Genomic DNA, 50,000 nt, shown 5'->3' with positions numbered 1-50,000 from the left:
AGTGTAAGAGTCTTGGAGGTAGAGCACTGATTGAACTAGGGGTCCTCATCGGATTACCGAATTCAGTCAAACTCCGAATGCCAATGACTTATCCTTAGGAGTCAGACTGCGAGTGATAAGTTCCGTAGTCAAGAGGGAAACAGCCCAGATTGCCAGCTAAGGTCCCAAAGTGTGTATTAAGTGGAAAAGGATGTGGAGTTGCTTAGACAACTAGGATGTTGGCTCAGAAGCAGCCACCATTTAAAGAGTGCGTAATAGCTCACTAGTCGAGTGACTCTGCGCCGAAAATGTACCGGGGCTAAATACACCACCGAAGCTGCGAATTGATACCAATGGTATCAGTGGTAGGGGAGCGTTCTAAGTGCAGTGAAGTCAGACCGGAAGGACTGGTGGAGCGCTTAGAAGTGAGAATGCCGGTATGAGTAGCGAAAGACGGGTGAGAATCCCGTCCACCGAATGCCTAAGGTTTCCTGAGGAAGGCTCGTCCGCTCAGGGTTAGTCAGGACCTAAGCCGAGGCCGACAGGCGTAGGCGATGGACAACAGGTTGATATTCCTGTACCACCTCTTTATCGTTTGAGCAATGGAGGGACGCAGAAGGATAGAAGAAGCGTGCGATTGGTTGTGCACGTCCAAGCAGTTAGGCTGATAAGTAGGCAAATCCGCTTATCGTGAAGGCTGAGCTGTGATGGGGAAGCTCCTTATGGAGCGAAGTCTTTGATTCCCCGCTGCCAAGAAAAGCTTCTAGCGAGATAAAAGGTGCCTGTACCGCAAACCGACACAGGTAGGCGAGGAGAGAATCCTAAGGTGTGCGAGAGAACTCTGGTTAAGGAACTCGGCAAAATGACCCCGTAACTTCGGAGAAGGGGTGCTTTCTTAACGGAAAGCCGCAGTGAATAGGCCCAAGCGACTGTTTAGCAAAAACACAGGTCTCTGCGAAGCCGTAAGGCGAAGTATAGGGGCTGACACCTGCCCGGTGCTGGAAGGTTAAGGAGAGGGGTTAGCGTAAGCGAAGCTCTGAACTGAAGCCCCAGTAAACGGCGGCCGTAACTATAACGGTCCTAAGGTAGCGAAATTCCTTGTCGGGTAAGTTCCGACCCGCACGAAAGGTGTAACGATTTGGGCACTGTCTCAACCAGAGACTCGGTGAAATTATAGTACCTGTGAAGATGCAGGTTACCCGCGACAGGACGGAAAGACCCCGTGGAGCTTTACTGTAGCCTGATATTGAATTTTGGTACAGTTTGTACAGGATAGGCGGGAGCCATTGAAACCGGAGCGCTAGCTTCGGTGGAGGCGCTGGTGGGATACCGCCCTGACTGTATTGAAATTCTAACCTACGGGTCTTATCGACCCGGGAGACAGTGTCAGGTGGGCAGTTTGACTGGGGCGGTCGCCTCCTAAAGTGTAACGGAGGCGCCCAAAGGTTCCCTCAGAATGGTTGGAAATCATTCGTAGAGTGCAAAGGCATAAGGGAGCTTGACTGCGAGACCTACAAGTCGAGCAGGGACGAAAGTCGGGCTTAGTCGATCCGGTGGTTCCGCATGGAAGGGCCATCGCTCAACGGATAAAAGCTACCCCGGGGATAACAGGCTTATCTCCCCCAAGAGTCCACATCGACGGGGAGGTTTGGCACCTCGATGTCGGCTCATCGCATCCTGGGGCTGTAGTCGGTCCCAAGGGTTGGGCTGTTCGCCCATTAAAGCGGTACGCGAGCTGGGTTCAGAACGTCGTGAGACAGTTCGGTCCCTATCCGTCGTGGGCGCAGGAAATTTGAGAGGAGCTGTCCTTAGTACGAGAGGACCGGGATGGACGCACCGCTGGTGTACCAGTTGTTCTGCCAAGGGCATAGCTGGGTAGCTATGTGCGGAAGGGATAAGTGCTGAAAGCATCTAAGCATGAAGCCCCCCTCAAGATGAGATTTCCCATAGCGTAAGCTAGTAAGATCCCTGAAAGATGATCAGGTTGATAGGTTCGAGGTGGAAGCATGGTGACATGTGGAGCTGACGAATACTAATAGATCGAGGACTTAACCATATAATATGAAGCAAACGTTATCTAGTTTTGAAGGAATATACCTTCATAGTTTGGTGATGATGGCAGAGAGGTCACACCCGTTCCCATACCGAACACGGAAGTTAAGCTCTCTAGCGCCGATGGTAGTTGGGACCTTGTCCCTGTGAGAGTAGGACGTCGCCAAGCAAGATAAAAACACAAGTCTTTTGACTTGTGTTTTTTTGTTTTTAAACAGTACACGAAAGAAGTAAAGGGAATACATAAGTAATACAAACACGTTGCCCAAGAATAAATCATATTATATAAGAAATTGATGTATATTTTCCGGAAATTTGTTAAGGAATAGAGGTATATAATATGTTTACTTAAAAAGGGAGGAAAGATTATGAAATTACCAAGTGAAATTTGCATCGTTTGTGAGACAAAAAGAGGAGAAGGAATATATGTATATAATAATTTAATCTGTTACGAGTGCGAAAGAAATCTGGTGAATACTGAGACAAATGATCCGAAGTATATACATTATTTAACACAACTGCGAAAATTAGAAGTATCATATTTTTAAATAGGCATTATGCCTATTATTTTTTTTGCCCTAATATCTGTATAATAGATACAGAATGAATAATAAGGAAGAGATGTATATGAATCAAAATCGTATGCCTTTATATGAGGCGTTAATGGAATTTAAAGAAAGGCGACTACTATCTTTTCATGTTCCGGGTCATAAGAATGGTTTGAACTTCCCTCAGAAAGCTTCAGGGGGGTTTAAGGATATATTATCGATTGATGTAACAGAGTTAACAGGATTAGATGATTTACATAGTCCATTTGAATGTATAGATGAAGCACAGCAATTATTAGCTGAAGTATATGGCGTGCACAAAAGTTATTTTTTAATTAATGGTTCAACAGTTGGAAATTTAGCAATGATTTTGTCTTGCTGCGGCGAACATGATATTGTCCTCGTACAAAGAAATTGTCATAAATCAATCATTAATGGTTTGAAATTAGCAGGGGCGAATCCGGTCTTTTTAAACCCATGGATTGATGAAGTACATAACGTACCAGTAGGTGTTCATGATGACATTATTAAGGAGGCAATTACAAAGTATCCAAATGCAAAAGCACTTATTTTAACACATCCTAATTACTATGGTATGGGAATTGATTTAGAGGCAAGTATCGCTTACGCACATGCACATAAAATTCCCGTTCTAGTAGATGAAGCCCATGGGGCACATTTTTGTATAGGGGACCCCTTCCCGAAGTCAGCATTAGTTTATGGTGCGGATATTGTGGTTCATTCCGCACATAAAACATTACCTGCGATGACAATGGGATCTTATTTACATATAAATAGCCGTTTGGTGAGCGAAGAAAAAGTTTCCTCCTATTTAAGTATGCTACAATCTAGTAGCCCATCGTATCCAATTATGGCTTCTCTTGATATAGCACGTTTTGCAATAGCAGTTATAAAGGAAGAGGGTCATGATGAAATTGTTGAGTTTTTACGCCGATTTAAAGAAGGATTGCGATCTATCCCACAAATAGCCATCTTGCAATATCCATCGCAAGATGAATTAAAGGTTACGGTGCAAACTCGCTGTCAGTTATCGGGGTATGAATTACAGTCTGTATTTGAAAAGGTCGGTATATATACGGAAATGGCAGATCCATATAACGTCCTATTTATATTACCGTTACAAGTAAATGAGGGGTATATGAAAGCTATAGAGATAATTCGAGTAGCTTTGCAGCAATATAAGGTAAAAGACAAGACAGCATCAATTCGTTATACTTATAAAGGGGAAATTTCCCCTTTACCGTATACGTATAAACAATTAGAGGGATACGAAACGAAGTTAGTATCTCTAGAAGAAGCCGTTGGTATGATAGCGGCAGAAATGGTGATTCCGTATCCACCTGGAATTCCATTGATCATGTATGGAGAGAGAATTACTCAAGAACATACAAAGCAAATTGCTCATTTAGAGAAAACAGGGGCTCGTTTTCAAGGTAGTACGAAATATATGAACGTGTATGATATAGAAAGTAGGTTTTAGGATGAAGGGATTATTTGTAACAATTGAAGGGCCAGAAGGTTCGGGTAAAACAACATTAATTAAAAGTTTATTACCATATTTTGAGCAAAAGGCACAAAAGGTAATGGCGACCAGGGAACCGGGTGGTATTGCAATTTCTGAAGATATTAGAACAATTTTACATAAACAAGAGTATACGATGATGGAGGCACGTACAGAGGCGCTCTTATATGCTGCTGCACGTAGACAACATTTAGTGGAAAAAGTTATGCCGGCACTTGAGGAAAACTATCTTGTACTATGTGATCGTTTTATAGATAGCTCTTTAGCGTATCAAGGGTATGCAAGAGGCCTAGGTATGGATAAAGTATTTGAAATTAATCGTTTCGCAACGGAAGATTGTATGCCTAGTTTAACAATCTATTTAGATATTGAGCCAGAGGTAGGTTTAGCACGAATTGAAAAAGATGCAGGACGTGAAGTAAATCGACTAGATATGGAAGATATCTCTTTCCATAAACGTGTGCGTGAAGGGTATTTACAAGTTGTAGAGCGTTTTTCTAATCGCATTGTATTAGTAAATGCTGATCAACCAATGAAAAAACTTATAGAAGAAGTTGTTCAGATTATAGAAGATAAATTGTTATAATAGAAGGAAAGAATGAAATAAGTGAGGTATGCAGTATGATAAATACGTGGGAGCAGCTTTCTGCTATACAGCCCATCGGTGTCAAAATGTTGATGAATAGCATTGCAAAAGAGCGTATATCCCACGCTTACTTGTTAGAGGGAGGGAAAGGGACTGGGAAGTTCGCCACAGCAATTCAAATGGCAAAAAGCTTCCTCTGTTCACAAAGAAATGGTGTAGAGCCTTGTCATGTATGTAGGAATTGTCGCCGAATTGATTCAGGTAACTACCCAAACTTACATATTGTAAAACCAGATGGATTATCTATTAAAAAACAGCAAATTCACGATTTACAAGAAGAGTTTTCAAAAACAGGATTAGAAGCAAATAAAAAAGTATATATTATTGAGCATGCAGATCGTATGACAGCAAATGCAGCGAATACGCTTTTAAAGTTTTTAGAAGAACCAAGTAGTGATACAACAGCTATTTTACTTACTGAACAAAGTCATCAGATTTTAAATACAATTTTATCTCGTTGTCAAGTTGTTACGTTTAGACCGTTGCCTACAAAATCTTTAATTAAGAGATTAGAGGAAGAAGGTATTACAGTTTCTTTATCTACACTTGCTGCGCAGCTTACAAACAGTTTTGAAGAAGCTTTATTAATGTGTAATGATGAATGGTTTGCACAAGCGAGAGCTTTAGTGATAAAATTATGTGAAGCGCTCGAAAAAGATAAGGCCTCTATTTTTTTTGTACAAGAAAAATGGGGGAAGCACTTTGGAGAGAAAGAACAATTACAGCAAGGCTTAGATATGTTACTCCTTATTTATAAGGATTTATTATATGTTCAACTTGGAGAAGAAGATCGTCTTGTTTTTCATGAGCAGAAAGAGATGTTTGAATCCTTTTCTTATGCTCAGAAGCGCATTGTATCAGCTCTCTTTAATATATTAGAGGCAAAAAATAGAATCAACGCTAATGTAAATGCGCAGCTTGTGTTCGAACAGTTAGTGTTGCGGTTGCAGGAGGGATGACCGTTTTGTATGATGTAGTAGGTGTTCGCTTTAAGAAGGCCGGAAAAGTATATTACTTTGATCCAAATCAGTTCGATATCTCAGAAAATGAGTTTGTAATTGTAGAAACGGTAAGAGGTATTGAATACGGAAAAGTAGTTATTACCAAAAAGCAAGTTGATGAAAACGACGTTGTATTACCGCTTAAAAAAGTTATTCGTATTGCAAATGAAAATGATCGTACCATTGTTGAAGAGAATAGGCATGCTGCGAAAGAAGCATATCAAGTTTGTCAACAAAAGGTAGGAGAACATAATCTTGATATGAAGCTTGTAGATGTAGAGTATACGTTCGATCGTAATAAGATTATTTTCTACTTTACTGCGGATGGTCGGATTGATTTTCGCGAACTAGTGAAAGACTTAGCGGCAATTTTTAGGACAAGAATTGAGCTGAGACAGATCGGCGTTCGTGACGAAGCAAAAATGCTTGGTGGTATTGGCCCATGTGGTCGTATGCTTTGTTGTTCTACTTTTTTAGGAGATTTTGAACCTGTATCCATTAAAATGGCAAAGGATCAAAATTTATCATTAAATCCTGCAAAAATCTCTGGTTTATGTGGTCGCTTAATGTGTTGCTTAAAATATGAGAATGATGAATATGAGGCAGCAAAGGAACAACTTCCTGATTTAGATCAACGTATACAAACACCGCAAGGTACTGGCCGTGTTATCGGATTAAATATTTTAGAAAGATTAATTCAAGTGGAACTAGTAGACAAGGAACGGATAGTAGAATATACGTTAGATGAATTAATGAATAAAGGGGTCGTTTCGAGTCAAACCACAGATTAATGAGGTGGGTGCTTGTGGAGAAAAAGGATATTTTTGCATCGGTTTCTAGTATGGAAGAGCAAATTGGACATTTATACAAACAGTTGGGAGAATTAAAACAACATCTTGCAGAATTATTGGAAGAAAACCAACATATAAAAATGGAAAATGAAAATTTGCGACATCGTTTTGAAGAAGTGCAGAACAAGGAAAAACAGAAAACTCAAAAACGCAAAGAAATGAAGGCGAAGACAGATATTGGTGAAGGCTACGATAACCTAGCGAGACTATATCAAGAAGGTTTTCATATTTGTAATCTACATTATGGAAGTGTACGTAAAGAGGGAGATTGTTTATTCTGTCTGTCATTTTTAAATAAAAAGTGAGATTACCTTTCCAATATAATTGGAAAGGTAATTTTTTATACATGAGGGTAGAATGAAATTTATTTTTACATTGATAGAGGATGAAATAGGGTAGGTTAAGTGTAAGAAAGGGAGCAATATATGAATTTATATGAAGATGAGCGTTTAGATTACTTATTAGCGCAAGATATGAAGATTGTACAAAGTCCATCAGTATTTAATTTTTCTTTGGATGCTGTTTTACTTGCAGATTTTACTTGGGTGCCAATTCAAAAAGGGAATTTACTTGATTTGTGTACAGGTAACGCAGTTATCCCTCTTTTATTAAGTACAAGGACAAAAGGGCAAATTACAGGTGTAGAAATCCAAGAGCGCTTATATGATATGGGAATAAGAAGCGTTCAATACAATAATTTAGAAGAAAGAATTCATTTAATCCATGGAGATTTGAAAGATATGCCGGAGAAACTTGGACGTCATCAATATGATGTTGTAACATGTAATCCTCCCTATTTTCAAACACCACAAACTTCTGAGAAGAATATCAATGAACATTTAGCGATAGCTCGTCATGAAATTATGTGCACATTAGAGGATGTTGTATATGCAAGTAGCCAGTTAGTGAAACAGGGTGGGAAAGTAGCATTTGTACATCGTCCAGGTCGTTTACTCGACATCGTCACATTAATGCGTAAATACAAAATCGAACCGAAACGTGTGCGATTTGTTTATCCTAAGGCTGGTAAAGAAGCGAATACATTGTTAATTGAAGGAATTAAGGATGGGAATGCAGATTTAAAAATCTTACCACCTCTTTTTGTATATGAAGAAAACAACGAATATACAAAGGAGCTTCGTTCAATTTTATATGGAGAAGAATAAGCATTGTTTTTATGTGGTGGAGTGTTCTGATGGAAGTTATTATGCTGGATATACAAATCATATAGAAAAACGGATTCAGACCCATAATAGTGGAAAAGGTGCTAGATATACCCGCGCTAGGCTTCCAGTTGGTTTAAAATATGTAGAGGATCATGAGGATAAACGAACGGCTATGCAAGCTGAATATCACTTTAAACAGTTAACGAGGAAACAAAAAGAAGAATATATGCAAAAAGGAGAACGCTATGTGGCAGCAAAAAAGCTTTCAGCAAAATGAAAAGGGAGTTTTATATTTAGTACCGACCCCAATCGGAAATTTAGAGGATATGACATTTCGTGCAATCCGAATTTTAAAAGAGGCAGACATTATTGCTGCGGAAGATACAAGGCAAACGAAGAAACTTTGTAATTACTTTGAAATTGAAACACCAGTTATGAGTTATCATGAGCATAATAAAGGAGTAAGTGGACGGAAAATTTTAGATAAGTTAGAAGAAGGTAAGACTGTAGCCATTGTGAGCGATGCTGGTATGCCATGTATTTCAGATCCTGGTTATGATATCGTTGTAGAGGCTGTAGCAGAACAATATCATGTTATTCCGCTTCCTGGGGCAAATGCGGCTCTTACAGCATTAATTGCATCAGGACTTGAGACAAAACATTTTTATTTCTATGGTTTCCTGCAAAGAAATAAAAAGGGACGTAAGCTTGAATTAGAAAAACTACGCTATATTCCAACTACAATGATGTTTTACGAGGCACCGCATCGTTTAGATGACACTTTAATCTCTATGCAAGAAGTATTAGGAAATAGGGAAATCGTATTATGTCGTGAGCTAACGAAAAAATTTGAAGAGTTTATTCGTGGAACAATTGAAGAAGCGATTGAGTGGACGAAGCAAAATGAAGTTCGTGGTGAGTTTTGTATTTTAGTAGCAGGTTCAACAGAAGAACCTACTCAAGAAGAACAATGGTGGGAAGCTATTTCAGTATATAATCATATTGAACATTATATAAATGAAAAAGGTATGAATTCAAAAGAAGCGATTAAAACAGTCGCTAAAGACCGAGATTTGTCGAAACGTGATGTATATCAAATCTATCATGTTGATAAAAAATAAGCTTCTCATAATTGAGAAGCTTATTTTGCTGTTTCGATATAATCTTGAAGTTCGTTTAAGACCTGTTCAGCGCCTTCTTTACTTAAGATAATTTTACCTTCAGCTAAAGATAGGTTACCATCAGATACTTCACCAGTTACTTGACAAGTCATGTTTGGTTTATATTTCTTTAAGATGATTTTTTCTTCATCCACGTAGATTTCAAGAGCATCCTTTTCTGCAATACCTAAAGTACGGCGTAATTCGATTGGAATTACTACACGACCTAATTCATCAACTTTACGAACGATACCAGTAGATTTCATAATTCTTTTCCTCCTAAATAAATAGTTTATAAGTTTCGAGTCTATTTTTTTGATTCGTCATTTTTCGACAAAATACCCTATGGACATATGATACCAATCATTTACATTTCCGTCAATTCTTAAATTCTATATTTTTAAAAAAGATTTATAGATTTTTATACTTCTTATATATAATAGAATGTGAGTCATTTCTATAATTGTTCCGTATTATTTTTTTACAATATTTATACTTTTCGGAAAAATATTGTATATTTTTTTTGAATATGAGTAATAGATGATAAAGATATCGAGCATTAACTCGTTTTTATATGTGAGTTTTTGATATACTGTTTATAAATACATATGAGGTTATTCGGGAGGTCCAAAACGATGAAAGAGGAAAATAAGTCCTTTTATATTACTACCCCAATTTATTATCCAAGTGGAAAGTTACACATTGGACATGCTTATACGACAGTAGCAGGAGATGCGATGGCACGATATAAGCGTATGCAAGGATACAATGTTCATTATTTAACAGGAACTGATGAGCATGGACAGAAGATCCAAAAGAAAGCAGAAGAACTAAATGTTACACCACAAGCATATGTGGATAACATTGTATCAGGGATTAAAGAACTTTGGGAGAAGATGGATATCTCTTATGATGATTTTATTCGTACAACTGAAGATCGTCATAAAGATGTTGTTGAGAAAATCTTCAAGCAGCTAGTAGATCAAGGTGATATTTATCTTGATGAATATGAAGGTTGGTATTCTGTACAAGATGAAACATTCTATACAGCGCATCAATTAGTAGATCCAATTATGGAAGGTGACAAAGTAGTTGGTGGGAAAAGCCCAGATAGTGGTCACGCTGTAGAACTTGTTCGCGAAGAATCGTATTTCTTTAGAATGGGTAAATATGTAGACCGACTATTAAAGTTCTATGAAGATAACCCTCATTTCATTCAGCCGGAGTCCCGTAAAAATGAAATGATTAATAACTTCATTAAACCAGGATTAGAAGATTTAGCTGTTTCTCGTACTTCATTTGACTGGGGAGTTCGTGTTCCAGGTAACCCAAAACACGTTATTTACGTATGGGTAGATGCGTTGTCTAATTACATTACTGCATTAGGATATGGAACAGAAAATGAAGAGAAGTATAAAAAATTCTGGCCAGCAGATGTCCATTTAGTTGGGAAAGAAATCGTTCGTTTCCATACAATTTATTGGCCAATTATTTTAATGGCTTTAGATTTACCACTTCCGAAGAAAGTCTTTGCTCATGGCTGGATTTTAATGAAAGATGGAAAAATGAGTAAGTCAAAAGGAAACGTAGTAGATCCAGTTACACTAATTGATCGTTACGGATTAGATGCATTGCGTTACTACTTACTTCGCGAAGTTCCATTTGGATCTGATGGAGTATTCACACCAGAAGGATTTGTTGAACGAATCAACTTTGATTTAGCGAATGATTTAGGGAACTTATTAAATCGTACAGTAGCTATGATTGATAAATACTTTAATGGGGAAATCCCTGCATTTAAAGCAAATGTAACTGAGTTCGATGAAACGCTAGTGACATTTGCTAAAGATACATTGAAAAAAGTAGAAGAGGCAATGGAGAATATGGAGTTCTCTGTAGCGTTAAGTTCCATTTGGCAATTAGTTAGCCGTACGAACAAATATATTGATGAAACGCAGCCATGGGTATTAGCGAAGGATGAGAATGATTGTGAAAAACTTGCGTCTGTAATGGCCCACTTAGCTGAGGTACTTCGTCAAACAGGTATTATGCTTATGCCATTCCTAACAGTAGCACCAAGTAAGATGTTTGCTCAACTTGGGCTTACTGAAGAGACGCATAAATCTTGGGAAAGCCTATCTACAATTGGATGTATTCCAGCTGGAACAAAAGTAGAAAAAGGAAACCCTATTTTCCCTCGTTTGGAAATGGAAGTAGAAGTGGGGTATATTAAAGAACAAATGCAAGGTTCTGCTCCTAAAGTAGAAGAGAAAAAAGCAGAAGAACCAAAGGCAGAAGAAATTACAATTGATGATTTCTTTAAAGTAGAATTACGAGTAGCTGAAGTAATATCTGCTGAACCTGTGAAAAAAGCAGATAAGTTGTTAAAAATTCAGCTTGATTTAGGTACAGAGAAGCGCCAAGTGGTTTCTGGGATTGCTAAATTCTATTCCCCAGAAGAACTAAAAGGTAAAAAGGTTATTTGTGTAACGAATTTAAAACCTGTAAAATTACGTGGTGAATTATCACAAGGTATGATTTTAGCAGGTGAAGAGAATGGCGTATTGTCATTAGCATCAATTGACCAAAATTTACCAAACGGTACAAAAATCAAGTAATTGAGACAAGAAAAGGGATGTTTCACGTGTAACATTGGTGAAGCGTCTTTTTTCTTTTTACATTCCCTTTTTTGCATTAAAATTGTAGTATTGTTATCGTTAAGTTAGAAAGAGCGTAGTTTTCTATGAGAGAATTGATTTCAATATAAAAGGAGTTATTTATTATGTTGTTTGATACACATTCACATTTAAATGCAGAGCAATTTGAAGAAGATTTACAAGAAGTTATCGCGAGGATGAAAGAAGCGGGAGTTACCTATACAGTTGTTGTTGGATTTGATGAAGTAACGATAAAGAAAGCAATTGAATTAGCAGAGGCTTATGATTTTATTTACGCTGCAGTTGGATGGCATCCCGTTGATGCAATCGATATGAATGAAGAACATTTAGCTTGGTTAGAAGAATTAGCTGCTCACCCTAAAGTAGTTGCCATTGGAGAAATGGGATTAGATTATCACTGGGATAAGTCTCCAAAAGAAATACAGAAGGAAGTATTCCGTAAACAAATTGCATTAGCAAAAAAGGTAAAATTACCGATTATTATACATAACCGCGATGCAACTCAAGATATTGTTGATATCCTAGAGGAAGAGAATGCAGCTGAAGTAGGAGGCATTATGCATTGCTTTAGCGGTAGTGTAGAAGTAGCGCAGCGATGTGTCGATATGAACTTTTTAATTTCATTAGGTGGGCCAGTAACATTTAAAAATGCCAAGAAACCGAAAGAAGTTGCTATGGAGATTCCGTTAGAAAAATTATTGATAGAGACAGATTGTCCATATTTAACACCACATCCATTTCGAGGGAAACGAAATGAACCGAGTTATGTAAAACTGGTAGCAGAAGAAATTGCGAATTTAAAAGGAATTTCTTATGAGGAAGTAGCACAAATAACAACAAAGAATGCCAAAGCCTTATTTGGTGTTGAATAAAAAAGAATGGGGAGTCCCATTCTTTTTTTGTTTTTTGAGAAGAGAGATAATAGAAATGATAAGAACCCACTATTTACTCATAACATAAGTGTAGAAATATTGCGGATAAATTAAGATGGAGATAGAAGTGTTACAATAAGGGGAGTGAACAAAGATTTTTCGCTTCTACTTTTTAAAATGTAAGATTGGGAAAATAATAATGGAAAAGTCGTCATTTTTTTGTTTTACTAAGTAGAGATGAAACGAGTGTGGAGGCAAGCATGAAAATTAAAGAGATTATCGTTGTAGAAGGTAAAGATGATACAGTTGCGATTAAACGTGCTGTTGATGGAGATACAATCGAAACGAACGGTTCAGCAATCGGTGATCATGTTATTGAGCGAGTGAAATTAGCGCAGCAAAAACGAGGCGTTATTATTTTCACAGATCCGGATTATCCTGGAGAGCGTATTCGAAAGATTATTTCTGACAAGGTTCCTGGATGTAAGCATGCTTTTTTACCGAAGGAAGAAGCACTTGCGAAAAGGAAGAAAGGCGTTGGAATCGAACATGCTTCTAATGAGTCGATTCGCCGTGCTTTAGAGAATATACATGAAGAAATGGAAGCTTACACAAGTGAAATTAGTTGGAGTGACCTAGTCGATGCGGGCTTAGTGGGCGGAGAAATGGCAAAGAGTCGCAGAGAAAGAGTGGGTAAGCTATTAAAGATTGGTTATACAAATGCAAAACAGTTACATAAACGTTTACAAATGTTTCAAGTTTCAAAGGAATCATTTGCAGAAGCTTATAAGCAAGTAATACAGGAGGAAAAAAAATGAAGGATATCGCAACACCAAATCGTACGAAAGACATTGTTGAAAAGTATGGATTTTCATTCAAAAAAAGTTTAGGACAAAATTTTTTAATTGATACAAATGTATTAAATCGTATCGTTGATCACGCAGAAATCGGTTCAGAAAGTGGCGCAATTGAAATTGGACCAGGTATCGGTGCGTTAACAGAGCAATTGGCGAAGCGTGCTAAAAAAGTAGTGGCTTTTGAAATTGATCAGAGATTATTACCAATTTTAGACGAGACGTTAGCTCCATATAGCAACGTTACAGTTATAAATAAAGATGTACTAAAAGCAGATGTACATGAAGTGTTTAGTGAGCAATTTGAAGAAGGGCAAGATGTAATGGTAGTAGCTAACTTACCATACTATATTACAACGCCAATCTTATTTAAATTGCTTGAAGAAAAATTACCGGTTCGTGGATTTGTTGTTATGATGCAAAAAGAAGTTGGGGATCGTTTAGCTGCTAAACCAGGAACGAAAGAGTATGGTTCTTTATCAATTGCCATTCAGTATTATACAGAGGTAGAAACAGTTATGACTGTACCGCGTACAGTGTTTGTGCCACAACCAAATGTTGATTCTGCGATTATCCGTCTTCTAAAGCGTCCTAAACCAGTTGTAGAAGTGAAAGATGAAAATTTCTTCTTTGAAGTAGTACGAGCAAGTTTCGCACAGCGTCGTAAAACTTTAATGAATAACTTATCAAATAATTTAAATGGTTTCCCGAAAGATAAAGAGCTGTTGGATCGAATTTTAACAGAGGTAGGAATTGATCCGAAGCGAAGAGGCGAAACGCTATCTATCGAAGAGTTTGCAACATTAAGTAATGCATTAATTCTTCATAAATTGTCATAAGAATATGAAAGGGACAGTTCAACTTGAGCTGTCCCTTTTGTCACCTTTCCTTTCCTAAATTCATACTTTAAAAACAGGTAAGATGGCCTAACGAGTTTGGAGGTAGGAGAATGGCTTTACATGTTGGAGAATTAGTTGAACGATATTCTCATAATAGGGATATTCTTTTTCGTATTATAGAAATAAAAGGCGATATGGCAATATTATTTGGAGAGGAAATTAGACTTGTGGCGGATGCACCACTTGCAGATTTAGTTAGTATAGACCAACGAGAGCATAAAAATAGAGTGAAGCGTGAAAAAGAAACGATGGAGCGTACTTACCGGTTGTTTCAGCAAGATCACGTGTTGATGAAACAAAGACATGAACATAATTCAACTGGTGGATATACAAGTGAAGTGAATTATTTTCAAATGCCAGGGCGTGTACTGCATATAGATGGAGATCCTTTATATTTGCGCAAGTGCCTAGATTTATATAATAAAATAGGCGTTCCTGTTCAAGGTATTCATTGTAAGGAAACGGAGATGCATGAAAAGGTAGTAGACTTAATAGATCATTTTCGCCCAGATATTTTAGTTATTACAGGACATGATGCATATACAAAGTCAAAAGGAGTTATGGGAGATTTAGCAGCATATAGACATTCTAAACATTTTGTACAGGCTGTTCGAGAAGTGCGAAAAAAGTATCCATCATTAGATCAACTCGTTATTTTTGCTGGGGCTTGTCAATCACACTTTGAGGCGTTGATTCGAGCAGGTGCTAATTTTGCTAGTTCACCGTCTAGAATTAATATTCATGCTCTAGATCCTGTATATGTAGTTGGCAAAATTAGTTTCACTTCATTTATGGAAAGAGTAAATGTATGGGACGTTGTGCGTAATACAATTACTGGCGAAAAGGGACTAGGCGGAATTGAAACAAGAGGGATTTTACGAACAGGATTGCCCTTTCAACATTATGACGAATGAGCAAGGTACATACGTATCTTGCTTTTTTATGTGGAAATGATTTAAATGAGTCTGGATAAAAAGCGGCAAGAACGTGCAGACTATACAATGATACTTTTAGAATATAGTATTTCTTCTATCTATTTGAACGCATGATGCTTTTATAATGATATTGTCTGTGAATTGCGGTTAATAATTGGGATAGATATATCGTGTTTTAAGTGTTCAATCTAAATTACAGCGAGGTGTAGCAAAGTATATGTCAAAACGTTTAGATGAAATTAAAAGCGAATTAGATCACCATCTTGGACAGCGACTTATGTTAAAGGCAAATAGTGGGAGAAGAAAAACTGTGGAGCAATCAGGTGTACTTGCAGAAACGTATCGTTCTGTGTTTGTTGTCCAGTTAGATCAGCAAGAAGATGCATTGCAACGTGTATCTTATAGTTATGCAGATGTTTTAACAGAGACAGTAGAGCTAACATTTTACGATGAATCTCAAAATGAAGTATTTTATAATTAATGCATTTTTCGTTACATATATTCCCATAAATGAAAAGCTATATTATTTTGCATACTAATTATACCGTAGCAAAATAAGGAGGGACTCTGCATTGAGTAGACGAAGAGGAGTCATGTCAAATCAATTTAAAGAAGAGCTTGCAAAAGAGCTTGGCTTTTATGATGTTGTTCAGAAAGAAGGATGGGGCGGAATTCGTGCGAAAGATGCTGGTAATATGGTGAAACGTGCTATAGAAATTGCAGAACAGCAATTAATGAAACAAAACCAGTAGTTGTAAGATACTTTCTATGCTGCGGTAGCCGAGGAGAGATTCCTCGGCTTTTTGCACGTTAAAAGGTGCCATCATTTGACATAAGTAGTTTCATTCTGAATGCTTTTCGTTATAATTAGGGAAGTGTCATCGTCTTACTATAAATTTATGGTAAAATAAACGATAAAAGATTGAGTACATAGAGTGGGTGAATAGATTGAAGCTACTAGTGAAAGCACCAGCAAAGATTAATCTGTCGTTAGATGTACTGGGAAAAAGACAAGATGGATATCATGAAGTGAAAATGATTATGACAACAATCGACTTAGCAGATCGTTTAGAGCTAATGGAATTAGCAGAAGACCGTATTGAAATTTTGTCCCATAATCGGTATGTCCCAGACGACCAACGCAACTTAGCTTATCAAGCAGCGAAATTATTAAAAGAGAAGTTCAATGTGAAAAAAGGTGTATCTATTACTATTGAAAAAACGATTCCAGTAGCAGCTGGATTAGCAGGTGGAAGTAGTGATGCAGCAGCGACATTACGTGGCCTTAATAAGTTATGGGATTTAGGGCTTACAATTAAGGAATTAGCAGAGCTTGGCGCAGAAATTGGATCAGATGTATCGTTCTGTGTATACGGCGGAACTGCAATTGCCACTGGAAGAGGAGAAAAAATTGAACATATAAAGACTCCACCTTCTTGTTGGGTTATTTTAGCAAAGCCCCACATTGGTGTATCTACTGCTGATGTGTATGGGAATTTAAGATTAAATCGTGTTACACATCCAAATGTAGATAAAATGGTTGAAGTCATTAATGACGGGGACTATAAAGGAATTTGTGATACTGTTGGTAACATTTTAGAAGATGTGACGTTTGTGATGCATCCTGAGGTTGCACGTATTAAGGCGCAGATGAAACGATTCGGTGCGGATGCCGTATTAATGAGTGGAAGTGGCCCAACTGTATTTGGTCTTGTACACCATGATTCGCGAATGCATCGTATATATAACGGTTTAAAAGGATTTTGCGAACAAGTATATGCAGTTCGTTTATTAGGAGAGCGAGAAACGCTTGAATAAAGACGTATAATACGTTATGATTTGTTTAGAATATTCGTGATTTGAGGTGAGAGTGTGAAAATTAGACGAAGTACAAGATTGGTCGATCTGACTTATTACTTGCTACAAAACCCTCGTCAGCTAGTTTCCCTCACTTTTTTTGCTGAAAGGTATCAATCGGCTAAATCTTCCATTAGTGAAGATTTAGTTATTATTAAGCAAACGTTTGAACAACAAGGGGTCGGCACATTGCAAACGGTACCAGGAGCAGCAGGAGGAGTGAAATATATTCCCTATATAAGTGAAGAAGAGGCAAATCTGATTATTAACGAGCTTTGTAGTTTATTTGAAAACCCAGATCGTATTTTGCCTGGCGGTTACTTATATATGACGGATCTTTTAAGTAATCCTCGCCAAATTAATGGCGCAGGTCGTTTGTTTGCTTCTGTTTTTGCTAGGCAACCAATTGATGCAGTTATGACGGTAGCGACAAAAGGAATTCCGCTTGCTTATGCAGTAGCGAACTACTTAGATGTACCGGTAGTAATTGCGAGAAAAGATAATAAGGTAACAGAAGGACCCACTGTTAGTATTAACTATGTATCAGGTTCCTCTAAGCGAATCCAAACGATGACTTTAGCAAAGCGTAGCCTTCCAGAAGGATCCAATGTTTTAATTATTGATGACTTTATGAAAGCTGGCGGAACCATTCAAGGCATGATGAGCATGCTAGAAGAGTTTAAAGCTAATGTTGTTGGAATTGGCGTATTAGTAGAGTCTACGGATATTGAAGAAAGACTTATTAATAACTTTGTATCATTAATTCGTCTGTCAGAAGTTGATGTGAAAGAAAAAGCGATTCAAGTGGAAAAGGGAAATTATTCACTTGCACCATTTGATAAAGGGCTTGTAGAGGCTGAGTAAAAAGGTAAAGCAGATAGCTTTACCTTTTTTTATTCCTATTTATAAATTACAAAATAGATGGACAAACTGCCCTTGGTACACTATTTTTAAAGAGTAAAAATAAATAATAAAAGGGTGAAAAGTATGAAAGTTGTTCAAACAAGCAAAGCACCACAGGCAATCGGACCATATTCACAAGGGATTATTGTAAATAATATGTTCTATAGTTCAGGACAAATTCCGTTAACGGCAAGTGGAGAACTTGTAACAGGAGATGTAACAGTACAAACAGAGCAAGTATTTGAAAATTTACAAGCGGTATTAGCAGAAGCAGGTGCTTCATTTGATACAGTGGTAAAAACAACAGTATTCTTAAAGGATATGGATGATTTTAATGCTGTTAATGAAGTATACGGTTCTTATTTCTCTACTCATAAACCAGCGCGTTCTTGTGTACAAGTAGCAAAATTACCGAAAGATGTTTCTGTTGAAATCGAAGTAATTGCCCTAGTTAAGTAACTCTTTGTAAGCGATAACCTCTACTAATCCTTATATTCAACTAACTTAAAAATTTTTATCTTAAAAATTTTTAAAAAATTAAAGGGAAAATAGAAATTTTGTGGAATTTATACAAATATATCGCTTATTTAGAAAAGGGTGGTGAACACAAGATGGAAGTGACTGACGTAAGATTACGCCGCGTAAACACAGAAGGCCGCATGAGAGCAATTGCCTCTATTACTCTAGACCATGAATTTGTTGTTCATGATATTCGTGTAATTGATGGTAATAATGGATTATTTGTAGCAATGCCAAGTAAACGTACTCCAGATGGAGAATTCCGTGACATTGCACATCCAATTAATTCTAATACACGCTCTAAAATTCAAGATGCGGTTTTAACAGAGTATCATCGTTTAGGCGAGTTAGAAGAGGTTGAGTTTGAAGAAGCAGGCGCTTCGTAAAATTCGAATGAAAAGGGCTTTTGAAAGAAAGCCTTATAATTTTGTAACAAACTCCTGTAAGCATTTACAGGAGTTTGTTTTTTTTTTGAATAATACACGTTTCTAATTATAAAAATTCATATTTTGAAAAAATAAAGATGAAAAACTTCTAATTTTTTCAAAATCATTTAAAATAGTATAGCTTATTCCTTAAAAAAGATACTAAAGAGTAAAACATCTTATAAGAATTATGGTAAAATTTAATAGTTATAATGTGTTTCTTGAAATATATGATGATTTAGGATAATATCGTTAATGGATAAATAGGTTGCGATGGAGGGTCTATATGTCAAACAGATTTGCAGTGATTCTAGCTGCAGGTAAAGGCACACGTATGAAGTCGAAGCTATACAAAGTGCTGCATCCTGTATGTGGAAAACCAATGGTACAACATGTAGTCAATGAAGTATCCCAATTAGGATTGCAGAAACTTGTAACAGTCGTTGGACATGGTGCTGAAAAGGTACAAGAACAGCTAGGAAACGTAAGTGAGTTTGCATTACAAGCAGAACAACTTGGTACAGCGCATGCTGTCGATCAAGCTGCAAGTGTACTTGCAAATGAAGAAGGAACAACTTTAGTTATTTGTGGTGATACACCTCTAATAACTGCTGAAACGATGGAAGCATTGCTTCAGCAACACGAAGAAGCGGGAGCAATGGCGACGGTACTAACAGCGTACATAGAAGAGCCTGCTGGATATGGCCGTATCGTTCGTAATGAGAATGGTCATGTTGAAAAGATTGTTGAGCATAAGGATGCAAATGAAAAAGAATTAGCTATTAAAGAAATCAATACAGGTACGTATTGTTTTGATAATAAAGCTTTATTTGCTTCACTTTCTAAAGTTTCAAATGATAATGTACAGGGCGAATATTACCTTCCGGACGTTATTGAAATTTTAAAAAATGAAGGTCATATTGTATCAGCTTATCAAACAGAGCACTTCGATGAAACGTTAGGTGTTAACGACAGAGTCGCTCTATCGCAAGCGGAAATTATTATGAAAAATCGTATCAACCGAAAGAACATGGTAAATGGTGTTACAATTATTGATCCAAGTAACACATACATTTCTGCGGATGCAATTATTGGTAGTGATACAGTTCTTCACCCAGGAACGGTTATTGAGGGGAACACTGTGATTGGTTCTGATTGTGAAATTGGACCGCATACAGTAATTCGCGATAGTGAAATTGGAGATCGTACGGTAATTCGTCAATCTACTGTACATGACAGCAAACTTGGTACAGAAGTATCGGTTGGTCCATTTGCACATATTCGCCCAGATTCAGTTATTGGAGATGAAGTGCGCGTTGGAAACTTCGTAGAAATCAAAAAAACTGTTTTTGGTAATAGAAGTAAAGCTTCACACTTAAGTTATATCGGGGATGCACAAGTTGGAGAAGACGTGAATCTTGGTTGTGGTTCAATTACGGTGAACTACGACGGCAAGAATAAATTTAAAACTGTAATTGGTAATGGGGTATTTATTGGATGTAATTCAAACCTTGTTGCTCCTGTAACAGTTGAAGATGGTGCTTATGTGGCAGCAGGCTCTACAATAACAGAGAATGTTCCATCAAAAGCATTATCAGTAGCACGTGCACGTCAAGTTAACAAAGAAGACTATGTTGATCAATTGCTGAATAAGAAAAAATCATAATGTGGAGGGTTAATCTAGATGTCGACTCAATATCTAAATTCTAATTTGAAAGTATTCTCTTTAAACTCTAATAAGGAACTTGCTGAGCAAATCGCAAAGCATATTGGAGTAGGACTAGGAAAATGTTCTGTTGATCGTTTTAGTGATGGAGAAGTTCAAATTAACATTGAAGAAAGTATCCGTGGTTGCGATGTATTCATTATTCAATCTACAAGCTTCCCAGTAAACGAACATATCATGGAATTACTTATTATGATTGATGCATTGAAACGTGCATCTGCAAAAACAATTAATATCGTTATTCCTTACTATGGTTATGCGCGTCAAGACCGTAAAGCGCGTTCTCGTGAACCAATTACATCGAAACTTGTAGCAAACTTGCTTGAAACAGCAGGTGCAACTCGTGTAATCACTCTAGATTTACATGCTCCACAAATTCAAGGATTCTTTGATATCCCGATCGACCACTTAATGGGTGTACCGATTCTTTCAGATTACTTTGAAGCAAAAGGCCTTAAAGATATCGTAATCGTATCTCCTGATCACGGTGGTGTAACGCGTGCTAGAAAAATGGCGGATCGCCTAAAAGCGCCAATCGCTATTATTGATAAGCGTCGTCCTCGTCCGAATGTATCAGAGGTAATGAACATTATCGGTAACATCGAAGGTAAAACAGCAATTTTAATTGATGACATCATTGATACAGCTGGTACAATTACATTAGCGGCAAACGCTCTTGTTGAGAACGGTGCTTCTGAAGTATATGCTTGCTGTACACACCCAGTATTATCTGGCCCAGCAATTGAGCGTATTCAAAATTCGAATATTAAAGAGTTAGTTGTAACGAACTCTATTGTATTACCAGAAGAGAAGAAAATTGACAAAGTACATGAACTTTCAGTTGCTCCATTAATCGGAGAAGCAATCATTCGTGTATACGAAGAAGAATCTGTAAGTGTATTATTCAATTAATTGGATAGAATGAGACGTAACCAAGCTTGGTTACGTCTTTTCGTATCGAAAAAAGAAAGTAGTGGTACAAGAATGAAATTAATAGTAGGACTTGGGAACCCAGGTAGAGAATATGAATTAACAAGGCATAATATTGGATTTATGGCGATCGATGAACTTGCAAAGCGTTGGAGTATTTCTTTGAATGAACAAAAGTTTAAAGGAGTATTTGGCGCAGGCTTTGTTAATGGGGAAAAAGTAATCTTACTAAAGCCACTTACATATATGAATTTATCTGGGGAAAGTATCCGTCCGCTCATGGATTATTATAAAATTGATGTTGAGGACTTCATTGTTATGTACGATGATTTAGATATTCCTGTAGGTAAGTTACGCCTTCGCATGAAAGGTAGTGCGGGTGGACATAATGGTGTGAAGTCAACAATTTCACATTTAGGAACACAAGAATTTCAACGTATCCGTATGGGAATCGATCGTCCGAAAAATGGGATGAAAGTAGTGGATTACGTATTAGGACGTTTTACATCTGAAGAAATATCTGGCGTTAGTCAATCCATTGAAAATGCAGCAGATGCATGTGAGGAATGGTTAAATAAACCTTTTCTCCAAATCATGAATACTTTTAATAGTTAAGCGCACAATCTGGAATATTTTATGTTGTTTTATCCCATACTAGTAGCAATTGGATATTTAGGAGGCTAGTATGGAAGGTTATTATTACTGTAGACATTGCGGAAGTAATGTGGGCTCCATTATCGCAGAAAAAGTACATAGCGACGTTTTGTTTCAACTAACAGAGCAAGAAGTAGTGGATATGATTCATTTTCATGAGAATGGAAATATATATATAAAAACGATTTGTGAATCGTGTCAAGAAACGCTCGCATCTTATCCTGAGTATTATGAATATGAAAAATTTCTGCAATAAAATGTTGTCGCTTTGGCATGTCCAAAGCATTTTTCTGTTTTCTTTTTCCAAAATATTTGCATAAAATATAGTAACTTGCTCTTTATGTTGAGAGGAGTTTTGAAAATGATAGGTTTATTAGAGCAATTTTATAAAAATGAAGAAATACAATCGGTTATTAATGGGCTAGAAGATGGGTTGAAAGAACAACTTGTATCGGGTATGGCAACGTCCTCTCGTTCATTATTAATCGCAGCTTTATATAAAAAAACAAAGCAATCACAACTTATTGTGACGCACAATTTATACCAAGCACAAAAAGTACATGAAGATTTAGTGGCGTTACTTGGTGAAAAGGATGTTTGGCTATATCCGGTAAATGAATTGATAGCATCGGAAGTTGGTGTTGCAAGTCCAGAATTGAAGGCGCAGCGTATTGAAGTGTTAAATCGCTTAGCTGCGGGAGAGAATGGGATTATTGTAGCGCCAGTTGCAGGGCTGCGTAGGTTTTTACCAATAAAAGAATTATGGAAGCAAAGGCAAATTGAAATCAATCTAGGGCAAGAGATTGATTTAGATGCGCTCTTGCATACCTTACATCATATTGGCTACGAGCGTAAGTCGATGGTAGAAGCTCCAGGAGAGTTTAGTTTGCGCGGGGGAATATTAGATATTTACCCATTAACTGAAGAATTACCATTTCGTATTGAATTCTTTGATACACAGGTTGATTCTATTCGATTATTTGATGTGGAAGAACAGCGCTCTCAAGATAAAAGGGAAAGTGTTCGGTTTGGTCCGGCAACAGAGTTTTTATTTTCACAGGAAGAATTGAAATCGGGAATTAAGCATCTTGAAGAAGGTTTGACTAAGACGATGCAAAAGCTTTCCGATGATAAATTAAAGACTGCTGTACTTGAGACGGTTAGTCATGAAATTGAAATGTTGAAAAACGGGCAAAGTATAGAACAAATGTTTAAATATTTATCTATTTTCTATAAAGAACCTGCTAGTCTGATAGATTATTTACCAGAAAACGGTGTTGTAATTTTAGATGAGATTTCCCGTATTCAAGAAACAGCATCACATCTTGAAACAGAAGAAGCGGAATGGTATATCTCACTTCTTGGCGAAGGAACAATTATTCAGGATTTATCTTTCTCCCACTCATTTGAGGAGTTTCTTCATAATAAAAAAAGAAGTTTTGTATATTTAACGTTATTCTTACGCCATATAGCACACACACATCCTCAAAACATTGTGAATGTGACGTGTAAAACGATGCAAGATTTCCACGGACAGATGCAGTTGTTAAAAACTGAAATTGATAGATGGAATGAAGGGCATTTTACGACCGTTGTGCTTGGAACAGATGATGAACGTGTAAAAAAACTACAACATATTTTAAGTGATTATGATATTGATGCAGACATTGTAGAGGCCACAGATGTCTTATTGCCTGGAAGGTTACAAATTGCTGTAGGTGATTTACATGCAGGCTTTGAAATGCCGATGCAAAAGTTTGTTGTCATTACTGAAAAAGAGCTTTTTCATAAGAAGGTTAAAAAATCACAACGTAAGCAAAAGTTATCTAACGCTGAACGTATTAAAAGTTATTCGGAATTAAAAGTTGGAGACCATGTAGTTCATGTAAATCATGGTATAGGTAAATTTTTAGGTATTGAGACATTAGAGATTAATGGTGTTCATAAAGATTATTTAAATATTAAATATCAAGGTAATGATAAGTTATACGTTCCAATTGAACAAATTGATCAAGTGCAAAAATACGTAGGGTCTGAAGGTAAGGATCCAAAAGTTTATAAATTAGGCGGAAATGATTGGAAGAAGGTCAAAACGAAAGTTGAAAAATCTGTACAAGACATTGCAGATGACCTAATTAAATTATATGCCGAGCGTGAAGCTTCGAAAGGTTATGCATATACACCAGATACGGCAGAACAACAGGAATTTGAATCTTCTTTCCCATATCAAGAGACAGAGGATCAATTACGTTCTATTGAAGAGATTAAGAAAGATATGGAACGCGGACGTCCGATGGATAGGCTTCTTTGTGGCGACGTAGGATATGGAAAGACTGAAGTAGCTATTCGTGCGGCATTTAAAGCAATTATGGATGAAAAACAAGTTGCGATTTTAGTACCGACAACAATCCTTGCACAACAACACTATGAAACAATTCGAGAGCGTTTTCAAGATTACCCGATTAATATAGGGTTACTAAGTAGATTCCGCACACGAAAACAACAAAATGAAACGATTAAAGGTTTAAAAGATGGAACGGTGGATATTGTAATCGGAACGCATCGTATTTTATCTAAAGATGTTATGTATAAAGATTTAGGACTTCTTATTATTGATGAAGAACAAAGATTCGGCGTTACACATAAAGAAAAAATTAAACAATTGAAAGCAAATGTTGACGTGTTAACATTAACGGCAACTCCGATTCCACGTACACTTCATATGTCTATGCTTGGTGTACGCGATTTATCTGTTATTGAGACACCACCAGAGAATCGTTTCCCAGTACAAACATATGTAGTAGAGTATAATCCAGCGTTAATGCGAGAAGCGATAGAGCGAGAGTTGGCAAGAGGAGGTCAAATTTACTTCCTATATAACCGTGTGGAGGATATTGAAAGAAAAGCAGATGAAATTTCGATGTTAGTTCCAGATGCTCGTGTAACATACGCACATGGGAAAATGAATGAAGGTGAATTAGAGTCTGTTATGCTATCGTTTTTAGAAGGGCAGCATGATGTTCTTGTAAGTACAACAATTATTGAGACAGGTGTAGATATTCCGAATGTAAATACATTAATTGTATTTGATGCAGATCGTATGGGATTATCGCAGTTGTATCAGCTTCGTGGTCGTGTTGGACGTTCTAATCGCGTCGCGTATGCCTACTTTGCATACAAACGTGATAAAGTGTTATCGGAAGTTGCAGAGAGGCGTCTGCAGGCAATTAAAGAGTTTACAGAGCTTGGATCTGGTTTCAAAATTGCGATGAGAGACTTATCAATTCGTGGTGCGGGTAATTTGTTAGGGGCAGAACAACATGGATTTATTGATTCTGTCGGATTTGATTTATATTCTCAAATGTTAAAAGATGCAATTGAGCAGCGTAGAGGAACAGACGGAGTTGAAAATACCGTTAATGTTGAAATTGATTTAGAAGTAGACGCATATTTACCGGATGCGTATATTTCAGATAGTAAACAAAAAATTATGATGTATAAACAATTTAGAGGTATTTCTGCAATTGAAGATATTGAAGAGTTGCAGGAAGAGATGATCGACAGGTTTGGTGATTATCCACAAGAAGTTGGTTATTTATTACAAATTGCAAACATTAAAGTGTTGGCGATGAAAGAACAAATTGAGTTAATTAAGCAAAATAAGTTTGAAGTAACATTCCTGTTTTCTGAACAAGCGAGCCAAAATATAGATGGTGGAAAATTATTCATGCTAGGAAGTAGTTTTGGTCGTATGATCGGTCTTGGTATGGAGGGATCACAATTGAAAATTGTGATGAAAACGAATGGATTAGAGACATCGAAATGGTTAACAATTGCTGAAAATTTATTAAAAGGCTTACCAGATGTAAAAAAAGAAGTAATAAATGCCTAATATAAGATAAAAAATACAATTCGACGTGCATAGAAGAACTAATGTGTAAAATACTATGTTTAATAGTTGGTGATTTTTACATGAACAGGTAAATTCACCACTTTGATCATCAGTAGAAAGTGAGGCAGCATAGAATGAAAGCAACTGGAATCGTACGTCGAATTGATGATTTAGGCAGGGTAGTAATCCCAAAGGAAATTCGTAGAACTTTACGTATTCGAGAAGGGGACCCACTAGAAATATTTGTTGATCGCGATGGAGAAGTCATTTTAAAGAAATATTCTCCGATTAGTGAACTAGGTAATTTTGCAAAAGAATATACGGAAGCTTTATATGATAGCTTAGGACATAATGTACTTGTATGCGATCGTGATTCTATTATCGCAGTAGCAGGCGCATCTAAAAAAGAATACTTAAATAAAAGTGTTGGCGATTTAATTGAGAAGACAATGGAAGAGCGCAAGTCTGTAATTATGACAGATGAAAGTGAAATTTCAATTATTGATGGAGTAACAGAAAAAGTCAGCTCCTATACAATTGGCTCGATTGTTGCGAATGGGGATCCAATTGGGGCTGTTATTATCTTCTCTAAAGAAGCTATTATAAGTGAAGTAGAGCATAAGTCAGTAAATACAGCTGCAAGTTTTTTAGCGAAACAAATGGAGCAGTAGTGAAGTGTAATTTCTATAAGTAGCAATCTTTCCTAATTATGATATTTCTATTTGAGAAATTAACTATTTGGAGATATAAGCATTGAATGAAGGTAGCGCTTTGCTACCTTTTTTCATTGAGTATTTTTGCTGTTGAAAGAAGTCAGTGAATGTAAGGAATATGAAGGAGAGACAGTTTTTCTTTGTGATATAATACGAGGGGTGAGAATAGAAAAAGGAGTTTTCTTGTATGGAAGCGAAGAAGTACCAAGCCTTTTGGCGTGGGGCTATTATATTAACAATCGCAAGTTTTGTTACAAAGGTATTAAGCGCTTTTTACCGTATTCCATATCAAAATATAGCGGGTGATGTTGGTTTTTATATTTACCAACAAATTTATCCATTTTATGGATTTTGTTTAATTTTAGCCACTTATGGGTTTCCCATTATTATTTCAAAAATGGTCGCAGAAAGATTAGAACGAGGAAAACAAAAAGAAGCAGAAGAAATTATTTGTGTATCTTTTTGGTTTTTATTAGGAATTGGATTTATAGGGTTTTTTACATTATTCTTTGGGGCCGAAACAATTGCATCGGCTATGGGTGATATACATTTAGATAAATTATTACGTGTTATTTCGTTTTCATTCCTACTAATGCCATTTTTATCTGTAGCGAGAGGATATTTTCAAGGATTCAATAATATGATGCCGACGGCTGTTTCGCAAGTAATTGAACAAACAATTCGTGTTTCTATTATTGTATTTTTATCACTATTCCTTATTGCTCATGGATTTGATTTATATACAGTTGGTGCGGGTGCTATGCTAGGTTCAATTGCAGGCGGGCTTATTGGGATTATCGTACTTTTATTTTATATGCGTCATGATTTCCATGCTATTTTCTTTAAAAGTTGGAAGAGAATTGGAGATAAAAAAAGGATTATTCGAATCCTTTTTTGGCAGGGATTAGCGATTTGTGTTAGTAATTTAGTCCTTATTTTTATACAAATGGCGGATTCTATTTCCTTTTATACTTTGCTTATTCGCGCGGGAGAGCAAGTTGAAAATGCAAAGGTACTAAAAGGTGTTTATGATAGAAGTATCCCGCTTATGCAATTAGGTACTGTTGTGACAACTTCTTTCTCATTGTCACTTATTCCTATTATTACAGCGGCGAAAGAAAGAGGAGATCTTTCATTTATTCAAGAAAAGGTAAAGTTAGCAATGAAAATAACATTTGTTATTGGATTTGCAGCTGCTATTGGATTAACTTGTATTATTCAACCTACAAATATTATGTTGTTTGAAAATAGTGATGGATCAGATGTGTTATCGATTTTATCTTTATCTATTTTATTTAGTTCATTGTCAATTACAACTGCTTCTATTTTACAAGGAGTGGGACAAACATTAAAACCAGCAATATTCGTTGTATTTGGAGGTAGTTTAAAGCTAGCTTTAAACTATATATTAATGCCGTATTTTGGTGTGAAGGGAGCTGCAATTGCAACTTTAGTTGCGCTTATTGTAATTGCCTTGCTAAATAGTGTGTTGCTTATGCGAGCTGTATCGGAGCCGCTTATTGATAGGCGGAATATGTTAAGTGTGGTTATTAGTGGTATCGGTATGGGGTTTGTATTAATAATCTTTATGCGTATGTTGCGAATGTCTGGATTAGTAATTGATACAGGACATAGAGGAATTGCGACGGTTGAAGCGCTGTTAGGTGTAGCTATCGGCGGATTAGCATATATGTTTTTAATTTTAAAATTACGTGTATTTACAAAAGAAGAATTAGGAACCGTTATGAAACAAGAGAAAAAAGAAGGTTCATTGAAGAAGAGTGGATAGAGGTGACTGGTTGTGAGTGGAATTATTACTATTTTAGGATTAGGTGCTGGTGAGTTAGATCAGTTAACGATGGGCGTATATCGAAAGATAAAAGAAGCGGATCATATGTTTGTTAGAACGAAGGAACACCCAGTTATAGAAGAATTGGAGCAAGAAGGTATAAAATATACAGCTTTTGACGAGGTATACGAAGCGCATGATACATTTGAAATCGTATATGAAACAATCGCGAATAGGTTGTTAGAACAAGCGAAAGGTACAGAAATTATTTATGCAGTTCCTGGTCATCCGCTTGTAGCAGAAAGAACCGTTCAGCTACTTTTGGAAAAAGGAGAAGTAGCAAATATTGAAGTGCGAATTGAAGGTGGACAAAGTTTCCTTGATCCGATGTTTGCGAGCCTAAAGATTGATCCGATTGAAGGATTCCAATTAATTGATGCTACATCATTTGAAAGAGGACAATTAGAATTACGTCAACATTTAATCTTTTGCCAAGTGTATGATGCGTTCGTTGCTTCAGATGTGAAACTGATGTTAATGGAGATGTTGCCAGATGATTATGAAGTGTATATCGTAACAGCTGCAGGAACTTCATTTGAGCAAGTAAAAAAGGTACCGTTATACATGTTAGATCATGAAACGGAGTTAAATAATTTAACGAGTGTATATGTACCCCCGGTTAAGGAACGTGCGTCTTTGTATCAGCAGTTTGATGTGCTTAGAGGAATTATTGCGGAACTGCGTGGACCGAATGGTTGCCCGTGGGATAAAAAACAAACTCATCAATCTTTAAAGAAATACTTAATTGAAGAAGCATATGAAGTGCTAGAAGCAATTGATGAAGAGGATGATGATCATTTAGTAGAAGAACTGGGTGATATATTATTACAAGTTATGCTTCATGCTCAAATTGGAGAGGATGAAGGTTGGTTCTCTATAGATGATATTATTCGGACTTTAGCTGAGAAAATGGTTCGTCGTCATCCGCATGTGTTTGGGAATACGGATGTAAATAATGCTGATGAAGTGATTGCAAATTGGGAAGAAATTAAAAAACAAGAAAAGGGATTCGTGAAAGAATCTGTTTTAGCGGGTATTCCAAAAAGCTTGCCACAGCTAATGCGTGCTTATGAAATTCAGAAGAAAGCTGGAAAGGTTGGATTTGATTGGGTTGATGTGCAGCCGATGATAGAGAAGGCCTTAGAAGAATGGCAAGAATTCCAACAAGAAGTTGTAAACATGGATGAGAAAAAGATGCTAGGTGAATTTGGTGATTTACTATTTGCATTTGTTAATATAGCTCGTCATTATAAATTAGATCCAGAAGAAGCGTTACGTTCAACTAATGAGAAATTTATGGCTCGCTTTTTATACATGGAAGCAAAAGTAGCTGAAATGAATAAGGAAATGCAAGATTTATCATTAGAACAGTTAGATATTTTATGGGAAGAGGCAAAACAAACAGAGCGTTAATAGGGGGATTTGATATGCGTCTAGATAAATTTTTGAAAGTATCACGTTTAATTAAAAGAAGAACATTAGCAAAAGAAGTGTCTGACCAAGGAAGAATTTCGATTAATGGCCAAGTGGCAAAAGCGAGTTCAGATGTGAAGGTAGAGGATGAATTAACAATTCGTTTCGGGCAAAAAATAGTAACTGTGAAAGTAAATGAATTGAAAGAAACAACTAAAAAAGAAGATGCAGCAAACATGTATAGTCTCGTTCGTGAGGAAAAAGTAAAAGCGGAAGAAGGCTTGTTCTAAAATAGGTTAGCCCTTCATACATTACTATTAGCTAGTATAAAGCTATGGGGGGATTTTCGTGAATAATGGTTACTCACCAATGTCTTCTAATCAACAAAATGTTTCTGTAGAGCATGATATTATCATGCGTGGCAGACGTGTAATCGATATTACTGGTGTAAAGCAAGTAGAGAGTTTTGATAGCGAAGAGTTTTTACTTGAGACTGTAATGGGTTTTTTAACAATTCGTGGTCAAAATTTGCAAATGAAGAATTTAGATGTAGAAAAGGGTGTTGTATCAATTAAAGGGAAAGTTCATGAAATGCTGTATATTGATGAGAACCAAGGGGAGAAAACTAAAGGCTTCTTTAGTAAGTTGTTTAAATGAGCCTAACAATTCAGTTGTATACAATGCTTTCAATGATTGGAATGGGTGCTTGGATTGGTGCTTCTTTAGATACATACCAACGGTTTTTAAAACGCCAAGAGCGTAAACGTTGGCTTGTATTTATACATGATATACTATTTTGGATTGTCCAAGCATTATTCGTTTTTTATGTATTACTGCGTGTAAATGAAGCCGAACTACGTATATATGTATTTTTGGCGTTACTATGTGGTTTTGCAGCATATCAAAGCTTATTGAAAGCACTATACATGAAGATGTTAAATTTTCTCATCTATATTTTTGTACAAACAACACAATTTTTTGTTCGAATTATACAGCTACTCATGATAAAACCTGTTATTATTATAGCACAGCTATTTATTGCATTTATATTATTCTTATTTCGTATACTGCTTTCAATTGGACATGTGTTATGGAAAATGGTGATTTGGATATTACTTTTCATATGGAAAGTTTTTTTCTCGCCTGTTCGGTTTATTGCTTCGCTCATATGGAAACTTCTCCCTAATCGTGTTAAACTTTTTATAATGAAGCATGTAGGGTTCCTGCAATATGTAGCAAAATTGAAGGGACATATCTTCCAATTATGGGTGCGTATAAAAAAGAAGTTAGGGGGACCTCGGAAATGAGGGAACTGAGACAAAGAACAATCGAAAAACAAAGTCCAAATCCTGTTAAAGAACATATAATACAAACGGATGAGAACAGGAAGCGACTTTATCGCCGTTTAGCGGTTTTTCTTGTCTTTGCTTTTACAATTATTGCTAGTATTAGTGTGACGTTTTATCAACAAAACAGTTCCATTAAAGCAAAAGAAGCGAAAGTTAAGGACATGAAAAAAGAACTGGATTCATTAACGAAAAAAGAAAAGAATCTAAAAGATGAAGTTCAAAAGTTGAATGATGAAGAGTACGTTTTAAAGATTGCTAGAAGGGATTATTTCTTCTCCGGAAAAGGGGAGATAATTTTTCCTGTTTCTAAGTAGAGTATGTCTTATTGACACTGTATTTTAGGATTATATATAATAAAGTAAAATTTGACTTTTTAACCACTAAGGAGGAGCATTTTTTTTATGTCAATCGAGGTAGGCAGCAAGTTACAGGGTAAAGTAACAGGTATTACAAATTTTGGGGCTTTTGTTGAGCTGCCAGAAGGCTTAACAGGTCTTGTTCATATTAGTGAAGTTGCTGATAATTATGTGAAAGATATTAACGATCACTTAAAAGTAGGCGACCAAGTAGAAGTAAAAGTTATCAATGTTGAAAAAGATGGCAAAATTGGCCTATCTATTAAGAAAGCGAAAGAACGTGAAAAAACAGAAGGAGATCGTCCACGTGGTGAATACCAACGTGGTGGTGGTGATCAACAACGTTCTGGACGTCCACAACGTAATAATAATCGTTCTTCCAACAGAGATAACCGCGGTGGCGGTAACGAACGAGCTCCAAAAGAAACATTTGAGCAAAAGATGGCACGCTTTTTAAAAGATAGTGAAGATCGTTTAACTTCTTTAAAGCGTAACACAGAATCTAAACGTGGTGGCCGTGGCGCACGTCGCGGATAATAAGTCCGTTTAATTCTTAACATATAGAGAGGTACCCAGAGTGATTACTCGGGTACTTTTTTATGTGAGAGAATATATTTTAAAAAAGTTTTTGAGATGTGTTGACTTTAAAACGTATCTGATGTAAGATACTAATTGTCCGTTAAATACGACGACATGGCGGTGTAGCTCAGCTGGCTAGAGCGTACGGTTCATACCCGTGAGGTCGGGGGTTCGATCCCCTCCGCCGCTATATTTAATTTAACGGCCCGTTGGTCAAGTGGTTAAGACACCGCCCTTTCACGGCGGTAACACGGGTTCGAATCCCGTACGGGTCATCTAAAAAGATCATGCAAATTTGCATGATCTTTTTTTGTTAAATATAAATTAAGACGTACAATACTTCTACAAAATCACCCTATATTTTCTGAACATTCTTTCAACTCGCTTTAAATAAATTAAATACTATGTATATATGTAGATTTATTTCGAATAAAAAGTCGAACGATTATAAAAGTCAAAACTGTTGTTTTGACAAAAAACCCAATAATCATCTTTTATAATAACAGTAATTAAACTATGCAGGTGGTGTTAAACATATGCCTAAAGTAGGAAGGAATACTATGAACACAAGTGCATTGGCGATGAATGAAAGTCAGCTTGGAACAATAAAGTGGACGAGTAAGTTGCGAATGAAGTTTGAACAAGTTTTCTTTAGATGGGGATTCATTATTGCTGTTATTGGTTTTCTTTTGGGACGAGCATATATATTAACAAACATTTTACCGTTTGCATTGCCGTTTTTTGCTGCTGTTTATGTTATGAAGCGAGATAAAATGCCGCTCGCGTTCTTAGCCCTAATGGGGGGAGCACTTTCAGTTTCAATAGACAATTTATTTTTTACTTTTGCATCTATCTTTACCTTCTTTATTTATAATATCTTCTTTAGTCGGTTTACACGTAAAACTGTTGGACTTGTACCATTCCAAGTATTTATCTCCGCATTAACCGCACATTTAGTTGTTGTATATTTTGCACAGCAAACCGTCACCATGTATGATCTGCTCGTCAGTACGATCGAAGCGGGGCTTAGCTTCGTATTAACGATGATATTTTTACAAAGTGTTCCGCTTTTAGTGGAAAGGAAAGGGAAGCAACAAGCGTTAGAAACAGAAGAAATTGTTTGTTTAATTATATTACTAGCATCTGTTTTAACGGGCACAACGGATTGGTTTGTTTATGATGCTTCTATTCAACATATTTTTACTAGATATTTAGTATTAGTATTTGCCTTTATTGCAGGGGCAGCTACAGGGTCCACAGTAGGAGTTGTCACTGGGTTAATATTAAGTTTAGCGAATGTGGCTAGCTTGTCTCAACTTAGTCTCCTTGCCTTTTCAGGATTGCTTGGGGGATTGTTAAAGGAAGGGAAGCGTATAGGAGTTAGTTTAGGTTTATTAATTGGTACAAGCTTAATTACATTATATGTAGACAAGCAAACAAGTATTGTAACAACTTTAATTGAATCTGGTGTAGCAATTGTTTTCTTCTTATTAACGCCGAAGCTTGTTATGGATCGTATTGCTAAGTTTATGCCAGGTACACAGGAGCATTCACAAGATCAACAACAATATTTAAGAAGAGTGCGCGATGTTACAGCGAACAAAATCAATCAATTTGCTAATGTATTTGCTGCTTTGTCCAATAGCTTTTCTGTATATGGGTATGTGGAGGAGGAAGATAAAGAAACAGAAGCTGATTTATTTTTAAGTACAATTACTGCAAAAACATGTCAAACATGCTTTAAGAAGGATCAATGTTGGGTAGTTAATTTTGATAAAACATACGATTATATGAAACAAATAATGAGTGAAACAGAAGAAGGAACGCTGCAGCATAATCGGAAGTTAGTTCGTGAATGGGACAAGCATTGTGTGAGAGGGAAGAAAGTAACGGATTTAGTAGCGGGTGAATTAGATCACTTCTATGAGGGACAGAAATTAAGAAAACAAATGAAGGAAAATCGTAGAATTGTAGCGGAGCAATTACTAGGTGTATCAAAAGTGATGGAGGATTTCGCTAAGGAGATACAACGAGAAAGAGAGAACCATCAAGCGCAGGAGGAGCAAATTTTACAAGCGTTTCGTGATTTTGGTGTCGAAGTGGAGCATGTTGATATTTATTGTTTAGATAGAGGAAGTATTGATATTGAAATGTTGATTCCGGCTGTATCTAATGAACATGGGGAATGTGAGAAGTTGGTTGCTCCAATGCTTTCAGATATTTTAAAAGAGAATATCGTCGTTAAGCATGAAGAGAAATCCTCATATCCAAATGGGCACAGTTTAATATCATTTGGTTCAGCGAAGACGTATTCTCTTGATACAGGATTGGCCACAGCTGCAAAAGGTGGCGGGTTTGTTTCAGGTGATTCCTACGCGATGATGGATTTGAGCGTTGGTAAATATGCACTTGCGATTAGTGATGGTATGGGAAATGGACAAAGGGCTCATATGGAGAGTAGGGAAACGGTAAAATTATTACAAAAGATACTTCAATCAGGTATTGATGAAGAAATAGCGATTAAGTCCATCAATTCGATTCTTTCTTTAAGGACGACAGAGGAGATGTATACAACGCTTGACTTGGCTATGGTAGATTTACGGGATGCGAGTGCGAAGTTTTTAAAGATTGGATCGACGCCGAGTTTTGTTAAACGCGGAAATAATATTTTGAAAATTGAGGCAAGTAACTTGCCGATGGGAATCATTGAAGATGTTGAAGTTGATGTAGTTGGTGAGCAATTAAAAACGGGTGATCTTCTTATCATGATGAGTGACGGCATTTTTGAGGGAGCGCAACATGTGGAGAATCATGAATTATGGATAAAACGTAAAATTAAAGAACTACAAACAGAGGATCCACAGGAAATTGCTGATATTATTATGGAAGAAGTAATTCGCTCTGGTGATGGTTATATAAATGATGATATGACTATTGTGGTGGCGAAAGTAAAGAAAAATATGCCGAAGTGGGCTACGATTCCAATAGTAGGAATGCAGGCGCAATAAAATAATCAAAAAAACCTAGGTAGATGCCTAGGTTTTTTTGATTAAAAAGGTAATGTGATTACTTTGTTAAATATACAGGAGGGATGTAAGATAAAAATGTGGATTTTGTACATCTTTTTTTTGCACAATGTTTGTAAAAGTTGTACCATTATATACAAGGTAACTAATGTTGTTGTTCTTGTTTAATGAAAGGTGATTGCGAAGTTGAAAGATGCATTTGTTGAAAAAGTAGATGACTTTGTAAAGCAGCATGATGTATTAAAGAAACATTCAACAATTGTTGTAGGGGTTTCTGGTGGTCCTGACTCTTTGGCTCTTTTATATTATTTGTTAGAAAAAAGGGCAGAAAAACAGCTCGAAATTGTAGTAGCACATGTGGACCATATGTTTAGAGGTAATGAATCTTATGAGGATTTACAGTTTGTACAGGCTCTTTGCAAAGAGCTAGGAGTTATTTGTGAAACGCTAAGGATTAATGTGTCGCAATATCAACAGCAATATGGAATGAATGCACAAGTTGCAGCTAGAGAATGCAGATATGCATTTTTGGAAAGAATAATGAAGAAATATGATGCGAGATATGTAGCTCTTGGTCACCATGGAGATGATCAAGTAGAGACGATTTTAATGCGCCTTGTACGAGGGAGTACTCCGAAAGGATACGCAGGAATTGTAGTGAAGCGATCTTTTCATAATGGATATTTAATTAGGCCGTTACTTGGGGTAACTAAGGAAGAAATTGTTGATTACTGTAATAAATTAAAAGTTATTCCGCGTATAGATCCGAGTAATAAAAAAGAAGTATATACAAGGAATCGATTACGTAAATATGTCCTTCCTTATTTGAAAGAAGAAAATCCACAAATGCATGAGAAATTCCAAAAATTTAGCGTGCAGATGCAAGAGGATGAGGCTTATTTGCAGGAATTAGCTTTTGAGAAAATGAATAAAGTAATTACAAAAAAAAGCGATAAACAAATTAGCTTATCAATTCCTGCCTTTGAATCCATGTCTATGCCTTTACAAAGAAGAGGGATTCAACTAATATTAAACTATCTTTATGAATATAAGATTCCATCTTCGCTTTCTTCTATACATATTGACAAGGTGATTGAATTTTTTAAGCGGGCACAACCTTCAGGTTCACTAGATTTTCCAGGTGATTTGAAAATTGTTCGTACATACGAAGAATGTGGTTTTGGATTTAAACAAGAAATTGTTTCTCCTTTTTCGCAAGATTTATCAGTACCTGGGACAATTATATTGCCGAATGGGGATAAACTTGTAACAGAGGTGAGCGAAGATATACCGAGTAACATGAATGAAACAGTATTTGTTGCTAAGTATAATGATATATCGTATCCACTTCGTATTCGGTCTAGGGAAAATGGAGATCGCATGTCAATGCAAGGTATGGATGGTACAAAAAAGATAAAAGCTGTTTTTATCGAAGCGAAAGTACCAAAAGAAAAAAGAGAAGAATGGCCGATCGTTTGTGACGCAAGTGGAAATATTATTTGGGTACCCTTGTTGAAACGATCTGCATTTGCTACTTCGAAAGGGCTAGCAAAGAAGGGTAAATACCTGATTATTCACTACAAAAGCAAGGAGTCTTCCGGGAGGATAATGAAATGATGAATCAAGATATCGAAAAAGTATTAATTTCTGAAGAACAAATACAAGAAAAGGTGCACGAACTAGGTGCAGTTATTGCAGAGGATTACAAAAATACAGTACCTCTTGCGATTGGTGTACTAAAGGGCGCAATGCCATTTATGGCAGATTTATTAAAGAGAACAGATACATATCTTGAAATGGATTTTATGGCTGTATCTAGCTACGGTCACTCTACAGTTTCGACAGGCGAAGTAAAAATCTTAAAAGATCTTGATACTTCGGTAGAAGGTCGCGATATTTTAATCGTTGAAGATATTATTGATAGCGGTCTTACACTAAGCTATTTAGTAGACCTGTTTAAATATCGTAAAGCGAAATCTGTAAAAATTGTTACGTTATTAGATAAGCCAACAGGCCGTAAGGTTGACCTGAAAGCAGATTATGTTGGATTTACTGTTCCTCATGAATTTGTTGTAGGATATGGATTAGATTATAAAGAGCAATACCGTAATCTTCCTTATGTAGGAGTATTAAAACCAAGTGTTTACTCAAATTAATTAAATATAGGCGTTACAATTGTATAGGAAATTTTTTCTATGTTACGATTTACTATAGTGTTTATGCCGTGAGAGGAGGTTAGGAATGAATCGTATCTTCCGTAATACCATCTTTTATTTACTGATATTCTTAGTAGTAATTGGGATCGTAAGCTATTTTAATGGTTCGACGCAAAAAACGACATCAGTTAGCTACGATAAATTCATTACTCAACTTGAAAAAGGTGAAGTGCGTAATGTGCAGCTTCAACCGAAAAATGGTGTGTTTGAGGTAAAGGGACAATTCAAGACTTCTAGCCAAGGAGAACAATTTGTTACTTATGCACCAAATACTGAGGAATTACAAAAGAAAATTAATGATAAAGCGCAAGGGGCTGAAGTTAAGTATCAACCAGCAGAAGAAACAAGTGCTTGGGTAACGTTCTTTACTTCCATCATTCCGTTTGTCATTATCTTCATTTTATTCTTCTTCTTATTAAACCAAGCTCAGGGCGGCGGTAGCCGTGTTATGAACTTCGGGAAAAGCAAGGCGAAGCTATACAATGATGAAAAGAAAAAAATTCGTTTCAGAGATGTTGCTGGAGCGGATGAAGAGAAACAAGAACTTGTTGAGGTAGTTGAATTCTTGAAAGACCCTCGTAAGTTCGCTGAAGTTGGTGCCCGTATTCCGAAGGGTGTTCTATTAGTAGGACCTCCAGGTACAGGTAAAACTTTACTAGCACGTGCTGTTGCAGGTGAAGCAGGCGTTCCGTTCTTCTCTATTAGTGGTTCTGACTTCGTAGAGATGTTCGTCGGTGTCGGTGCATCCCGTGTACGTGATTTATTTGAAAATGCAAAGAAAAATGCTCCTTGTATCATTTTCATTGATGAAATTGATGCAGTAGGACGTCAACGTGGCGCGGGTCTTGGCGGTGGTCATGATGAGCGTGAACAAACGTTGAATCAATTGCTTGTTGAAATGGATGGATTCGGTGCAAACGAAGGTATTATTATCATCGCTGCGACAAACCGTCCTGATATTCTTGATCCAGCGTTATTACGTCCAGGACGTTTTGACCGTCAAATTACAGTAGATCGTCCAGATGTAAATGGTCGTGAAGCTGTACTTAAGGTACACGCTCGTAATAAACCGCTTGATGAGAATGTCAACTTAAGAGCAATTGCAACTCGTACACCAGGATTCTCTGGTGCCGATCTTGAAAACTTATTAAACGAAGCTGCTTTAGTAGCTGCGCGTCAAGATAAGAAGAAAATTGATATGAGTGACATCGATGAAGCAACGGATCGTGTTATTGCAGGTCCAGCTAAGAAAAGTCGTGTTATCTCTGAAAAAGAACGTAATATTGTTGCATTCCATGAGGCTGGCCATACTGTAATTGGTGTTGTCCTTGATGAAGCAGATATCGTTCATAAAGTAACAATTGTCCCTCGTGGTCAAGCTGGTGGATATGCGGTAATGCTTCCGAAGGAAGATCGTTACTTCATGACAAAACCAGAGTTACTTGATAAAATCACTGGTTTACTTGGTGGTCGAGTAGCTGAGGAGATTGTATTTGGTGAAGCAAGTACAGGTGCTCACAACGACTTCCAACGTGCGACTGGTATTGCAAGACGTATGGTTACAGAATTCGGGATGAGTGATAAGCTTGGACCGATGCAATTTGGTAGCTCACAAGGTGGTCAGGTATTCTTAGGAAGAGACTTCCATTCAGAACAAAACTACAGTGATGCAATCGCGCATGAAATTGATGTGGAAATGCAAGTCATTATTAAAGGCTGTTATGCTCGTGCACAACAAATTCTTACTGAAAAACGAGATAAGCTTGATATTATCGCGAAAACGTTACTTGAAGTAGAAACATTAGATGCAGAGCAAATTAATCATTTATATGATTATGGCAGATTACCTGAGCGTCCAACATCTTCAGATGATGTGAAAGTAAACATCAATATGAAGAAAGACGATGAAGATACAGAAGATAAGTAAGAGATGAAGGAGTGACAATAGTCACTCCTTTTTTTTGTGGAATGAATTTAAGTGGCAAAAGAATTTAACTGAAACTATTATTAAAAATTGAAATAGAGAGTAATCTTTTTGTACAATGATGAGTATAGAAAAACTGATTATATAAGTATGTGTGATATGATGTTTTTATAAGTTTTATACATACTGCACAAATATAGATTAAATAAGATAAGTGGTGAGAATATGATTTTTGTATTGGATGTAGGGAACACAAATGCGGTACTAGGTGTGTTTGAAGAGGGGAAACTTCGTCAGCATTGGCGCATGGAAACAGATCGTCATAAAACAGAAGATGAGTATGGGATGCTTGTAAAGCAGTTACTTGAGCATGAAGATCTTTCTTTTGAAGATGTGAAAGGTATTATTGTGTCTTCAGTCGTACCGCCAATTATGTTCGCTTTAGAGCGTATGTGTGAAAAGTATTTTAAAATTAAACCGCTTGTAGTGGGGCCTGGGATAAAAACTGGCTTGAATATTAAATATGAAAATCCACGTGAAGTAGGCGCGGACCGAATTGTAAATGCAGTAGCAGGAATCCACTTATATGGAAGTCCGCTTATTATTGTTGATTTTGGTACGGCTACTACATATTGTTATATTAACGAAGAGAAGCATTATATGGGTGGCGTCATTACGCCAGGAATTATGATTTCGGCAGAGGCTTTATATAGCAGAGCAGCAAAGCTTCCACGTATTGAAATTACAAAACCGAGTAGTGTTATAGGGAAGAATACAGTAAGTGCAATGCAATCAGGTATTCTTTATGGATACGTTGGACAAGTGGAAGGTATTGTTAAGCGTATGAAGGAAGAAGCTAAGCAAGAACCGAAAGTTATTGCAACAGGTGGATTAGCAAAATTAATTTCAGAAGAATCAAATGTAATTGATGTTGTAGATCCGTTTTTAACGTTAAAAGGTTTGTATATGTTATATGAACGTAATGCAAATTTACAACATGAGAAGGGTGAATAAATAAGTATGAAAGATTATTTAGTAAAAGCGTTAGCGTTTAATGGAGAGGTTCGTGCTTATAGTGTACGTACAACAAATACAGTAAGTGAGGCGCAAAAACGTCATGATACATGGAGAACAGCTTCAGCGGCACTTGGTCGTTCTTTAACTGCGGGTACAATGATGGGTGCTATGTTAAAAGGCGAGCAGAAGTTAACGATTAAAGTAGAGGGTAACGGCCCGATTGGTCCTATCTTAGTCGATGCTCATGCAAATGGGGATGTACGTGGTTATGTAACGAATCCACATGTTGATTTTGAAGGAACGGAACAAGGAAAATTACGTGTATATCAAGCGGTAGGTACAGAAGGATTTGTAACGGTAATTAAAGATATCGGTATGCGTGAACCGTTTATCGGTCAATCTCCAATTGTTTCAGGAGAACTAGGTGAAGATTTCACATATTATTTCGCGGTTTCTGAGCAGACACCTTCTTCTGTAGGTGTTGGTGTTCTTGTAAATGGAGATGATAGCGTATTAGCGGCGGGTGGATTCATTCTTCAAATTATGCCAGGTGCGCAGGAAGAAACAATTTCATTTATTGAAGAGCGTCTGCAACAGATCCCGCAGGTATCACAATTAATCGAACAAGGTCTTTCTCCAGAAGAATTACTGTATGAAGTGCTTGGAGAAGATAAAGTGAAAGTGTTAGAAACAATGGATGTTCAATTTAATTGTACATGTTCACGTGAGCGTATTGAAAGTGTATTAATTAGTTTAGGGAAAGCGGAGTTAGAACAAATTCGTGCAGAAGAAGAAGAGACGGAAGTTCACTGTCACTTCTGTAATGAACGATATAAATTCGCTAAAGAAGATATTACAAGTCTAATTGAGAACCTGCAATAAAGAAGTTTGGGCGGAGAATCAGCCGACCAAATAGATTGACAAATAGGGAATTTTCTGACAAAATCTAAATATAGATAAAACCAATAAAAATACTCGGTGTTAGGAGTGACAGGAATGCGAGTGGCACAATCAGTTTCAGAATTAATCGGGAAAACGCCGATCGTTAAGTTGAACCGCATCGTAGAATCAGACAGCGCAGATGTATACTTAAAATTAGAATTTATGAATCCGGGGAGCAGTGTTAAAGATCGTATCGCGTTAGCTATGATTGAAGATGCTGAAAATAAAGGATTATTAAAAGAGGGCGATACAATCATTGAGCCGACAAGTGGTAACACAGGTATTGGCTTAGCGATGGTAGCAGCTGCTAAAGGATATAAGGCAATTTTAGTAATGCCAGAAACAATGAGTATTGAGCGTCGTAATTTATTACGTGCTTACGGTGCTGAATTAGTATTGACTCCAGGACCTGAAGGAATGGGCGGAGCAATTCGAAAGGCAACTGAATTAGCGGAAGAACATGGATACTTTATACCACAACAATTCCAAAATCAAGCGAATCCAGAAATCCATCGTATAACAACGGGTCCAGAAATCGTTGAACAAATGGGTGATCAATTGGATGCGTTTATCGCAGGTATTGGTACAGGTGGAACAATTACAGGTGCTGGTGAAGTGCTGAAAGAAGCTTATAAAGATATCAAAATTTACGCGGTAGAACCTGCAGATTCACCAGTATTGTCTGGTGGAAAGCCGGGACCACATAAGATCCAAGGAATTGGAGCGGGGTTTGTTCCGGAGACATTGGATGTAGAGGTATATGATGAAATTATTCAAGTGAAAACGGAGCAAGCGTTCGAATATGCGAGAAGAGTGGCTAGAGAAGAAGGAATTTTAGTTGGTATCTCTTCGGGAGCAGTCGTCTATGCAGCGACAGAACTTGCGAAGAAATTAGGTAAAGGGAAAAAGGTACTTGTTATTATCCCAAGTAACGGTGAACGTTATTTAAGTACACCACTTTATCAATTTGAGTCATAAGTGAATTTGATTTGAAAAGCATCCTTAAAAAAAGGATGCTTTTCTTTTTTGATTGGAAAAAGGAAAAGAGTGAATGACTAGAAAACTTCATGTAAAATAAGAAGTAGTATAATTAATTTATTTATTTTCGCTAGCCCTCAAGTATAATCATTCTCTATGTAAATAATTTTATGTAGTTTGAGTTGATTGGCTTAAGAGGGTGGATAACAGAAGACGGGGTGTTGATATGCAACGAAGAAAATCTTTAGCGCTTTCTATTCCATATCAGTTAGATTTCTTTAAGCAATATAAATTTCTTTCTCAGGATAAGCCGCAACATATTTTGTTAGAAAGTGGACGTGGTGGTCGTTATAACATTGTTGGGATGGATCCAGTAGCGGTAATTCAGGGTAAGAATGAGACGTTACATATAAGTGAAAGTGGTAAGGAAACAATAAAGCGAGGGAATCCATTAGATTTAATGCAAGCGTATATGGAGAAATGGAAAACGGATTATAATCCGGAGTACCCACCTTTTCAAGGTGGGGCAATTGGATACTTTAGTTATGATTGTATCCGTTATATTGAAAAACTTTCTTCTCTTGCGAAGGATGATATTAATATACCTGACATATTCTTTTTGTTATTTGATGACGTGTTTGTGTATGATCAACAGGAGAGAGTATTATGGATTATTACGCATTATGTAGATGAGTGTGAAGAGGCAGAAGAGCGATTAAATGAATGGAAGAGTCTTTGGATGAAAGAAGCACCCAAAGTGACTATGCCGTTTGAATGTCCTGAAAAGAAAAATGAAGCAGTCGCTTTTACGGAAGAGGGCTTTATGAAGGCTGTTGAACGTATTCAAGAATATATTGGAGCGGGTGATGTGTTTCAAGTAAACTTGTCGACAAGACAAGAAAGAACATTACAAACACATCCGCTAGAAATATATACAAGTCTTCGTGAAATTAATCCATCTCCATATATGGGTTACTTGGAGTTTGGAGATTTTCAAATTGTTAGTGCTTCGCCTGAATTGCTAATTAAAAAGCAAGGAAAAGAAGTGAGTACAAGACCAATTGCTGGTACGCGCTCTCGAGGAGCAAGTGAGCAAGAGGATGAGGAATTAGCGAAAGAATTAATTGAAAACGAAAAGGAAAGAGCAGAGCATGTAATGCTTGTGGATTTAGAACGAAATGACTTGGGCCGTGTTTGTAAATATGGCACTGTTGAAGTAGATGAATTTATGGTAATTGAAAAATACTCACACGTTATGCATATTGTTTCTAATGTGCGTGGTGAGGTGGAAGCGGATAAAGATGCTTTCGATTTGGTGAAGGCTGTATTTCCTGGTGGGACAATTACCGGTGCCCCGAAAATACGTACGATGGAAATTATTGAAGAATTAGAACCTGTTCGTCGAGGGATTTATACGGGTTCAATTGGTTGGATTGGTTATTCTGGAGATACGGAATTGAATATTGTAATCCGAACACTGCTTGCTAAAGATGGACAAGCGCATGTGCAAGCTGGAGCGGGTATTGTAATTGATTCAAATCCAAAAGATGAATATAAAGAGTCGTTAAAAAAAGCAATCGCTTTATGGCGTGCAAAAGAAAGTAGCGAAGAAACGGTTAGGTGAGAGAAATGATATTAATGATTGATAATTATGATTCTTTTACATTTAATTTAGTGCAGTTTCTTGGAGAACTTGGACAAGAGCTTGTTGTTAAGCGTAATGATGAAGTGACTATTTCGGATATTGAGAACATGAAACCAGATTTTTTAATGATTTCGCCAGGTCCATGTAGTCCTAATGAGGCGGGAATCAGTATGGATGTTATTAAATATTTTGCAGGTAAGCTCCCGATTTTTGGGGTCTGTCTTGGACATCAATCCATTGCACAAGTATTTGGAGGGGATGTTGTCAGGGCAGAGCGTTTGATGCATGGAAAAACATCTTTAATGCATCATGATGGGCAGACAATTTTTTCTGATATTCCAAATCCATTTACCGCGACACGTTATCACTCTCTTATCGTAAAAAAAGAGACGTTACCGAATTGTTTAGAGATAACATCTTGGACTGAAGAAGGTGAAATTATGGCGCTTCGTCATAAAACGTTGCCGATTGAAGGGGTACAATTCCATCCGGAATCTATTATGACTTCTCACGGGAAAGAGTTGCTACAGAATTTCATTCGCAAATATACCCCAAGTGTGACATCGTGTTAATTTACGTAAATGGCACGTATGTAGAAGCGAGTGAAGCGAAAATTTCTCCGTATGACCACGGTTACTTATATGGGCTTGGGGTTTTTGAGACGTTTCGTATTTATAATGGTCATCCCTTTTTATTGGATGATCATTATGAACGCTTAATGGGTGCGCTTGATATATTGCAAATCAAATGGACAATGACAAAAGATGAAGTGATGCTTATTTTAAAGAATCTACTCGTTAAGAATGGGTTAAAGCATGCATATGTGCGCTTAAATGTATCGGCGGGTATAGATGAAATAGGATTACAAACGGAAGTATATGAAGAACCGTCTGTTATTGTTTTTATAAAACCTTTAGCAGCTCCAGGGAATGTAGTGGAAAAAGAAGGAGTTATTTTAAAGCAAGTGAGAAATACACCAGAGGGTGCATTTCGCTTGAAGTCCCATCATTATTTAAATAATATTTTAGGGAAACGCGAAATTGGAAATGTTGTGAATAAGGAAGGTATTTTTCTTACCGAAACAGGTTATGTTGCAGAGGGTATTGTTTCGAATGTCTTTTTGGTTAAAGGAGATATTTTATATACTCCTTCATTAGAAACAGGGATTTTAAACGGAATCACTCGTGCGTTTATTATAAAGGCTGCTGAAGAGCTAGATATAGAAGTAAAGGAAGGTTTCTTTACAAAAGATGAATTGCTTTCAGCGGATGAAGTGTTCGTAACGAACTCTATTCAAGAGATTGTTCCCCTTTATCGTATAGAGGAGAAAGATTTCCCGGGTAAAGTGGGAGTGGTTACAAAAAGATTTATGGATCTTTATGGAGTGCAGAGAGAGAAATTGTGGAGCAGAAATGAATTACGAAGAGGAGATGTGTAGTTTGAAGTGGGATTATGATTTGCGCTGCGGCGAATATACATTGAACTTAAATGAAAAGACATTAATTATGGGGATTTTAAATGTAACGCCAGATTCATTTTCTGATGGTGGGAGTTACAATGAAGTAGATGCTGCAGTACGACATGCGAAAGAAATGAAAAATGAAGGTGCTCATATTATTGATATTGGCGGCGAATCTACTCGACCAGGTTTCGCTAAAGTTTCAGTAGAAGAAGAAATAAAGCGAGTTGTTCCAATGATTCAGGCAGTGTCAAAAGAAGCAAAGATACCTATTTCTATTGATACGTATAAAGCTGAAGTTGCGAAACAAGCGATTGAAGCTGGTGCTCATATTATTAATGATATTTGGGGGGCGAAGGCGGAACCGAAGATTGCTGAAGTTGCAGCTTATTATGATGTGCCTATTATCTTAATGCATAACCGAGATAATATGAACTACCGCAACTTAATGGCTGATATGATTGCTGATTTGTATGAGAGTATTAAAATTGTTAAAGATGCGGGCGTGCGAGATGAGAATATTATTTTAGACCCAGGTATTGGCTTTGCGAAAACACCTGAGCAAAATTTAGAAGTGATGCGTAATTTAGAGCAGTTAAATGTACTGGGTTACCCAGTTCTATTAGGTACTTCAAGAAAGTCCTTTATTGGCCATGTATTAGATTTACCAGTGGAGGAACGTCTTGAAGGAACGGGCGCTACCGTTTGTCTTGGTATTGAAAAGGGCTGTGAGTTTATCCGTGTTCATGATGTGAAAGAAATGGCGCGTATGGCTAAGATGATGGATGCAATGATTGGTAAGGGGGCAAAGTAATTGGATAAAATTTATATCCATGATATGGAGTTTTACGGTTATCATGGTGTATTCCCGGAAGAAAATAAATTGGGTCAGAGATTTAAAGTGGATTTAACGGTGGAGTTGGATTTAAAACGTGCAGGAGAAAGTGATGAATTAGAGCATTCTGTCAATTACGGGGAGCTTTTCGAACTATGTAGAAAAGTTGTTGAAGATAGAACGTATAAGCTTGTAGAAAGTATCGCTGAAAATATCGCTACAGATATATTGAAACAATATGAGAGTATTTCACAATGTACAATTAAGGTAATTAAACCAGATCCGCCGATACCGGGGCATTATCGTGCTGTAGCGGTAGAAATTACGAGAGAACGTCCATGAATAATATAGCGTACATTGCATTAGGTTCGAATATTGGGGAGCGTTATATTTATTTAACTGAAGCAATTCAGTTTTTAAATAAAAACCAGCATATCCAAGTCGATGATGTTTCGTCTGTATATGAAACTGATCCGGTTGGCTATACTGACCAAAATTGCTTTTTAAATTTAGCTATAAAAATTTTTACCAATTTATCACCGCAAGAATTATTGAAAGTAACACAAAAGGTAGAGAATGATCTAGGGAGAAAAAGGGAAATTAGATGGGGCCCGAGGACTATCGACCTTGACATTTTACTATATAATCAAGAAAATATTGAAGCAGAGAATCTTATTGTTCCGCATCCGCGGATGTTCGAAAGAGCTTTTGTTATCGTTCCGTTGTTAGAGATTAATCAAGATATAAAACAAAACATTTCACGTTCACAAGTAGAAGAAATGAAAAGGCGAGAGGGAGTAACGGTATGGAAGCAGAAAAATGGGGAAGACGCATTCGTGCTTTTCGAAAGCTAAAAGGCTATACGCAAGAAGGTTTTGCGAAAGAATTAGGGGTATCTGTATCGGTTTTAGGTGAAGTTGAGAGGGGCAATAGATCACCTTCCCAAGATTTTGTAGTAGAAGTCGCTAAAACATTAAACGTTTCAATAGACGAATTGATGCCAAAGTGACCGTAAAGGAAGGAGTAAGTCGGGTGTTAAAGATTGCAAATATTAAGATGAAAAATCCAGTTGTACTAGCACCAATGGCGGGAGTGTGTAACTCTGCATTCCGTTTGACAGTAAAAGAATTTGGTGCAGGTTTAGTTTGTGCTGAAATGGTAAGTGATAAGGCAATATTACTTAATAACAAAAGAACATTAGATATGTTATATATCGATGAGAGAGAAAAGCCATTAAGCTTACAAATTTTTGGTGGAGAGAAAGAAACTCTTGTAGATGCTGCGAAATACGTAGATAAATATACGACAGCAGACATTATTGATATTAATATGGGTTGTCCGGTGCCGAAAATCACTAAGTGTGATGCGGGAGCGAAATGGCTCTTAGACCCAAATAAAATATATGAGATGGTAGCGGCAGTTGTAGATGCTGTTGAAAAACCAGTTACAGTTAAAATGCGTATTGGTTGGGATGAAGATCATATTTTTGCAGTTGAAAACGCTAGAGCTGTTGAGCGTGCTGGTGGGCAAGCGGTAGCAGTTCATGGACGTACACGAGTGCAAATGTATGAAGGGAAAGCGGATTGGGATATTATTAAACAAGTAAAGCAATCTGTGAATATCCCGGTTATCGGAAATGGTGATGTGGAAACACCGCAAGATGCAAAGCGTATGCTTGATGAAGTTGGTGTAGATGGAGTTATGATTGGCCGCGCTGCTCTTGGAGACCCGTGGATGATTTATCGTACGGTAAAGTATTTAGAGACAGGCGAATTAATGCCGGAACCAACAGTGCGTGAGAAAATTGATGTATGTATGCTGCATCTAGATCGTCTTATCGATTTAAAGAACGAGAATGTCGCTGTAAGAGAGATGAGAAAGCATGCAGCTTGGTATTTAAAAGGTGTTCGTGGTAATGCAAGTGTGCGCAATGGTATCAATATTTGTAACACACGTGAAGACCTTGCGAATTTATTAGGTGCATTTGTAGAAGAAGTAGAAGCGAAACAACAAACAATTTACGTTGGTTAATAAGGGGGCATAGGAGATTGACATTCTTCTATACACTTCCTATAATTACGTGAAAGAAAGAAGAACTGCCAGTTAGTTGCTGGCAGTTTTTCTAGTTGAGTAGAAAATGCTATACTGTATATATTATAAAATTTAATAGAGCTGGAGTGATATCAATATCATGGATAACATGAACCACGAAGAATTAAACGACCAATTGCTTGTTCGTCGTGAAAAGTTACATAACTTACGTGAACAAGGGATCGATCCGTTCGGTAAACGATTTGAACGCACAAATTCAACAACTGACTTAGTAAGTCTATATGGAGAATTCTCTAAAGAAGAATTAGAAGAGAAAGCAATCACTGTTTCTATCGCTGGTCGTATTATGACAAAACGCGGTAAAGGAAAAGCGGGATTTGCGCACATTCAAGATTTACAGGGGCAAGTTCAAATTTATGTTCGTAAAGATACTGTTGGAGACGAAGAGTACGAGTTATTTACGACAGCAGATTTAGGTGACTTAGTAGGTATTGAAGGTAAAGTGTTCAAAACAAACGTTGGAGAACTTTCAGTAAAAGTAACAGGATTTACACTTTTAACGAAATCTCTTCGTCCATTACCGGATAAATACCATGGATTAAAAGATGTTGAACAACGCTATCGTCAACGTTACTTGGACTTAATTACAAGTATGGAAAGCCGTGAAACATTCGTTACTCGTAGTAAAATCATTCGTGAAATGAGAAGATATTTAGATGACAACGGTTATCTTGAAGTAGAAACGCCTATGATGCACGCGATTGCAGGTGGAGCGTCTGCTCGTCCTTTCACTACACACCATAATGCGTTAGATATGGAATTATATATGCGTATCGCAATTGAACTTCATTTAAAACGTCTTATTGTGGGCGGATTAGAAAAGGTTTATGAGATCGGCCGTGTATTCCGTAATGAGGGTGTATCAACTCGTCATAACCCCGAGTTTACGATGATTGAATTATATGAGGCGTACGCTGATTATAATGATATTATGAAACTAACAGAAAATATGGTTGCTCATATCGCGAAAAAAGTATTGGGTACAACAACAATCCAATATGGTGATTATGAAATTAATCTAGAACCAGAATGGACACGTCTTCATATGGTAGATGCAATTAAGCAACACTCTGGAGCGGATTTCTGGAATCCAATGAGTGTAGAAGAAGCGCGTGAACTTGCAAAAGAACATAATGTAGAAATTAAGAATACAATGGAAGTTGGTCATATTATTAATGAATTCTTCGAACAAAAAGTAGAAGATAAATTAATCCAACCAACATTTATTTACGGTCATCCGGTAGAGATTTCACCACTTGCGAAAAAGAATGATGAAGATCCGCGATTCACAGATCGTTTCGAATTATTCATTGTTGCTCGTGAACATGCGAATGCATTCACTGAGTTAAATGATCCAATCGATCAAAAGGAACGTTTTGAAGCTCAATTAAAAGAGCGCGAGCAAGGTAATGATGAAGCTCATATGATGGATGATGACTATATCGAAGCTCTTGAGTACGGTATGCCTCCTACGGGTGGATTAGGAATCGGTATTGA

General features: G+C 36.9%; 50 protein-coding genes, 2 tRNA genes and 2 rRNA genes (2 of these 54 running past the window's edge). 53 read left to right on the top strand and 1 reads right to left on the bottom strand.

What is annotated here, in order from left to right; all coding sequences use genetic code 11:
- From ACE38F_RS01480 to rsmI, 11 genes are all read left to right on the top strand, one after another.
- A 23S ribosomal RNA gene (locus ACE38F_RS01480) occupies nt 1–2,035 on the top strand; it begins 887 nt to the left of the window's first position.
- Nucleotides 2,036–2,084: 49 nt separating this feature from the next.
- A 5S ribosomal RNA gene (rrf, locus tag ACE38F_RS01475) occupies nt 2,085–2,200 on the top strand.
- A gap of 199 nt (nt 2,201–2,399) precedes the next feature.
- Nucleotides 2,400–2,579, top strand: a complete 180-nt coding sequence (locus tag ACE38F_RS01470) for a sigma factor G inhibitor Gin (protein WP_002159645.1) — start codon at nt 2,400–2,402, stop codon at nt 2,577–2,579.
- A gap of 79 nt (nt 2,580–2,658) precedes the next feature.
- Nucleotides 2,659–4,080: an aminotransferase class I/II-fold pyridoxal phosphate-dependent enzyme gene (locus ACE38F_RS01465; RefSeq protein WP_375371350.1), complete on the top strand. Its 1,422-nt coding sequence runs from the start codon at nt 2,659–2,661 to the stop codon at nt 4,078–4,080.
- Between the two features lies 1 nt (nt 4,081).
- Entirely contained in the window at nt 4,082–4,708 is a 627-nt protein-coding gene (gene tmk, locus ACE38F_RS01460) for a dTMP kinase (protein ID WP_002107283.1), read from the top strand.
- A gap of 35 nt (nt 4,709–4,743) precedes the next feature.
- Entirely contained in the window at nt 4,744–5,727 is a 984-nt protein-coding gene (gene holB, locus ACE38F_RS01455) for a DNA polymerase III subunit delta' (RefSeq protein ID WP_215554931.1), read from the top strand.
- A 5-nt stretch (nt 5,728–5,732) separates the two neighbouring features.
- Nucleotides 5,733–6,560: a PSP1 domain-containing protein gene (locus ACE38F_RS01450; protein ID WP_215554932.1), complete on the top strand. Its 828-nt coding sequence runs from the start codon at nt 5,733–5,735 to the stop codon at nt 6,558–6,560.
- A gap of 14 nt (nt 6,561–6,574) precedes the next feature.
- On the top strand, nt 6,575–6,925 hold the full coding sequence (yabA, locus tag ACE38F_RS01445; protein WP_002009639.1) for a DNA replication initiation control protein YabA: 351 nt from the start codon (nt 6,575–6,577) through the stop codon (nt 6,923–6,925).
- Nucleotides 6,926–7,045: 120 nt separating this feature from the next.
- Nucleotides 7,046–7,786, top strand: coding sequence for a tRNA1(Val) (adenine(37)-N6)-methyltransferase (locus ACE38F_RS01440; protein WP_375371351.1), 741 nt, complete (start codon nt 7,046–7,048; stop codon nt 7,784–7,786).
- Nucleotides 7,773–8,063 (top strand): GIY-YIG nuclease family protein, encoded by a 291-nt coding sequence (locus ACE38F_RS01435; RefSeq protein WP_002107287.1) that lies wholly within the window; start codon nt 7,773–7,775, stop codon nt 8,061–8,063. Before ACE38F_RS01440 ends, ACE38F_RS01435 begins: the two co-directional genes overlap by 14 nt.
- Complete coding sequence (gene rsmI / locus ACE38F_RS01430; RefSeq protein ID WP_002159640.1) at nt 8,032–8,907, top strand: 16S rRNA (cytidine(1402)-2'-O)-methyltransferase; 876 nt, start codon at nt 8,032–8,034, stop codon at nt 8,905–8,907. The genes ACE38F_RS01435 and rsmI overlap by 32 nt, the downstream gene beginning before the upstream one ends.
- Before the next feature lie 20 nt (nt 8,908–8,927).
- Here the strand turns inward: rsmI and ACE38F_RS01425 are convergent, their stop codons facing one another.
- Complete coding sequence (locus tag ACE38F_RS01425) at nt 8,928–9,212, bottom strand: AbrB/MazE/SpoVT family DNA-binding domain-containing protein (protein ID WP_002063374.1); 285 nt, start codon at nt 9,210–9,212, stop codon at nt 8,928–8,930.
- A gap of 369 nt (nt 9,213–9,581) precedes the next feature.
- Here ACE38F_RS01425 and metG point away from each other — a divergent pair, with 369 nt between their 5' ends.
- From metG to lysS, 42 genes are all read left to right on the top strand, one after another.
- Complete coding sequence (gene metG / locus ACE38F_RS01420; RefSeq protein ID WP_375371352.1) at nt 9,582–11,564, top strand: methionine--tRNA ligase; 1,983 nt, start codon at nt 9,582–9,584, stop codon at nt 11,562–11,564.
- A 164-nt stretch (nt 11,565–11,728) separates the two neighbouring features.
- Entirely contained in the window at nt 11,729–12,496 is a 768-nt protein-coding gene (locus tag ACE38F_RS01415) for a TatD family hydrolase (protein ID WP_375371353.1), read from the top strand.
- 260 nt (nt 12,497–12,756) lie between these two features.
- A complete protein-coding gene (rnmV, locus tag ACE38F_RS01410) occupies nt 12,757–13,314 on the top strand; it encodes a ribonuclease M5 (RefSeq protein ID WP_002159637.1) in 558 nt (185 codons plus the stop codon).
- Complete coding sequence (gene rsmA, locus ACE38F_RS01405; RefSeq protein WP_215554935.1) at nt 13,311–14,189, top strand: 16S rRNA (adenine(1518)-N(6)/adenine(1519)-N(6))-dimethyltransferase RsmA; 879 nt, start codon at nt 13,311–13,313, stop codon at nt 14,187–14,189. The genes rnmV and rsmA overlap by 4 nt, the downstream gene beginning before the upstream one ends.
- A gap of 110 nt (nt 14,190–14,299) precedes the next feature.
- Entirely contained in the window at nt 14,300–15,163 is an 864-nt protein-coding gene (gene yabG, locus ACE38F_RS01400; RefSeq protein ID WP_375371354.1) for a sporulation peptidase YabG, read from the top strand.
- 238 nt (nt 15,164–15,401) lie between these two features.
- Nucleotides 15,402–15,665, top strand: a complete 264-nt coding sequence (gene veg, locus ACE38F_RS01395; RefSeq protein WP_002009653.1) for a biofilm formation stimulator Veg — start codon at nt 15,402–15,404, stop codon at nt 15,663–15,665.
- A 91-nt stretch (nt 15,666–15,756) separates the two neighbouring features.
- Nucleotides 15,757–15,936: an acid-soluble spore protein SspF gene (gene sspF / locus ACE38F_RS01390; protein ID WP_001985066.1), complete on the top strand. Its 180-nt coding sequence runs from the start codon at nt 15,757–15,759 to the stop codon at nt 15,934–15,936.
- Nucleotides 15,937–16,132: 196 nt separating this feature from the next.
- A complete protein-coding gene (gene ispE / locus ACE38F_RS01385) occupies nt 16,133–17,002 on the top strand; it encodes a 4-(cytidine 5'-diphospho)-2-C-methyl-D-erythritol kinase (RefSeq protein ID WP_375371355.1) in 870 nt (289 codons plus the stop codon).
- Between the two features lie 54 nt (nt 17,003–17,056).
- The gene (purR, locus tag ACE38F_RS01380) at nt 17,057–17,905 is read left to right on the top strand and encodes a pur operon repressor (protein ID WP_002144539.1); all 849 of its coding nucleotides are present in this window, start codon (nt 17,057–17,059) and stop codon (nt 17,903–17,905) included.
- A 123-nt stretch (nt 17,906–18,028) separates the two neighbouring features.
- Nucleotides 18,029–18,403, top strand: coding sequence for a RidA family protein (locus tag ACE38F_RS01375; RefSeq protein ID WP_000869819.1), 375 nt, complete (start codon nt 18,029–18,031; stop codon nt 18,401–18,403).
- A gap of 152 nt (nt 18,404–18,555) precedes the next feature.
- Nucleotides 18,556–18,849 (top strand): septation regulator SpoVG, encoded by a 294-nt coding sequence (spoVG, locus tag ACE38F_RS01370; protein ID WP_000454042.1) that lies wholly within the window; start codon nt 18,556–18,558, stop codon nt 18,847–18,849.
- 325 nt (nt 18,850–19,174) lie between these two features.
- Nucleotides 19,175–20,554, top strand: coding sequence for a bifunctional UDP-N-acetylglucosamine diphosphorylase/glucosamine-1-phosphate N-acetyltransferase GlmU (gene glmU / locus ACE38F_RS01365; protein WP_002091584.1), 1,380 nt, complete (start codon nt 19,175–19,177; stop codon nt 20,552–20,554).
- 18 nt (nt 20,555–20,572) lie between these two features.
- Complete coding sequence (locus tag ACE38F_RS01360; RefSeq protein ID WP_002091580.1) at nt 20,573–21,526, top strand: ribose-phosphate diphosphokinase; 954 nt, start codon at nt 20,573–20,575, stop codon at nt 21,524–21,526.
- A 72-nt stretch (nt 21,527–21,598) separates the two neighbouring features.
- Nucleotides 21,599–22,159, top strand: a complete 561-nt coding sequence (gene pth / locus ACE38F_RS01355) for an aminoacyl-tRNA hydrolase (protein ID WP_286675798.1) — start codon at nt 21,599–21,601, stop codon at nt 22,157–22,159.
- Nucleotides 22,160–22,229: 70 nt separating this feature from the next.
- Nucleotides 22,230–22,454: an anti-sigma-F factor Fin family protein gene (locus ACE38F_RS01350; RefSeq protein ID WP_215554938.1), complete on the top strand. Its 225-nt coding sequence runs from the start codon at nt 22,230–22,232 to the stop codon at nt 22,452–22,454.
- A 105-nt stretch (nt 22,455–22,559) separates the two neighbouring features.
- Nucleotides 22,560–26,090, top strand: a complete 3,531-nt coding sequence (mfd, locus tag ACE38F_RS01345) for a transcription-repair coupling factor (RefSeq protein ID WP_375371356.1) — start codon at nt 22,560–22,562, stop codon at nt 26,088–26,090.
- 134 nt (nt 26,091–26,224) lie between these two features.
- A complete protein-coding gene (gene spoVT / locus ACE38F_RS01340; RefSeq protein ID WP_215554940.1) occupies nt 26,225–26,761 on the top strand; it encodes a stage V sporulation protein T in 537 nt (178 codons plus the stop codon).
- Nucleotides 26,762–26,990: 229 nt separating this feature from the next.
- The gene (locus tag ACE38F_RS01335; RefSeq protein ID WP_375371357.1) at nt 26,991–28,592 is read left to right on the top strand and encodes a putative polysaccharide biosynthesis protein; all 1,602 of its coding nucleotides are present in this window, start codon (nt 26,991–26,993) and stop codon (nt 28,590–28,592) included.
- A 12-nt stretch (nt 28,593–28,604) separates the two neighbouring features.
- The gene (gene yabN / locus ACE38F_RS01330; protein WP_375371358.1) at nt 28,605–30,065 is read left to right on the top strand and encodes a bifunctional methyltransferase/pyrophosphohydrolase YabN; all 1,461 of its coding nucleotides are present in this window, start codon (nt 28,605–28,607) and stop codon (nt 30,063–30,065) included.
- Nucleotides 30,066–30,079: 14 nt separating this feature from the next.
- Nucleotides 30,080–30,355: an RNA-binding S4 domain-containing protein gene (locus ACE38F_RS01325; protein WP_002009677.1), complete on the top strand. Its 276-nt coding sequence runs from the start codon at nt 30,080–30,082 to the stop codon at nt 30,353–30,355.
- Between the two features lie 58 nt (nt 30,356–30,413).
- Nucleotides 30,414–30,722, top strand: coding sequence for a sporulation protein YabP (yabP, locus tag ACE38F_RS01320; RefSeq protein ID WP_001059101.1), 309 nt, complete (start codon nt 30,414–30,416; stop codon nt 30,720–30,722).
- Entirely contained in the window at nt 30,719–31,372 is a 654-nt protein-coding gene (yabQ, locus tag ACE38F_RS01315; protein WP_002091573.1) for a spore cortex biosynthesis protein YabQ, read from the top strand. Before yabP ends, yabQ begins: the two co-directional genes overlap by 4 nt.
- Entirely contained in the window at nt 31,369–31,728 is a 360-nt protein-coding gene (gene divIC / locus ACE38F_RS01310) for a cell division protein DivIC (protein ID WP_002124547.1), read from the top strand. Before yabQ ends, divIC begins: the two co-directional genes overlap by 4 nt.
- 87 nt (nt 31,729–31,815) lie before the next feature.
- Complete coding sequence (locus tag ACE38F_RS01305; protein WP_215554943.1) at nt 31,816–32,307, top strand: S1 domain-containing RNA-binding protein; 492 nt, start codon at nt 31,816–31,818, stop codon at nt 32,305–32,307.
- A 158-nt stretch (nt 32,308–32,465) separates the two neighbouring features.
- A tRNA-Met gene (locus tag ACE38F_RS01300) sits at nt 32,466–32,539 on the top strand.
- Nucleotides 32,540–32,552: 13 nt separating this feature from the next.
- Nucleotides 32,553–32,624, top strand: a tRNA-Glu gene (locus ACE38F_RS01295).
- Nucleotides 32,625–32,885: 261 nt separating this feature from the next.
- Complete coding sequence (spoIIE, locus tag ACE38F_RS01290) at nt 32,886–35,357, top strand: stage II sporulation protein E (protein ID WP_215554944.1); 2,472 nt, start codon at nt 32,886–32,888, stop codon at nt 35,355–35,357.
- Nucleotides 35,358–35,561: 204 nt separating this feature from the next.
- Entirely contained in the window at nt 35,562–36,992 is a 1,431-nt protein-coding gene (gene tilS, locus ACE38F_RS01285) for a tRNA lysidine(34) synthetase TilS (protein WP_375371359.1), read from the top strand.
- A complete protein-coding gene (hpt, locus tag ACE38F_RS01280; protein ID WP_002124550.1) occupies nt 36,989–37,531 on the top strand; it encodes a hypoxanthine phosphoribosyltransferase in 543 nt (180 codons plus the stop codon). The genes tilS and hpt overlap by 4 nt, the downstream gene beginning before the upstream one ends.
- Nucleotides 37,532–37,616: 85 nt before the next feature.
- A complete protein-coding gene (gene ftsH / locus ACE38F_RS01275) occupies nt 37,617–39,518 on the top strand; it encodes an ATP-dependent zinc metalloprotease FtsH (protein WP_215554946.1) in 1,902 nt (633 codons plus the stop codon).
- Between the two features lie 222 nt (nt 39,519–39,740).
- Nucleotides 39,741–40,529, top strand: a complete 789-nt coding sequence (locus tag ACE38F_RS01270) for a type III pantothenate kinase (RefSeq protein ID WP_375371360.1) — start codon at nt 39,741–39,743, stop codon at nt 40,527–40,529.
- 6 nt (nt 40,530–40,535) lie between these two features.
- Nucleotides 40,536–41,414, top strand: a complete 879-nt coding sequence (gene hslO, locus ACE38F_RS01265; RefSeq protein ID WP_375371361.1) for a redox-regulated molecular chaperone HslO — start codon at nt 40,536–40,538, stop codon at nt 41,412–41,414.
- Between the two features lie 114 nt (nt 41,415–41,528).
- A complete protein-coding gene (gene cysK, locus ACE38F_RS01260) occupies nt 41,529–42,452 on the top strand; it encodes a cysteine synthase A (RefSeq protein WP_375371362.1) in 924 nt (307 codons plus the stop codon).
- 226 nt (nt 42,453–42,678) lie between these two features.
- Nucleotides 42,679–44,076: an anthranilate synthase component I gene (trpE, locus tag ACE38F_RS01255; protein ID WP_375371363.1), complete on the top strand. Its 1,398-nt coding sequence runs from the start codon at nt 42,679–42,681 to the stop codon at nt 44,074–44,076.
- A gap of 5 nt (nt 44,077–44,081) precedes the next feature.
- Nucleotides 44,082–44,669, top strand: coding sequence for an aminodeoxychorismate/anthranilate synthase component II (gene pabA, locus ACE38F_RS01250; protein ID WP_215554950.1), 588 nt, complete (start codon nt 44,082–44,084; stop codon nt 44,667–44,669).
- A complete protein-coding gene (gene pabC, locus ACE38F_RS01245) occupies nt 44,663–45,535 on the top strand; it encodes an aminodeoxychorismate lyase (protein WP_375371364.1) in 873 nt (290 codons plus the stop codon). The genes pabA and pabC overlap by 7 nt, the downstream gene beginning before the upstream one ends.
- Nucleotides 45,510–46,370 carry a dihydropteroate synthase gene (gene folP, locus ACE38F_RS01240; RefSeq protein ID WP_375371365.1) on the top strand — a complete coding sequence of 287 codons (861 nt, stop codon included), beginning with the start codon at nt 45,510–45,512 and terminating at the stop codon, nt 46,368–46,370. Before pabC ends, folP begins: the two co-directional genes overlap by 26 nt.
- Nucleotides 46,371–46,733 carry a dihydroneopterin aldolase gene (gene folB / locus ACE38F_RS01235; protein ID WP_375371366.1) on the top strand — a complete coding sequence of 121 codons (363 nt, stop codon included), beginning with the start codon at nt 46,371–46,373 and terminating at the stop codon, nt 46,731–46,733.
- A complete protein-coding gene (folK, locus tag ACE38F_RS01230) occupies nt 46,730–47,245 on the top strand; it encodes a 2-amino-4-hydroxy-6-hydroxymethyldihydropteridine diphosphokinase (RefSeq protein ID WP_215554953.1) in 516 nt (171 codons plus the stop codon). Before folB ends, folK begins: the two co-directional genes overlap by 4 nt.
- Nucleotides 47,197–47,400, top strand: coding sequence for a helix-turn-helix domain-containing protein (locus ACE38F_RS01225; protein WP_002009706.1), 204 nt, complete (start codon nt 47,197–47,199; stop codon nt 47,398–47,400). The genes folK and ACE38F_RS01225 overlap by 49 nt, the downstream gene beginning before the upstream one ends.
- Nucleotides 47,401–47,423: 23 nt before the next feature.
- Nucleotides 47,424–48,422, top strand: a complete 999-nt coding sequence (dusB, locus tag ACE38F_RS01220) for a tRNA dihydrouridine synthase DusB (protein WP_215554954.1) — start codon at nt 47,424–47,426, stop codon at nt 48,420–48,422.
- Nucleotides 48,423–48,582: 160 nt separating this feature from the next.
- Nucleotides 48,583–50,000, top strand: the 5' portion of a protein-coding gene (lysS, locus tag ACE38F_RS01215; protein ID WP_002107326.1) for a lysine--tRNA ligase. 82 nt of this gene lie beyond the right edge of the window; only the first 1,418 of its 1,500 coding nucleotides appear in the window; the start codon lies at nt 48,583–48,585; its stop codon lies off the right edge, out of view.

Origin of the sequence: Bacillus altaicus, from assembly GCF_042136375.2 — a bacterium.
GTDB classification, from domain to species: domain Bacteria; phylum Bacillota; class Bacilli; order Bacillales; family Bacillaceae_G; genus Bacillus_A; species Bacillus_A cereus_U.
This window is presented reverse-complemented; position numbering and strand designations above follow the sequence as displayed.

Bases quoted from the DNA above. Each gene is read 5' to 3' on its own strand.
- mfd (WP_375371356.1), top strand. From the start codon at position 22,560: ATGATAGGTTTATTAGAGCAATTTTATAAAAATGAAGAAATACAATCG.
- metG (WP_375371352.1), top strand. From the start codon at position 9,582: ATGAAAGAGGAAAATAAGTCCTTTTATATTACTACCCCAATTTATTAT.
- ACE38F_RS01465 (WP_375371350.1), top strand. From the start codon at position 2,659: ATGAATCAAAATCGTATGCCTTTATATGAGGCGTTAATGGAATTTAAA.
- ACE38F_RS01325 (WP_002009677.1), top strand. From the start codon at position 30,080: ATGCGTCTAGATAAATTTTTGAAAGTATCACGTTTAATTAAAAGAAGA.
- trpE (WP_375371363.1), top strand. From the start codon at position 42,679: ATGCAACGAAGAAAATCTTTAGCGCTTTCTATTCCATATCAGTTAGAT.
- rsmA (WP_215554935.1), top strand. From the start codon at position 13,311: ATGAAGGATATCGCAACACCAAATCGTACGAAAGACATTGTTGAAAAG.
- rsmI (WP_002159640.1), top strand. From the start codon at position 8,032: ATGTGGCAGCAAAAAAGCTTTCAGCAAAATGAAAAGGGAGTTTTATAT.
- ACE38F_RS01335 (WP_375371357.1), top strand. From the start codon at position 26,991: ATGGAAGCGAAGAAGTACCAAGCCTTTTGGCGTGGGGCTATTATATTA.
- pabA (WP_215554950.1), top strand. From the start codon at position 44,082: ATGATATTAATGATTGATAATTATGATTCTTTTACATTTAATTTAGTG.
- ACE38F_RS01225 (WP_002009706.1), top strand. From the start codon at position 47,197: ATGGAAGCAGAAAAATGGGGAAGACGCATTCGTGCTTTTCGAAAGCTA.
- ftsH (WP_215554946.1), top strand. From the start codon at position 37,617: ATGAATCGTATCTTCCGTAATACCATCTTTTATTTACTGATATTCTTA.
- yabG (WP_375371354.1), top strand. From the start codon at position 14,300: ATGGCTTTACATGTTGGAGAATTAGTTGAACGATATTCTCATAATAGG.
- ACE38F_RS01270 (WP_375371360.1), top strand. From the start codon at position 39,741: ATGATTTTTGTATTGGATGTAGGGAACACAAATGCGGTACTAGGTGTG.
- ACE38F_RS01360 (WP_002091580.1), top strand. From the start codon at position 20,573: ATGTCGACTCAATATCTAAATTCTAATTTGAAAGTATTCTCTTTAAAC.
- yabQ (WP_002091573.1), top strand. From the start codon at position 30,719: ATGAGCCTAACAATTCAGTTGTATACAATGCTTTCAATGATTGGAATG.
- ACE38F_RS01375 (WP_000869819.1), top strand. From the start codon at position 18,029: ATGAAAGTTGTTCAAACAAGCAAAGCACCACAGGCAATCGGACCATAT.
- folP (WP_375371365.1), top strand. From the start codon at position 45,510: ATGAATTACGAAGAGGAGATGTGTAGTTTGAAGTGGGATTATGATTTG.
- folK (WP_215554953.1), top strand. From the start codon at position 46,730: ATGAATAATATAGCGTACATTGCATTAGGTTCGAATATTGGGGAGCGT.
- glmU (WP_002091584.1), top strand. From the start codon at position 19,175: ATGTCAAACAGATTTGCAGTGATTCTAGCTGCAGGTAAAGGCACACGT.
- ACE38F_RS01350 (WP_215554938.1), top strand. From the start codon at position 22,230: ATGGAAGGTTATTATTACTGTAGACATTGCGGAAGTAATGTGGGCTCC.
- ACE38F_RS01470 (WP_002159645.1), top strand. From the start codon at position 2,400: ATGAAATTACCAAGTGAAATTTGCATCGTTTGTGAGACAAAAAGAGGA.
- pth (WP_286675798.1), top strand. From the start codon at position 21,599: ATGAAATTAATAGTAGGACTTGGGAACCCAGGTAGAGAATATGAATTA.
- ACE38F_RS01425 (WP_002063374.1), bottom strand. From the start codon at position 9,212: ATGAAATCTACTGGTATCGTTCGTAAAGTTGATGAATTAGGTCGTGTA.
- holB (WP_215554931.1), top strand. From the start codon at position 4,744: ATGATAAATACGTGGGAGCAGCTTTCTGCTATACAGCCCATCGGTGTC.
- ACE38F_RS01435 (WP_002107287.1), top strand. From the start codon at position 7,773: ATGGAGAAGAATAAGCATTGTTTTTATGTGGTGGAGTGTTCTGATGGA.
- ACE38F_RS01305 (WP_215554943.1), top strand. From the start codon at position 31,816: ATGTCAATCGAGGTAGGCAGCAAGTTACAGGGTAAAGTAACAGGTATT.
- cysK (WP_375371362.1), top strand. From the start codon at position 41,529: ATGCGAGTGGCACAATCAGTTTCAGAATTAATCGGGAAAACGCCGATC.
- veg (WP_002009653.1), top strand. From the start codon at position 15,402: ATGTCAAAACGTTTAGATGAAATTAAAAGCGAATTAGATCACCATCTT.
- hslO (WP_375371361.1), top strand. From the start codon at position 40,536: ATGAAAGATTATTTAGTAAAAGCGTTAGCGTTTAATGGAGAGGTTCGT.
- spoVT (WP_215554940.1), top strand. From the start codon at position 26,225: ATGAAAGCAACTGGAATCGTACGTCGAATTGATGATTTAGGCAGGGTA.
- spoVG (WP_000454042.1), top strand. From the start codon at position 18,556: ATGGAAGTGACTGACGTAAGATTACGCCGCGTAAACACAGAAGGCCGC.
- spoIIE (WP_215554944.1), top strand. From the start codon at position 32,886: ATGCCTAAAGTAGGAAGGAATACTATGAACACAAGTGCATTGGCGATG.
- ACE38F_RS01440 (WP_375371351.1), top strand. From the start codon at position 7,046: ATGAATTTATATGAAGATGAGCGTTTAGATTACTTATTAGCGCAAGAT.
- tmk (WP_002107283.1), top strand. From the start codon at position 4,082: ATGAAGGGATTATTTGTAACAATTGAAGGGCCAGAAGGTTCGGGTAAA.
- divIC (WP_002124547.1), top strand. From the start codon at position 31,369: ATGAGGGAACTGAGACAAAGAACAATCGAAAAACAAAGTCCAAATCCT.
- ACE38F_RS01415 (WP_375371353.1), top strand. From the start codon at position 11,729: ATGTTGTTTGATACACATTCACATTTAAATGCAGAGCAATTTGAAGAA.
- hpt (WP_002124550.1), top strand. From the start codon at position 36,989: ATGATGAATCAAGATATCGAAAAAGTATTAATTTCTGAAGAACAAATA.
- rnmV (WP_002159637.1), top strand. From the start codon at position 12,757: ATGAAAATTAAAGAGATTATCGTTGTAGAAGGTAAAGATGATACAGTT.